The sequence below is a fragment of the Mucilaginibacter sp. P5_A6 genome (genome assembly GCF_056400585.1).
The window spans coordinates 1-57,671 of sequence record NZ_JBFUKZ010000005.1 but is presented as its reverse complement, the minus strand read 5'-3'; the positions used below and the strand labels follow the sequence as shown (position 1 = coordinate 57,671).

Annotated in this window: 47 protein-coding genes and 1 tRNA gene (1 of these 48 running past the window's edge); 26 read left to right on the top strand and 22 right to left on the bottom strand. The window is 40.9% G+C overall.

Annotated elements, in window-relative coordinates:
* The 4 genes from AC1DO4_RS07040 to AC1DO4_RS07025 all read left to right on the top strand — a co-directional run.
* A protein-coding gene (locus tag AC1DO4_RS07040) for a SusC/RagA family TonB-linked outer membrane protein (protein WP_477414230.1) crosses the window boundary here: on the top strand, positions 1-842 show its 3' portion. Its footprint begins 2,323 nt before the window's first position; only the last 842 of its 3,165 coding nucleotides appear in the window; its start codon lies beyond the left edge, outside the window; the stop codon is at positions 840-842.
* 11 nt (positions 843-853) lie between these two features.
* Complete coding sequence (locus tag AC1DO4_RS07035; RefSeq protein WP_477414228.1) at positions 854-2,374, top strand: RagB/SusD family nutrient uptake outer membrane protein; 1,521 nt, start codon at positions 854-856, stop codon at positions 2,372-2,374.
* Positions 2,375-2,405: 31 nt separating this feature from the next.
* Positions 2,406-3,119, top strand: coding sequence for a hypothetical protein (locus tag AC1DO4_RS07030; RefSeq protein ID WP_477414226.1), 714 nt, complete (start codon positions 2,406-2,408; stop codon positions 3,117-3,119).
* A 68-nt stretch (positions 3,120-3,187) separates the two neighbouring features.
* A complete protein-coding gene (locus AC1DO4_RS07025; RefSeq protein WP_477414224.1) occupies positions 3,188-4,174 on the top strand; it encodes a hypothetical protein in 987 nt (328 codons plus the stop codon).
* Positions 4,175-4,479: 305 nt separating this feature from the next.
* Here AC1DO4_RS07025 and AC1DO4_RS07020 read toward each other — a convergent pair whose 3' ends face one another.
* On the bottom strand, positions 4,480-4,707 hold the full coding sequence (locus AC1DO4_RS07020; protein WP_477414222.1) for a hypothetical protein: 228 nt from the start codon (positions 4,705-4,707) through the stop codon (positions 4,480-4,482).
* Positions 4,708-5,505: 798 nt separating this feature from the next.
* On the opposite strand from AC1DO4_RS07020, the gene AC1DO4_RS07015 reads away from it, so the two are divergent.
* The 6 genes from AC1DO4_RS07015 (at position 5,506) to AC1DO4_RS06990 (ending at position 11,452) form a co-directional block, all read left to right on the top strand.
* Complete coding sequence (locus tag AC1DO4_RS07015) at positions 5,506-6,117, top strand: RNA polymerase sigma factor (protein ID WP_477414220.1); 612 nt, start codon at positions 5,506-5,508, stop codon at positions 6,115-6,117.
* Positions 6,114-6,557: a hypothetical protein gene (locus AC1DO4_RS07010; RefSeq protein WP_477414218.1), complete on the top strand. Its 444-nt coding sequence runs from the start codon at positions 6,114-6,116 to the stop codon at positions 6,555-6,557. The genes AC1DO4_RS07015 and AC1DO4_RS07010 overlap by 4 nt, the downstream gene beginning before the upstream one ends.
* A 49-nt stretch (positions 6,558-6,606) precedes the next feature.
* Complete coding sequence (locus AC1DO4_RS07005; protein WP_477414216.1) at positions 6,607-7,044, top strand: hypothetical protein; 438 nt, start codon at positions 6,607-6,609, stop codon at positions 7,042-7,044.
* A 93-nt stretch (positions 7,045-7,137) separates the two neighbouring features.
* Positions 7,138-9,633, top strand: coding sequence for a M1 family aminopeptidase (locus AC1DO4_RS07000; protein ID WP_477414214.1), 2,496 nt, complete (start codon positions 7,138-7,140; stop codon positions 9,631-9,633).
* 120 nt (positions 9,634-9,753) lie between these two features.
* Positions 9,754-10,443, top strand: coding sequence for an ATP-binding protein (locus AC1DO4_RS06995; protein WP_477414535.1), 690 nt, complete (start codon positions 9,754-9,756; stop codon positions 10,441-10,443).
* Positions 10,421-11,452: a hypothetical protein gene (locus AC1DO4_RS06990; protein ID WP_477414212.1), complete on the top strand. Its 1,032-nt coding sequence runs from the start codon at positions 10,421-10,423 to the stop codon at positions 11,450-11,452. The genes AC1DO4_RS06995 and AC1DO4_RS06990 overlap by 23 nt, the downstream gene beginning before the upstream one ends.
* Positions 11,453-11,517: 65 nt before the next feature.
* On the opposite strand, the gene AC1DO4_RS06985 is transcribed toward AC1DO4_RS06990, so the two are convergent.
* Both AC1DO4_RS06985 and AC1DO4_RS06980 read right to left on the bottom strand, forming a co-directional pair.
* Positions 11,518-11,823, bottom strand: coding sequence for a hypothetical protein (locus AC1DO4_RS06985; RefSeq protein WP_477414210.1), 306 nt, complete (start codon positions 11,821-11,823; stop codon positions 11,518-11,520).
* A gap of 139 nt (positions 11,824-11,962) precedes the next feature.
* Positions 11,963-12,036: transfer RNA gene (locus AC1DO4_RS06980), tRNA-Ile, on the bottom strand.
* Positions 12,037-12,100: 64 nt separating this feature from the next.
* On the opposite strand from AC1DO4_RS06980, the gene AC1DO4_RS06975 reads away from it, so the two are divergent.
* A complete protein-coding gene (locus AC1DO4_RS06975; protein ID WP_477414208.1) occupies positions 12,101-12,730 on the top strand; it encodes an HAD family hydrolase in 630 nt (209 codons plus the stop codon).
* Between the two features lie 104 nt (positions 12,731-12,834).
* Here the strand turns inward: AC1DO4_RS06975 and AC1DO4_RS06970 are convergent, their stop codons facing one another.
* The 7 genes from AC1DO4_RS06970 to AC1DO4_RS06940 form a co-directional block, all read right to left on the bottom strand.
* Entirely contained in the window at positions 12,835-13,812 is a 978-nt protein-coding gene (locus AC1DO4_RS06970) for a GlxA family transcriptional regulator (RefSeq protein WP_477414206.1), read from the bottom strand.
* Positions 13,813-14,596: 784 nt separating this feature from the next.
* Positions 14,597-14,884 (bottom strand): hypothetical protein, encoded by a 288-nt coding sequence (locus tag AC1DO4_RS06965; protein ID WP_477414204.1) that lies wholly within the window; start codon positions 14,882-14,884, stop codon positions 14,597-14,599.
* Positions 14,885-15,005: 121 nt separating this feature from the next.
* Positions 15,006-15,770, bottom strand: coding sequence for a GIN domain-containing protein (locus tag AC1DO4_RS06960; protein ID WP_477414202.1), 765 nt, complete (start codon positions 15,768-15,770; stop codon positions 15,006-15,008).
* A gap of 16 nt (positions 15,771-15,786) precedes the next feature.
* Entirely contained in the window at positions 15,787-16,158 is a 372-nt protein-coding gene (locus AC1DO4_RS06955; RefSeq protein WP_477414200.1) for a GntR family transcriptional regulator, read from the bottom strand.
* 19 nt (positions 16,159-16,177) lie between these two features.
* Positions 16,178-17,074 carry a hypothetical protein gene (locus tag AC1DO4_RS06950; protein WP_477414198.1) on the bottom strand — a complete coding sequence of 299 codons (897 nt, stop codon included), beginning with the start codon at positions 17,072-17,074 and terminating at the stop codon, positions 16,178-16,180.
* Positions 17,075-17,083: 9 nt separating this feature from the next.
* The gene (locus tag AC1DO4_RS06945) at positions 17,084-17,917 is read right to left on the bottom strand and encodes an ABC transporter ATP-binding protein (RefSeq protein WP_477414196.1); all 834 of its coding nucleotides are present in this window, start codon (positions 17,915-17,917) and stop codon (positions 17,084-17,086) included.
* Between the two features lie 387 nt (positions 17,918-18,304).
* The gene (locus AC1DO4_RS06940; RefSeq protein WP_477414194.1) at positions 18,305-18,787 is read right to left on the bottom strand and encodes a VOC family protein; all 483 of its coding nucleotides are present in this window, start codon (positions 18,785-18,787) and stop codon (positions 18,305-18,307) included.
* A 311-nt stretch (positions 18,788-19,098) separates the two neighbouring features.
* Here AC1DO4_RS06940 and AC1DO4_RS06935 point away from each other — a divergent pair, with 311 nt between their 5' ends.
* The 5 genes from AC1DO4_RS06935 to AC1DO4_RS06915 all read left to right on the top strand — a co-directional run bounded on the left by AC1DO4_RS06935 (position 19,099) and on the right by AC1DO4_RS06915 (position 28,714).
* Positions 19,099-22,419 carry a SusC/RagA family TonB-linked outer membrane protein gene (locus AC1DO4_RS06935; protein WP_477414192.1) on the top strand — a complete coding sequence of 1,107 codons (3,321 nt, stop codon included), beginning with the start codon at positions 19,099-19,101 and terminating at the stop codon, positions 22,417-22,419.
* A 32-nt stretch (positions 22,420-22,451) separates the two neighbouring features.
* Positions 22,452-24,104, top strand: coding sequence for a SusD/RagB family nutrient-binding outer membrane lipoprotein (locus AC1DO4_RS06930; RefSeq protein WP_477414190.1), 1,653 nt, complete (start codon positions 22,452-22,454; stop codon positions 24,102-24,104).
* Between the two features lie 71 nt (positions 24,105-24,175).
* Positions 24,176-24,997, top strand: a complete 822-nt coding sequence (locus AC1DO4_RS06925; RefSeq protein ID WP_477414187.1) for a tyrosine-protein phosphatase — start codon at positions 24,176-24,178, stop codon at positions 24,995-24,997.
* A 170-nt stretch (positions 24,998-25,167) separates the two neighbouring features.
* The gene (locus AC1DO4_RS06920; protein WP_477414185.1) at positions 25,168-26,226 is read left to right on the top strand and encodes a proline iminopeptidase-family hydrolase; all 1,059 of its coding nucleotides are present in this window, start codon (positions 25,168-25,170) and stop codon (positions 26,224-26,226) included.
* Between the two features lie 193 nt (positions 26,227-26,419).
* Complete coding sequence (locus tag AC1DO4_RS06915) at positions 26,420-28,714, top strand: GH92 family glycosyl hydrolase (RefSeq protein ID WP_477414183.1); 2,295 nt, start codon at positions 26,420-26,422, stop codon at positions 28,712-28,714.
* A 24-nt stretch (positions 28,715-28,738) separates the two neighbouring features.
* Here the strand turns inward: AC1DO4_RS06915 and AC1DO4_RS06910 are convergent, their stop codons facing one another.
* Entirely contained in the window at positions 28,739-29,767 is a 1,029-nt protein-coding gene (locus tag AC1DO4_RS06910) for a LacI family DNA-binding transcriptional regulator (RefSeq protein ID WP_477414181.1), read from the bottom strand.
* A gap of 169 nt (positions 29,768-29,936) precedes the next feature.
* On the opposite strand from AC1DO4_RS06910, the gene AC1DO4_RS06905 reads away from it, so the two are divergent.
* Positions 29,937-30,818, top strand: a complete 882-nt coding sequence (locus tag AC1DO4_RS06905) for an inositol oxygenase family protein (RefSeq protein ID WP_477414179.1) — start codon at positions 29,937-29,939, stop codon at positions 30,816-30,818.
* A 297-nt stretch (positions 30,819-31,115) separates the two neighbouring features.
* Positions 31,116-32,807 carry a sodium:solute symporter family transporter gene (locus AC1DO4_RS06900; protein ID WP_477414177.1) on the top strand — a complete coding sequence of 564 codons (1,692 nt, stop codon included), beginning with the start codon at positions 31,116-31,118 and terminating at the stop codon, positions 32,805-32,807.
* A gap of 242 nt (positions 32,808-33,049) precedes the next feature.
* Here AC1DO4_RS06900 and AC1DO4_RS06895 read toward each other — a convergent pair whose 3' ends face one another.
* The 4 genes from AC1DO4_RS06895 to AC1DO4_RS06880 all read right to left on the bottom strand — a co-directional run bounded on the left by AC1DO4_RS06895 (position 33,050) and on the right by AC1DO4_RS06880 (position 37,865).
* Positions 33,050-33,958: an RpnC/YadD family protein gene (locus tag AC1DO4_RS06895; protein WP_477414175.1), complete on the bottom strand. Its 909-nt coding sequence runs from the start codon at positions 33,956-33,958 to the stop codon at positions 33,050-33,052.
* Between the two features lie 144 nt (positions 33,959-34,102).
* Complete coding sequence (locus AC1DO4_RS06890; RefSeq protein ID WP_477414173.1) at positions 34,103-35,440, bottom strand: TldD/PmbA family protein; 1,338 nt, start codon at positions 35,438-35,440, stop codon at positions 34,103-34,105.
* Between the two features lie 6 nt (positions 35,441-35,446).
* Positions 35,447-37,081 carry a TldD/PmbA family protein gene (locus AC1DO4_RS06885; RefSeq protein ID WP_477414171.1) on the bottom strand — a complete coding sequence of 545 codons (1,635 nt, stop codon included), beginning with the start codon at positions 37,079-37,081 and terminating at the stop codon, positions 35,447-35,449.
* A gap of 157 nt (positions 37,082-37,238) precedes the next feature.
* Entirely contained in the window at positions 37,239-37,865 is a 627-nt protein-coding gene (locus AC1DO4_RS06880) for a DUF4159 domain-containing protein (protein ID WP_477414169.1), read from the bottom strand.
* 164 nt (positions 37,866-38,029) lie between these two features.
* Here AC1DO4_RS06880 and AC1DO4_RS06875 point away from each other — a divergent pair, with 164 nt between their 5' ends.
* The 7 genes from AC1DO4_RS06875 to AC1DO4_RS06845 all read left to right on the top strand — a co-directional run bounded on the left by AC1DO4_RS06875 (position 38,030) and on the right by AC1DO4_RS06845 (position 48,542).
* Complete coding sequence (locus AC1DO4_RS06875; protein ID WP_477414167.1) at positions 38,030-39,025, top strand: AAA family ATPase; 996 nt, start codon at positions 38,030-38,032, stop codon at positions 39,023-39,025.
* 114 nt (positions 39,026-39,139) lie between these two features.
* Positions 39,140-40,018: a DUF58 domain-containing protein gene (locus tag AC1DO4_RS06870; protein WP_477414165.1), complete on the top strand. Its 879-nt coding sequence runs from the start codon at positions 39,140-39,142 to the stop codon at positions 40,016-40,018.
* Positions 40,019-40,095: 77 nt separating this feature from the next.
* Positions 40,096-41,616 carry a BatA domain-containing protein gene (locus AC1DO4_RS06865; protein ID WP_477414163.1) on the top strand — a complete coding sequence of 507 codons (1,521 nt, stop codon included), beginning with the start codon at positions 40,096-40,098 and terminating at the stop codon, positions 41,614-41,616.
* Positions 41,609-43,735, top strand: a complete 2,127-nt coding sequence (locus tag AC1DO4_RS06860) for a hypothetical protein (RefSeq protein ID WP_477414161.1) — start codon at positions 41,609-41,611, stop codon at positions 43,733-43,735. The genes AC1DO4_RS06865 and AC1DO4_RS06860 overlap by 8 nt, the downstream gene beginning before the upstream one ends.
* A 6-nt stretch (positions 43,736-43,741) precedes the next feature.
* A complete protein-coding gene (locus AC1DO4_RS06855; RefSeq protein ID WP_477414159.1) occupies positions 43,742-45,529 on the top strand; it encodes a hypothetical protein in 1,788 nt (595 codons plus the stop codon).
* A gap of 36 nt (positions 45,530-45,565) precedes the next feature.
* Positions 45,566-47,203 carry a TldD/PmbA family protein gene (locus AC1DO4_RS06850; RefSeq protein WP_477414157.1) on the top strand — a complete coding sequence of 546 codons (1,638 nt, stop codon included), beginning with the start codon at positions 45,566-45,568 and terminating at the stop codon, positions 47,201-47,203.
* Between the two features lie 7 nt (positions 47,204-47,210).
* Positions 47,211-48,542: a TldD/PmbA family protein gene (locus AC1DO4_RS06845; protein WP_477414155.1), complete on the top strand. Its 1,332-nt coding sequence runs from the start codon at positions 47,211-47,213 to the stop codon at positions 48,540-48,542.
* Positions 48,543-48,617: 75 nt separating this feature from the next.
* Here the strand turns inward: AC1DO4_RS06845 and AC1DO4_RS06840 are convergent, their stop codons facing one another.
* The 4 genes from AC1DO4_RS06840 to AC1DO4_RS06825 all read right to left on the bottom strand — a co-directional run bounded on the left by AC1DO4_RS06840 (position 48,618) and on the right by AC1DO4_RS06825 (position 52,678).
* On the bottom strand, positions 48,618-49,136 hold the full coding sequence (locus AC1DO4_RS06840; RefSeq protein ID WP_477414153.1) for a DinB family protein: 519 nt from the start codon (positions 49,134-49,136) through the stop codon (positions 48,618-48,620).
* A gap of 147 nt (positions 49,137-49,283) precedes the next feature.
* Complete coding sequence (locus tag AC1DO4_RS06835; protein ID WP_477414151.1) at positions 49,284-51,182, bottom strand: AAA domain-containing protein; 1,899 nt, start codon at positions 51,180-51,182, stop codon at positions 49,284-49,286.
* A gap of 72 nt (positions 51,183-51,254) precedes the next feature.
* Positions 51,255-51,836: a TetR/AcrR family transcriptional regulator gene (locus AC1DO4_RS06830; RefSeq protein ID WP_477414149.1), complete on the bottom strand. Its 582-nt coding sequence runs from the start codon at positions 51,834-51,836 to the stop codon at positions 51,255-51,257.
* Between the two features lie 86 nt (positions 51,837-51,922).
* Positions 51,923-52,678 (bottom strand): glucose 1-dehydrogenase, encoded by a 756-nt coding sequence (locus tag AC1DO4_RS06825; RefSeq protein ID WP_477414147.1) that lies wholly within the window; start codon positions 52,676-52,678, stop codon positions 51,923-51,925.
* Between the two features lie 314 nt (positions 52,679-52,992).
* On the opposite strand from AC1DO4_RS06825, the gene AC1DO4_RS06820 reads away from it, so the two are divergent.
* Positions 52,993-54,729, top strand: a complete 1,737-nt coding sequence (locus AC1DO4_RS06820; RefSeq protein ID WP_477414145.1) for a phospho-sugar mutase — start codon at positions 52,993-52,995, stop codon at positions 54,727-54,729.
* A 70-nt stretch (positions 54,730-54,799) separates the two neighbouring features.
* Here the strand turns inward: AC1DO4_RS06820 and AC1DO4_RS06815 are convergent, their stop codons facing one another.
* The 3 genes from AC1DO4_RS06815 to AC1DO4_RS06805 form a co-directional block, all read right to left on the bottom strand.
* Positions 54,800-55,855, bottom strand: coding sequence for an AI-2E family transporter (locus AC1DO4_RS06815; protein ID WP_477414143.1), 1,056 nt, complete (start codon positions 55,853-55,855; stop codon positions 54,800-54,802).
* 102 nt (positions 55,856-55,957) lie between these two features.
* Positions 55,958-56,488 (bottom strand): hypothetical protein, encoded by a 531-nt coding sequence (locus tag AC1DO4_RS06810; RefSeq protein WP_477414141.1) that lies wholly within the window; start codon positions 56,486-56,488, stop codon positions 55,958-55,960.
* A 510-nt stretch (positions 56,489-56,998) separates the two neighbouring features.
* Positions 56,999-57,349: an RNA recognition motif domain-containing protein gene (locus AC1DO4_RS06805; RefSeq protein WP_477414139.1), complete on the bottom strand. Its 351-nt coding sequence runs from the start codon at positions 57,347-57,349 to the stop codon at positions 56,999-57,001.
* Positions 57,350-57,671 lie beyond the last annotated feature (322 nt).

Below are 57,671 nucleotides of genomic sequence, written 5' to 3'. Positions count from 1 at the left end.
ACATCTCTTACAATAAAAATATTATTACCAGCTTGCCAAATGGCGGCAGGGATTTGGTTTTGAGCGGCGACAGGTTTGATAAATCGCACGTTTTATCAGTGGGTAGTCCTATCAACGCGTTTTACCTGTACCAAACTAAAGGTGTTTTCCCAACTAATGCAAGCGTGCCTCAAAACCCGTTAACGGGCGAAAAATACCGTAATGGTAACGGCACATACCAGGCGGGTGATTTTTACGTGGCCGATTTGGATGGAGATTACTTTATAGATACTTTTAACAGTGGTATAAACCCCGATAAAAAAGTATCGGGCGATCCTAACCCTAAATACACCGGTGGCTGGACAAACAACTTCAATTACAAAAATTTTAGCCTCGGCATTTTCTGTACATTCACTTTTGACAGAGATGTACTGAACTTGTTTGATTCTGACAGGTTTACAAATTCAACGGATGGCAATGCTGTAAACAATTTTGCAGCCTATTCGACACCAGATTTAAGCAAGGTTAATATCTGGACACCTACCAACACAAACGCAACGTATGCTAAATATGATATAGGAACCTACAGATATTACTATACCAGTGCCCAAACATTTTTTCTTACAAAAGGAGGATATTTTAGGATTAAGAGTATAAACGCCGGGTATGATTTTCCAAAAAATGCATTAAAAAAACTTGGCTTAAGCAAATTTAGAATATACGTTGTTGCCGATAACGTGAAAATGTTCCAGCAATCTAAAAACCTGCCGGATGCCGAAGCTGTAAACCCTTACGGCGAATATAATGGCGGGGGCTATCCTATTCCAAGTAAATATACATTAGGTTTTGAAATTAATCTATAACAGAAATAACGATGAGAAATACATATAAAAAATTAAGCATATTTTGTGGTATACTGGTTTTTATAAGCCTAAGTTCATGCAAGAAATTGCTGGAACAAGTACCTAAAAACTCAACATACCAGCAGGTATTCTGGAAAAATGCGAACGATGCCCGCTATGCTATATCCGGTAATTATGCACTGGTGCGCGCTGCGATAACTAACTATAACGATAGGTATTATATGTACGGCGAAGCCGTTGCTAAAAATTATTTTACTATTCAATATAATGGCGATGGGCTTGAAGGTATACAAAATGGCGATTACACATTTCAATATAACCTGCAGAATTTGGGTAACTATACCAATTACTATAAAGCTATTGCGATGTCTAACATTGTGATTAAAAATGTGTCGAAAATGACTGATGATCAGTTGAAAGCTGTAGATAATCCTACTGCGTTCAGAAACGACATACTTGGACAGGCTTTATTTTTAAGAGCACTAAGTTATTTTATGATGGTTAGGGTATGGGGCGATGTTCCGATAGTTACCGAAGCTTATGACGATCCGCTTACTGCTCCTCAATTAGCAAGAAGTCCAAAAGCTGATGTAATGAAACTGATAGAGGATGATTGCCATAAAGCGGCACGTTTGTTAACCTGGTCATACGCCAGTGCGGGTGATGCCAAAGTTACTGCCAACGCAGGTGCGGTATATGCGCTGCTTGCTCATTTGTACCTTTGGAGAGCAACAATGCTTGATGTAACATCAGATGTGCCAAACCCTACCGACGTAAATAGCGCCGATACAACAATTAATGCTTTAATAAACCGCGGAGGTTATTCACTTCCCGATACCAGCAAATATAAAAGCGTTTTTGTTGGCAGGTCATCAGAAGGCATATTTGAAATTAATATGAGCGAAAATACGCTCGAAGGCTCAAACGCAGGTATCGGGATTAATTTTTTAAACCAAAGCTACATAAACCAGGGCACTACCAATCCGCGCGATTTTGTAGTGCCGAGGTACCTGAGTGATCATTACGGTGACGGATCGACCGATATACGTTATAAAGAAAACTTTGAACTGGTTTCCTCTACCCAGCCCATGTGTACCAAGTATAGTAATGTTATATACAGAAACCTGGCCCAAAAGCTTGACCCGTACCTGAGCAACAACATGATCATCTTTAGGTTAAGTGATTTTCTGTTGTTAAAGGCCGAAATAGCTTTATACAAAGGAAATAAAGCCGCCGCAATTACAATCATAAATAACTGGCGCACAAGGTTTGATAAGAACCCGTATTTGATAGACGACAGTTGGTCGTTAAGCGATGTGATGTATGAATATGGTATTGAGCGTGGTAAAGAGTTTTACCTGGAAGGCGAGATATTTTATGACCTGCTACGAACCAGGGAATACCAAAATCATGTGGACTGGTTAACATTGCCCCGATTTAAAGCCGAGGGTTATTACTGGCCGGTTGATCCTGCTTTATTCAGGCAAAACCCGTTATTAAAACAAACTAAATACTGGCTTGGTAAAGTGTAATAAAATGTATAGTACTAAACAAGAGAATATCATGAAAAAATATATAAGTATATTATGTTTATGCTTTGCAGTCTTTTTAATTGCTTCGTGCAAAAAAGATGGCTATAAAAACGATGGCGGCGTAAGCGACCCCCATGTTAATATGACAACGTACGATTACCTGAAATCAAAACCCCAGTTTGATTCTTTGGTCAGGATCATTGACAAGGCCGGCTTAAAGGACGTAGTTAACAGCAACATTACCTTTTTTGTTACCACCAACTATGGTATTGTACCCTATGTAGCAGCCAAAAAGTTTCAAAAGTCGCTTGAAACGGGGAACGAAAACTTTGATTTTGGTATTAAGGACATTCCATCAAAAGAATTAAGCGATTCTTTAAAAACCTACATGTTTGCAGGTAAAATAAACAGGGACCAAATCACTGTATCGGGTAAGCTTTATAATAGTTTACTTGGCCCTATCCCGGCAAAGCCAGGAAAGCCTAATTCTGCCATACAGTACCTGATCAAGTTTCGTCGGTCATTTGACTATGGCAGCTATGTAGATCATGTTGATTATGTTAATTACATAAAGGTAATCGGATCAAGGGACGATTTGCAGCTTGACCCAAGCACTATTCCCGATGACGAAAAAGACCAGGCTGTTGATGTTCAAACTTCCGGCATTATTACCACTACCGGGATAGTTCACGTTTTAAATGGCTACCATCGTTTGTTTTTCAATGCACAATCAACCGGTAATTAATTAACAACAATCTAATACAGTGTGTATTAGGTAGATTTTATACACACCGTATCTAAAAAATAAATTATATGCAAGTAAAAAAATATATTCTTGGCATAATGCTTTTAGGAAGTGTTGTTGCCTGTAAAAAAATCCCGACCGGTTTTCAAAGCGACGCTATCCGTTATAAGGATAACGAGCTTTTGGCCAAACGCGGGCTGATCCTTTACCAGTCTGACAGGATAAATGCCGATGGTTCAACACCGCCATACAGCTTTAAAATGCTTAATTTAAGAGGTGTTGATGGCAGCCCTGCCCCAAAGGAATTTACCACGCCATACCAGATATTGACATTTAAAGAAGGTTTATCCTTTGATGCCGCAACAGATACCACGGTGGCACAGTTAAACGCGAAAAGGGAAACCAAAACAGTGCCCCCTATGTCATTTAACGAGGTTAGCGGCCAATTAACATTTAATAAGGCATCGATAAATTTACCGCTTGGCAGGTACACATTTGATATACAGTTTACAAACCCTACCGGTACTAAAGTATTCCCGTCGTTGGCTAACATTAACGTTGTTGACCCTACCACCGATGACCTTTTTGCAATTACTGATGATGTTGCGAATGCCTTTAATGATGCCACCGGGGCCGTTACACCGCTTAAAAATCCTGTGGTAACCTGCACCAGGATATCTGCCGACGGCGCAAGGGTAATTTTAAAAATGGTTGATAAAAATAATAAACCATTTAACCCCAGGACAGGCGAGATCATACAGCGGGGCGACAGGCCGGTATTTGAAAACTATGCCAAGTTTAACCCGGTTACAAAGAACGATACTTCCATGATCTGCGACTTTGAAGTGGCTCCTTTCCCATTGGCAAAGTATGTAACACCAACAACCGACTGGGGATTTTTGATGTATTACAGGATACCAAGCAAGTTTGTTAAACCAATTGCCGGCCTCCCCACCACAGCAACTTTCTCTGTAAATCCAAGATGGTCGTGGCAAGTAAAATTGGAAGGAACGTATGTAGTGCTGGTTAAATTTACTGACGTAGAGCATATATAATAGTTGGTATTATCTAGCATTCAGGCTATATTTTACAGAAACCCCAATTTATATTACAAGTTTATAACTACTACCGGCGGCTAATGTTTCTCAGTTAGTTGCCGGTTGTTTTGTTATCAGGTAATTTTTGTCCTTTAGATAAAGTGCAGAGAATATTATTATGAACTAAATTATTGCTCATTTTATTTTCGAACTAACAGCAAGCCTAGCTTGCAGCACCACATGCGTAAATACCTTTGTTCATAGAACTCATGACGGCGTTGCTTATTATGTCACTCTCCCTTTAAAGTCCCCAGACGAACAAGTTATGGACAGTCAACCCGTACATTTTTTTCAAACGAAACAAATCCAATTCTCCTAGTCGATTTTTCAGGTGAGAAGATTTTTGAATCAGCAACTGTAAACACCATGGTAATGAGATAAATAACCAGGCATCCACAAATACCCAGAGCAAGGCCCATAATATTAATGGCGGTATATACTTTATGGCGCATGATATGTCGCCAGGCAGTTTTTAAATAATTACTGATCACGATACAATATTTTAATAATTGTTTACAGCAAATAACCATGAATGGCAAAACAGATACTAGTTTATTTACTATTTGACTATCAGCGCTTTGTTATTCACTAAAGCAGTATTCAGATGTACGGTTTTGATACAAACAGTGTGCGGTTTTGGTGTGAGTTTCAGTGGTGATGAAAGGAAAACACATAAACAAAAGGATGGCAGGCAAGGCAATTGTTTTCATTGGGCAGATTTAATAATTATATACCGTCACAAATCTTATCGATTGCAGATCGCTGGGTGAGCAACAAAGCTCCTTTTAATGTTAATGAACTTTAACGTAATGATTGTTTCAGAGGAATATTGGGGGATTATGAAATCCAATTTTTAAGTCTCAAAATAAGACTTTGGAAGGTTTTTAGTATACAAAGCATTGCCGATGAAGATAACTGGTATCGCTGTAGTTCAATACAAACAAGAGCTTCCGGATCAGTTCGGCCTTATCTTAGTCCTATTAAATCAGCCTATTTATATATTAGAGTTAGTACTGATGAACAAAAGAAAAAGGTTATTCTCTTGTTGAGTAAAAGGAGCGTCTTCTGAATTACTGTGAAATAAACAATATAAATGTTAGGAGTATCTTCCGGCGACTTTATTAGATAGCTAATTTACACTTAAGTAAAGGTGTAATTCAGCAAAGCCCTATGCATATTCTTATGATTTAAATTTATAGCACATCATTATTCAAACTGAGCTACTATTTAAAAGAAGTCAGTAACTTTAATTGCAACTTTCCCCCAGGTTACCGGTCTAACTACCCAAAGTGGAACATCATTTGGAACATCAAGCGGCAGATAAAGAACTGGTTGAGCAGGTATTGACCGGCGACCGCAATGCCTTTGCCAAGGTCATCAAAAATACCGAGGCGCTGGTGGCCATGATTGTCTTTAAAATGATCGCTAACAGGGGGGACCGCAAGGACCTAGTACAAGATATTTATCTGAAAGCTTTTCATGGGCTGTCCGGGTTCCGGTTTAAGTCTAAACTATCCACCTGGATTGGGCAGATCGCTTACCATACCTGTTTACATTACCTGGAGAAAAAGAAGCTGCTGTTGCTGGATCAAATGGATAATGGGGAAGAAACCTCCATACAAACACTGGAACAACTCAGCAACCGCAACTTAAGCTCGTCAGGGAATGAAATCGAAACCCTGCTGAGCAGAAAAGAACTAATAGACATCCTGGAAAAGGAAATTGACCGGCTTCCACCTGTTTACCGGACCTTACTGGTCTTATACCGGGAAGAACTGAACAACGAGGAAATGATGCAGATCACAGGCTTGCCGGAAGGCACTATAAAAAGTTACCTGTTCCGTGCGCGAAAAACATTAAAAGAAAATATACTGACCAACTATAAAAAGGAGGACTTATGAACAAGGATCATTTGAGCGAAGAGGAAATCCAGCAATATGCGCTGGGGAAGGCGGGTTCAAATACGATAAAACATATCGGCTCCTGCACATTTTGTGGAGCTAAAGCCGCCAATTACCAGCTGATCTTTACTGAAATGGACGAATTGCCCCAGAAAACTTTTGACTTTGATGCGGCTAGCCTTGTACTGGCGCAGCTGCCCCAGCCTGAACCAGCCCCATCCAGGGATGAAGGGTGGCTTTATCTGCTCATTTTCGCGGCACTGGCTTCCATCAGCATCCCGGTTTATGTATACCGGCTGTACTTTTTTAAAGTGTTCACGGATATTTTGCCGGTGGCGATGTACCTGATCGTCCTGGTCACCCTGTTTATACTCGTATTCCAGGGCATCGAAATGTTCCGTAAGTACCAGAAACAGATGAATAAGTTAAATTACAAATAACTGCAACTTTAGAAGGAGCTGCCGTTCTAATACCTTATAAAAAAACAACATGAAAAAAATCATCATCACTATAGCAGCTACAGTAGGCACATGGACCACTGCAGTAGCGCAACATGCAGATCCATCGGGAGACTTTAACTTCAAATTTGAAGCACTCCACGTCTCCAGCGCTCTGCTAACCACCGCGGTAATTGGCCTGGCGATACTCACCTTTATCAAATGGCTGTTGGACTACCGGCTTAAAAACAAGCTGATCGAAAAGGGCGCGCCGGATCATGTGGTGTCCCAATTTTTACAACCCATTATCAGCGACAATAAAAATGCAACCATTAAATGGTTTGCCTTGTTAATGGGCCTGGGTACCGGTTTATCTTTTGTGGATTATTTCGAGCCGCTCGGCATCCATTCCCTGGCGATCATGTCTTTTAGCCTTGCGGCGAGTTTCGTGGGCTATTATTTTTATATCAGCCGCCGGAAACAACCATAACCAGTTCAGTAAAATATTGAAACAATCTTTTTGAAAAATACTGCCCAGAAAACGGGCCTGGAAAAATACTGCCTTAATTTAACCTTAAAGTATATGAAACCTATCAAACACTATACAATTTGCCTTACGCTTTTTATTTGCTGCCTTATCATCTTGGACTGGCTGTTTACTCCGCTTTCGGCCCAGGACCTCAAATCCGCCTTCCCGGTAAAAGGTTACCGCGAAACCGCCGCCAGGATCAATGACCTGGTCCATACCAAACTCAACGTGCGTTTTGATTATAAAAAACGTTATTTATACGGCAGGGAATGGCTGACCCTGCATCCACATTTTTACCCAACGGACACCCTCCGGCTCGATGCTAAAGGGATGGATATTTACAATGTAGCTATCGTCAAAAACGGAGCGCTAAAGCCACTACATTTTGCTTATGACAGCCTGACGCTAGACATCAAGTTGGACAAGGTTTACCAGCCTGCTGAAAACTATACCCTCTATATCACCTATACAGCAAAGCCTGAAAAATTGAAGGGAAGACGTAACAATGAACATGGCTTGTATTTTATCAACTCTGACGGTACCGAAAAGGATAAGCCAACACAAATCTGGACGTTGGGTGAACCGGAAAATAATTCTTGCTGGTTCCCTACGATTGACAAGCCGGATCAGAAAACCACCCAGGAGATCAGTATGACTGTCCCCGGCAAATACGTGAGCTTATCCAACGGCCGCCTGGCATCGCAGAAAAACAATGCGGACGGCACCCGTACCGATACCTGGAAAATGGAATTGCCGCATTCGCCCTACCTGTTTATGATGGCGGTGGGCAATTTTAAGATCATTAAGGATAGCTGGCACGGAAAGGAAGTTAGTTATTACCTGGAGCCGAAATACGCCCCCTACGCGAAAGATAATTTCGGCGTTGTACCTGAAGCCATTGATTTCTTTTCCAAAACTTTAGGGGTTGACTTCCCCTGGAACAAATATGCGGAGGTGTCCGTCCGTGATTATGTCGGCGGGGCGATGGAAAATACGACTGCAGCTATATTCGGTCCCGTTTCCACGAGAAGGGAGCTCGCAGACAGCTATTATAACCCGGGTATGGAGCATGAGCTGTTTCACCAATGGTTTGGCGACTATGTGACCTGTGAGAGCTGGAGCAACATCACCCTCAATGAATCCTTTGCAGATTTTGGAGAACTCATCTGGCTGGAGCACAAATATGGAAAGGATGCGGCGGACGCCCATCTCCAGTACGGCTTACAGAATTACCTGGACAGCCGGGATGCCCACAGTAAAAATCTGGTCACTTTTTATTATAACAATCCCAAAGACCCATTTGGCATCACTTATTCCAAAGGTGGGCGCATTTTAAATATGCTGCGCAACTACCTGGGCGATGCGGCATTTTATAAGGGTTTGCATCTTTACCTCACCACCCATGCCTTTAAAAACGCCGAAGTGCCACAATTGAGAATGGCGCTGGAAGAAGCCAGCGGCCTCGACCTGAACTGGTTCTTTAACCAATGGTATTATGGCGCAGGTCATCCGGTATTGGACATCCGCTATCAATGGGACGAAGTAACGAAAGCACAAATGGTTTTTATACAGCAAACACAGGATGGGGGCGCTTTTACCTTACCGGTCGCGGTGGATGTATACGTTAATGGTGTAAAAGAACGCCATAAGGCCTGGCTCCGCAGTCATTCAGATACCTTAACTTTCAAAACCTCCTCAAAACCCGAGTTGGTGAACGTTGACGCGGATAAAATATTAGTTGCAGAGAAGACCGATCACAAGGCCCCGGCAATGTTAATATTCCAATATTTCCACGCGCCGCTTTACCTCGACCGTTATGAAGCCATCGACTTTGCGGAAAAGAACTCGGATGATCCAGGGGCGCAGCAAGTACTGATCGCTGCTTTAAAAGACCCATTCTCCGGCCTGCGCCGGAAGGCGATCTGGGCACTTAACCAGAACAAGGAAGATATCCGTAATATCAACGCTACTTTGCGAAATGCATCGCTCCCTTTGCTGGCGAATCTTGCCCGTACAGACCTGAATACTTTGGTGCAGGCAGATGCAATCAATTCCCTTTCCGTATTGAAAGACCCGGCTTACCTTGACTTGTTCAAACACGTACTCAACAGTCAATCGTATTCTGTAGCCGGTGCGGCATTGAACGGTATCATCCGTATAGACCCGGCATTAGGCTTGAGCTTGGCCAAACGCTTTGAAAATGATAATGAGGGGCAATTGACCCAAGCCATTATCAGCGTCTATGCCGATCAGGGTGGTGAGGCCCAGTGGCCTTTCGTTTATCAACGTTACAAGGTAGCCGGGTTCCAGGACCAAATACATCTGACCAAAGCGTTTGCGGGTATGATTGGACGCCTAACCAATCCGGAGGCCGTCTTACAAGGTATTGATGAATTAAAGCAATTGGGCATCCGACACAAAGGCGACGGCGCGGCTTCATACATGATCAAATTCCTGAACGACATCAAGGAGCAGCGTACGAAGGCAAGTGACCCTGCAACTGCAAAAGCAGCCGGGGATGCTATTCAGCAGGTTAATGATTCCAAATAATGCTTATCTCAAAAAACGAATACAATGAAACTACTATATAAACAATTAACATTAGCACTTTTCGCTACATCATTTAGTCGCGATGGGTGAAAATACAGAGCGTTCCATTTGTAATGATAACTGGAGATTCGAACCATTAAAGATTTCGGTATAGGTATCTCCCCCAAGAAGCTTATGGACATTTTTTCAAGATATTACCGTGTTGATGACGGCAATTCCAAAGTATCCGGATTAGGTATCGGTCTCTACATATGTAAGGAAATTGTAAGCAGGCATAACGGGAGAATTTGGGCAGACAAACTTCATATGAGCAAACTCTCCATAGTTGGTTTGCACAACCCGATCTGCTATCTTCGTAATATGAACAGACTAATCCTTATCGGAAATGGTTTCGACTTAGCTCACGGTCTTAAAACTTCTTATAAAGACTTTATTCATGCGTATATGCATCGGTGCTTCCAGAATGCTTTTGATCACATGGAATACGAAGACCCCTTAATTAAAATAAAGCGTACCAATTACTTTTTAAGGGATGCAGAGCAGCGGCATAATTGGGTAGAAAACTATTTGGCTAAGTACGTTGATTCTGAAAATCAAATTAGTATTGGCTGGGGGGACCGAAGTAATGAAAACCAATACTATGTGATCGACTGTAAATCGGCTTTACTGGATCGATTATTAAAAAGTGCCAGTATTACGAATTGGGTAGATACGGAGGGAATATTTTATATACAAAATCACTCGATTGGCAACGCTTTTATGCAAAGACAAATTGAAAGAGTCAAATATGATTGGAATACTCCCTATTAAAAGGCTTACCTATTTATTGATAGGCTTTTTAGTATTAGCAAGTTCTTGCACACAAAAAGCTGCCAACGAAAGCAAGAATATTGTATCATCGTCAGTAACTATAAAGGGTAATATTTTGATTTATTCAACCTGGGACAAAAAAATTGTGGTTGAAGATATAGCACAAAGTAAAATCTTATACAATAAAGCCCTCGTTGATATTTGTTACCCAAAGCCTATTTTAAAAAAAGAATATTTATATTTTCCACTATCGAATGAAAAGTTTGTTTGTGTTAACATTAAAACAAATAAGTTGACATGGGAGCTTAGTTTGCCAGGAAGGTGTAACGGAATTTATATGATAAACAATATCATTTTAATGGATATTAAACATCATGGGATTGTTGGTTGTAATTTGAATAATGGAAAACTACTTTACGAGATTTTATATCACTACAACAAGGAATGTGCTATCCCCGATTTGTCACTATACAGGATTTCGTTTGATTCCAATAACTTTTATTTAAATAATTGGCAATGTAATACTCTTTCATCTTTCAACAGTTCAACAGGAAAGCAAAATTGGACAAAAAACTTTGGTGATGGTCAAAGTAATACTGCGTTTTCAACGAATGGGTTATTCCTTGGTATAAATAGGGTTTATCAAGGGGGGGAGATATATTTGATAGACAGTGTTAGCGGCAATGTACTATTTAAACGCGAAAGCTTATTTGAACAAAACTTCAATCCAATTTTTAGAAAAAACAAGGTATATTATTATACTTACGATGCAAAAATGCATGCTTTCGACGTTTTAGCAAAAAGGGATTCAATAATATTTCATTTTGAAGAATCGCAGGATGTTAGCGGAAACCAAATGTTCTTAGTTAATGATAATTTATATTACAACAGAGAAAAAGAAATCTATGCATTGAATCTAAATAGTTATGTTTTGAAGATAGTTGGACATACTGAAAAGGATATTTGTGGGGTTGCTCTAAACCATGGAAGTATAAAATTTATTTATTAGAGTCTACAGTTTCAGCCCCTGTTGTCCGTAGAGTCCCGCTGTTCGAATTTCTCTGACTCGAGCGGCTATGCCTGTTCACAGGTAAAAAATTCAAGCTTCATATCCAGGGTGCTGATCGCTTCCCGATATTCATCCAGGGTTTTATAAAGGATTTTAAGCATAAATTTATCCTTAATATTATACTTAGCATCTAAATGTTGTTTAGATACATAATGTGTGGTATCTATATACTTCTTTTCAAATTTGTGATAGATACGTATCTTAACATTGAACGTTCCATCATTTTTTTCATGGTGTTTAAAAACTACTGCTGCTACCGTTGCCACAACTAATTTTTTAGCACGCAAAACACTGTGCCATTTTTGTGGCAATTTTGCGTGAAATTCAACAAAAAAAAATGTAAATCCTGACAGTGGATGACTGCCAAGTCAGTGGCGCAGATAACGAAAAAATCTGCTTTTAGAAAGCAAAAAGCCGTTTTTCTTGCGAAGAAACGGCTTTTTTTTGAAGTGCGCCCACCTGGGCTCGAACCAGGGACCAAAAGATTATGAGTCTTCTACTCTAACCGACTGAGCTATAGGCGCGGTTATTTGTGTTTATTTAACGGGTGCAATTTTACATATTTGCAGGCAAATAACAAAACCCTTTATGCAAAATATCAAAAATATCATCTTCGACTACGGTAACGTTATCTTCAGTATCGATTTTCTGAAGGCTCAGCAGGCATGGAACAAGTTGGGTATCAATAACGCAACAGAATTTTTTGGTCATAAACAGCAGGACGAAATTTTTGATAAATTTGACAGGGGAGAGGTCTCTGCCGGGGAGTTCAGAGACTATATCAGGCTAAAATCCGGTAATCCGGAACTTGTAGATGAGCAAATAAATGCTGCCTGGAACAGTATGCTGCTCGGAATTGAACCAGGCAATCACGAATTATTATTGAATTTAAAAGGCAGGTATCGCACTTTCCTGCTCAGTAATATTAATGCCATCCATTATGATCATATCATGAACTACCTGAAAAATGATTTTGGTTTTGATGGTAACGATCATTTGTTCGAGAAAACTTATTACTCGCACCTCACAGGGCAGCGCAAACCCGAATCAAGGATATTTGAATTGGTATTAAACGAAAATAGCCTTGATCCTGCCGAAACTTTGTTTATTGATGATAGTCCGCAGCATTTGGCAGGCGCAGAGAAACTGGGCATAAATACTTTTTTGATGACAAAGCCCGATACTATCCAGCAATTTTTTAAAAGAAACGGGTCATGAATGGACGTTAAGCCCGTATATTAAGCCTTATCGGCCCTTTTTATCGGGTCGGAATGATATACTATACTCCTGCCAGGTTCATGTTGTTATCTGCGGGCTTGTTATCAGTTCAGATACTCGCGCTGGTATTTATTCCTGTAATCAATGGGCGATAGGCCTGTTATACGTTTAAATGTAGTGCGGAAGGCTTTATTATCGGTATAACCTACATTATACATCACCTCGTTCACATTATCGCGCGACCTTTCCAGGCTTACTTTGGCAGCTTCGATCTTTACCCGCTGAATATATTCGGCTACGGTATTGGCGGTGGCTTTTTTAAAGCGGCGTTCCAGGTTTCTCCTGCCTAAAGCAAACATAGATGCCAGTTGCTCTACGCTGATCTTTTCCTGGTAATTGTTTTCAATAAATTCCTGTGCTTTTTTTATCGGGTCATCGGCATGGTCTTTTTGTCCCTGGAAAATAATGAACGACGACTGGCTGGTACGTTCCATTTCAATAGCGAACACCTTAGAACTTAAAATAGCCATATCACGACCGGCAAATTTTTCTATCAGGTATAAAATAAGGTTAAGATAGGAGAATGCTCCACCGCTGGAATAAATGCCCTGTTCATCGGTGATTATTTTTTCGGTAACCAGGTTAACATCCGGAAACATTGTTCTGAATTGGTTAGCGGCCATCCAATGGGTAGCACATTTTTTACCTTTTAACAAACCAGTTGAGGCCAGCAGGAATGCCCCCATGCATAAACTGGCCACCTCGGCGCCACTATTATATTGCTCAATTATCCAGGGTATAAAAGCTTTATTATTTTCGATAGCTGCGTTAATTTCTCCATCAACGGCAGGGATAATAATCAGGTCGGTCTTCTTTACATCTTTAAATAAAACATTGGCATTTGCTGTAAAGCAGCCACCGCTAACAGGGGTTTCCATTTCAAGGCCAACCAGTTCAACCTTAAAAACTGGGTCTTTGCCCATTGCTAAAAAAAACTGGTTCACTTGTGTTAGTAGCTGCCGCGAACCTTCAAGGCTACCTAAAATTGCACCCCTGGGTACTAAGATGGATATATGCTTCATATCTCAAAAATATGATAAAGCGTCATTGCAAACAAGATTTATTATTAACCCGGGCTTACTTGTGCCCGAGACACTTGTAGTTTTTTAATTTAATTTTGAGCCCTTTCCGTTGCCCGTTGGATGACGGCATACCCCATCTTATGCGATAATCGTGCAAGGTATACAGCTACCTGTTTTGGCACGCTGCAAACCAGGCTGTTTAAGGCTGTTTTTTTGATCTGAATTAAGGATCGGCAGTGTTTTGTCATGATTTTTCAAGTTTTTTTGTCAGTGTAATCTGCCTGTGTCATGCCTGGTGACAAATTGTCAAAAAAAAATCATGAAATACTAAGGGCGTCAAATATGTGGGACTGAAGTATTATTTTTTCATAAAAAATGATAAATCAGCTGTAATTTAAATCCGAAATGGCTTTTGGAAGGCTAATTCTAAATTTTCCGGGGTTAAACTTCCTGATTTTTCATAATGTCAGATTTTTGTATCAAGAATTTGTAACTTTTCTACGATCTTAAATTTTACTTCTTTAAAACTGGTGATATTTTTTTCATTGATCGAAAAGCATCTTTAAATTTTAAAAAACCTCAAATCAGTTTTTGTGAATTTCTTAAATCCTCAAATTTAATTTCCGGCCATTTTTCAGGTACAGCCGCCATAATTTTTATGGCATGTTTTTAGCCGAAACATGTTCAGGAAACCGGAATTGTTTATCACTTAATCCTGTAAAAATTAAGGAATTACGTGTTAAATAAAAGTGGTTCCACAAGCTATTAATAATATAAAAATCACTTAAAAAATTAAAACTATGTTAATCGTATTAGAAGTTGCCGCGTTTTTAGCAGTTATCGTTTTACCTTTAATTCCAGCTAAAAGAGTTGCGAAATAATTGGGTATTACCTCCACTGTCAATAATTCAATAATCATTTTAAAAATTAAAACTATGTTAATCGTATTAGAAGTTGCCGCATTTTTAGCAATTATCATTTTGCCTTTAATTCCGGCTAAAAAGGTTGCAAAATAATCAGGGGTATTACATTTATTTGTAAACAAAAGATGGATAGCATTTGGGCTACCCATCTTTTTTTGTTTTATAAGGAGGCGATATCTGTTAAAAACAAAGGTACGCAAGCCAGTAAAATAACCCCAATCCAAAAAAATATTGATCTGGTCATGACTTATGCGTTTATAAAGCTTAAATTCAATGCAGCTGGTTTTGCATATAAGTTGCTTTGCCGGTAACTTGAATGTTAGCGGTACTATCAACCTGGCCGGCATGGAACTGCCTTACCGGATTTTCATCAAGCTTCAGACTGCTTTTACCCTTTAACGAATAGTTGAGCATATTAATGCGGTTACTTTTTGTAACATTCACATAGGAGCTGTCTGCCGCGGCCACATCCAGGTTTTTAACCGATAGGTTGTTGACATCGTAATGACTGCCATCGGCTACGCTCAGTTTCAAAGAATTGGCATTACTGATGTTGTCTGCTATATTAACAAAGGCAAATTTGATGTCGACAGATTGGACATCGCTTGCAAAGATTTTTACAATATCGCCCTCATCATTCCAGCTCCTGGCGTTATTATCAAATTTGCCTCTAAACCGGAAGGCAATAAACAGCGTGTCGTTTTTTACCAATGTTTCCAGGTTTTCCTTTAGCTCATTGTTCACCGTTACTGTATTGCCGCCGGGATATGTTGATTTGATGTTTTTGCCTATCCAGATATGGGCCATCCACTGCTCAACGTAACCCGTTTCTTTCATTTTTAGTGATCCATCTATCACGATATGTTTAAACCCCGGCGAAACGGGTTGGGTAACAAATACGCTGTTATCCTGCGGATACAAATCGCGGTTAAAATTGCCTTTATTGTATTGGCTTTTCAGGAGCAGGTTATAGGCCAGTAATGATACCGGGATACAGGTAAAAAGTATGATGATTAATTTTGTGCTGGTTTTCATATGCTGATATTAAGTTTTAGCTGTTAGGTTGATTTGTAAATTCCTGGTATCTGCTTTGCAGTTCGTTTCCGGGGATGCCAAGCAGCTGCATTTTTTTAAACAGGAGTGGTAATTCTTCGTCCATAAATTGGTCACGCCGTGTTTTCAGGATATTTTTGGCTGCGTTTGCCTGTACAAAATACCCCATGCCGCGTTYGGTATAAATTATTTCCTGGTTTTGCAGGTGCTCGTATGATCGCATTACGGTATTGGGGTTTACCTCCAGCATAACGGCGAGCTCACGTACCGAGGGGATCTTTTCGTCCTCATGCCATACCTTTAGCTGTATTTTGTCGCACACATAATCTGCTATCTGCAGGTATATGGCTTGTGTGTTGTTAAAATCCATGGTTTTTACCTTTTCGGGGTTACAATTCTTTTTCTTTAAGCCTAAACCAGGTAATTAACCATAAAAGGGGTATGCTTATCACCAACAGGGCATAAAATACCGCGTTGTATTTATTACGTACCTCTATGCCATATGACATATAATTAACACCGTTGTATTTTTGCTTTACAAACCAGTTGTTAATTTCCATTCCGGAATACGGTATTGCAGAGCGAATTCGCGTCCAGGTGGGTTCTTTTACTACCTTATGGCTTACAATATTGTGGTTTACATCGTAAAAGGTTTCGGTGATGTTGGCAATAACCGGTTTGCCCATATCTATGGTTACTATATTCCTGGCAATAAAAGGGTTTGAAATTATCACCCCAAAAAATACGACGATTACAAGTATCGCCGATTTTATAAACACGTAGCGCTTAAACAACACCGAACAAAACAGCGCGACACTCTGCAGCATCAGGAATACGAAGATCAATCTGGATTCTTCGAGGTCCCAATTCACAGTATACAATATATTGTTACTGCCAACCAGCTGACGATCTATATAATGACCAATGGTTATTAAAGGGTAAACTATAACAATAAAACAAACCGGGAAAACAATGATGCTATATATCGCGGCTACTACAAACTTTTCAAACGTTGATGCAGGCAGCATTAACGCCTGGATGCCGGCGTGTTTGGTGTTAAACTGGCTTAAAATGGTAGTTGCAAATATGCTGCCGGCAACTATCATACTTAAAAAGAACAGACTTTCCTGCGAACGCTTACTAAAGCCTTCTAACGTTGATATATTGTATATGATTAAAGCGGCAATGATCCCTGCCAGGGCCAGCATGCCTAATATGTAAAGCTGCTGGTTTTCGGCCCATTGCTTGCGTACCAGCAGCCAAATTCTATGTATTGAAAATTCCATATCTTTTTCTTAATTAAATTGTGAAAGCACCTGTTGTTTTTCTGTAAGTACGGCGTTAAAAAACATCTCCATATCCAGCCTTGAGTTTTCTTTTTTATGGTTAATGGCTACTACTGCATATCCTTTAAGTGCACCTTCACTGTAAATTGGGGTGGCAACTTCGTCAAGGTTCATAACCTGTTTAAATGCCAGCTTTTCGGTGATGTTTTCAACAGGCTGGTTAAGGATAATTTGCTGGTCTTCCAGTATCATAACATAATCAATCAGGCTATCCAGATCTTTTACCTGGTGGGTGCTGATGATAATGAGCTGATCATCCTTTATAACGCCTGCAATGATCTTTCTAAATTGCTTTTTGGAGGGGATATCCAGGCCGTTGGTGGGCTCATCCATCAACAACACTTTAGCTTGTGTAGCTAAGGCGAAACTGATCATTACTTTCTTTTTTTGCCCGTAACTCATGCTTTGAAGCTTGTTTTCTGTTGGGATGTCAAACTCGGTTAAAAAGCGCTGAAACATTTCGTGGTCAAATGCAGGGTAAAAGGGCGCGTAAATATCCAGGTAGCGTTTGATGGATACGTTTGGCAGGTAAATTTCTTCGGGCAGTAAATAAACCTGCTGTAAAAACTCCGGCGACCGCTGTGCCGGGTTTTGGCCGGCTACATCGCATGAGCCGCTTAGTGGAAATACCAGGCCGCAAATGTTATGCAACAAGCTTGATTTACCCGCGCCGTTGCGCCCAAGCAGGCCGTAAATATGCCCTGGCTTAATGCGCAGGTTAAGGTTGTTAAGTACCATTTGATTTTTTTGGTACCCAAAGTTTAGGTGGTTAATATTAATCATGAGGTTTGTGTTTTAGTGTACTACTATAATAGTACACTACAATTATAGGGTGTATTTTTTTCATTTCCAAATTTTACAGAAGAAATATTTTAGAGTATCAAGTAGTTAAATTTTTAAAGTGGGGTAGATAGAATAAAGAACAAAGATCTTTTTTTGGAGGAACAAAAGGAGTGGGAACAGTTGATAATGACGAGTAGGGAGGACGGCTAACGCAAAGCAAGTCCTATAGGAGCAGTTTTTTTTATAGGTCTATCCGTTAAATTATCGCAATTTAATCAATCGCCCTGATTTTGGCTAAGTGCCGCCTTTTTGTTGCAACAAACAGTTTAAAAAAGTCACCCGATACTGTTCAGGCGACTTAAATTAAAATATGTGGTTGCTGTAAAGTTATTTGTCCTCAGCAGCATCTTTTAAATCCTGGATAATGATCTTATCCATTTTCATCATGGCCTGCATTACCCTGCCCGATGTTTGCGGATCGGTGCTGTATAGTAATTCGCCCAAAGTTTCGGGAACCACCTGCCATGATAAACCAAATTTGTCTTTCAACCAGCCGCATCTTGATTTTTCTCCTCCTTCTGATAGTTTTTCCCAAAAATAATCTACTTCATCCTGGTCTTTACAGTCAACAAACATAGATATGGCCTCGGTGAATTTAAACATGGGGCCACCGTTAAGTGCCATAAACTGCTGGCCGGCCAGTGTGAATGTGCCGGTCATTACTTTTCCCTTTTCTCCAGGGCCGGCATCACCATAACGGGCAATATTGCCAACTTCCGAATCTTTAAATACAGCAGTATAAAAACTTATAGCTTCTTCTGCCTGGTCATCGAACCATAAAAACGGGGTGATCTTTTGCTTGATTTTCATAATGGTTTTAGTTTATTAATTTGTTAAACAAATATACCTGCATTAACCTTTGATATAAACGGTGTGATCATGACATTTTAAGGGGTTAATTACGAAATGAGTATGATTTATAAAATTCAGCAAACCGCTAATATTCAATTAACCAATAAGATACATTTTTCCTAAGGATTACAAATTTAAATACGGTTAACATGCAGTACACATAAGCGCTGTTTAAGCTGTTTATTCATCATTAGTTAATTTTTTGGTATCACTGTAAAAATCATGGCTTAATAAAGCCGGGGTAATTTTGCAGGAAAATTAACTTAGCAATGGAAAAAAAATTACTCAAAATTTCCCGATGGTTACTTATTGTACTTATTTCGGTATTTACTTATAGTAGCTCATACGCCCAAAATTTAACTATCAGGGGTATAGTTTTAGATGATACCAACCAACCTCTGCCCGGGGTAAGCGTAATGCTGAAAGGTTCGGGCCAGGGAACAGCAACCGGCGCCGGTGGCCGGTTTACTATCTCTGCGGCGAAAGGGCAAACCTTAACTTTCAGGACTATTGGTTTTGCAACCCAGGAAGTAGTTATAGGCGATGACGTTAACATATCCGTTTCATTAAAATCTGATACCCGAGCATTATCTGAGGTTGTTGTAACCGCTCTTGGTGTTAAAAAAGAAACACAACGATTAGGGTATTCTACCACCCAGATTAAAGGTAGCGAAATGACAACTGCACGTGATGCAAATCCGCTTAACTCATTAGCAGGTAAGGTTGCAGGTTTAAGCATTGGCGCCAGTGCCGAGTTTTTTGGCGCGCCAACAGTTGTATTACGTGGAAGCAAAGACATATTATATGTAGTTGACGGGGTGCCGGTAAACTCAGATACCTATAACTTTAGTGCAGATGATATTGATAGCTATAACGTATTAAAAGGCCCTAATGCGGCAGCATTATATGGTTTCAGGGGTATTAATGGCGCCATCATTATCACCACTAAAAAAGGTACCAAAGATAAAAAAGGCTGGTCAATAGATTTTAACAGCACTAATGAGATTGAAAAAGGATTTATTGTTCTTCCGCAAGCGCAGGTTGAATATGGCCGTGGCACAAACTATGTATATAATTATGGTAATCAATTATTTGATTACAATCAGCGTTTACCCGAGTGGGGGCCTCGTTTTGAAGGACAACCTATTCAACAATATGATAGCCCATATGATCCTGTAACCAGCGTTCGTACACCAACTCCATGGTTGGCACGTGGTGCAAAAAACTTCGAAAACTTTGTTCAGGCCGGTGTTACAAGCACCAATAACCTGTCATTAGCGGCAAGCGGATCTAATTACGATGTAAGGATGTCATATACACATACTTATGCCGGTGGTTTGTTTCCTAATACCAAATTAAACCTTGACAACTTTAACCTTAGTGCAGCTTATGATGTAACCCCAAAATTAAGGGTTGAAGGCAACGTAAATACAAACATACAGTACTCGCCAAATATACCAGATGTTAGCTATGGCCCCAATAGCTACTCATATATGTTTAAGGTTTATGGCTCTGCAGATTATGACGTTAATGATCTGAAAGATATTTACAAAGGCCCGCAAGGAGTTCAGGATCTGGTTCAATACGCGCAGGAGTACGGGCGTTTAAACAGTCCCTGGTTTATTGCAAAAAAATGGTTGCGCAGTCGTGATAAAACGGATGTATATGGTTCATTAAAAGTAACTTATAAGTTTACTAATGATTTGAACCTGAGCCTGCGAACGCAATTGGATACCTATGATGAGTTAAATACAGAACAGGTTCCCGCTTCAGCCAACCTAAATCAATATACAACATGGTGGTACGCCGGCTGGTATGGTGATTACAGACGGGATCAAAGAAGATCATTAGAAAACAATACCGACCTTAATTTAACCTATAACAAAAACTTTAAAGGCTGGAATATAGGCGGACTATTAGGGGCAAGCGAACGCTCGTTTACTTATCGTTCATTCTGGGGAAGTACAAAAGACTTGTCTATTCCTAATGTGTATAATTTAAACAACTCTATAAATCAAGGATTAAACTATAATTTCGATTCGAAAATGCAGGTTTATAGCGGTTATTATTCGTTTGATGTAGGTTATAAAAATTACATCAACTTAAATACAACCGGCCGCGTTGATAAATTATCTACCTTATCAAAAGGCAATGATACTTATTTCTATCCTTCAGTATCATTAAGCACGGTTGTTTCTGATTATGTTACCTTACCGGAAGCAGTATCATTCTTTAAGCTTCGCGCATCATTTGCCGATGTTAAGGGTGGTTTAACTGCTACAAGCATAGGCTCTGCCTACCAGGCGGTAACGGGCATATCAACAGGAACTTTGCTTGGATACGGAACGGAACTAACCACTCCTTATAACGGGCCAACTTATCAAAACTCAAGCCCGGTTTCACCGTCAACAATTTACAACAGTACACCATCTGTAACACTTTCCAATACCATTGCAAATTCAAGCCTTAAACCATACGATGTAAAATCATATGAAGGCGGTATCGACCTGAAGTTTTTACAGAACAGGTTAGGATTGGATGCAACGGCATTCTACACAACAAATGGTCCTAACATTTTTCAATTACCTGTAGCACCATCAACAACATTTACATCTCAAATCGTAAATGGTGTTACCACAGTTAAAAAAGGTTTTGAAATTCAATTGAATGGCTCGCCTTTAAGAAGCGCCAATGGGCTTAACTGGGATGTTAACGTAAACTACTCAACTTATAAAGAAACGTTGAAGTCAATTTACGGTGATGAACAATTATTACAAAACGGCCATGTTTACAAGGTTGGTGACAGATTAGATGCCATATACGGGACTAAATTTGTTAGAGATGGCCAGGGAAATATAGTAAACAGTGGTGGCTTGCCTTTAGGCGCCGGCGGTGGTGTAAAGCAAAATGGTTTACTTGGCTATGCTAACCCCGATTTTTCATTGGGTATAACCAACCGTTTCAGCTATAAAAATGTTACGTTTAGTTTCCAGTTTGACGGCAGGATAGGCGGCAAAATTTACGATAGAACCTACTATCAGGCAAATAACGGCGGCACATCCCTTGAAACCGCGAGCGGTGCTTTTGGAGTTGCCCGTTTAGCAGATTGGAATTCGGTTAAAGCAACCGGTAAAACAGGGAATGATGGTAAAGGATCATATATTGGTGAAGGCGTAAAGCTTGTTAGCGGAACTCCCAAATTTGCAAATGGACAGATCACCAATATGAGTGAATTAACCTTTGCACCAAATGATGTACCTACAACGGTTCAAAGTTACGTTTCAAGCGGGATAGCCGGTAGTTTCGACGAGTATTACATGATCAACCGTTCATTTGCGAAGTTACGTGAAGTAACATTAGGTTATAATTTCCCCGCAAAATGGCTTAGAGGCTCGTTTATTAAAAAAGCTTCATTCTCATTGGTAGGCCGTAACTTATTATACTTTGCAGCCCGTAAGGATATCGACCTTGACCAATATGCAGCCGGTTACAACGCTTCAGACAGATCATTAATAGGTGGTGCAGGCAGCGTTGATCTTCAAAGCCAGACCGCCCGCCGTTACGGATTCAACATTAATGCAAGTTTCTAATCAATTCACCCGATAAAGAAAAAGATATTTTTATGAAAATAAAATCAATAATTACCACGGCCTTCGTTGTTATCACAGGCCTGGTATCTATCACCGGTTGCCAGAAAGGCGACCTGGTTGATAACCCTAACGTAGCGAATTCAGGATCATTGGTTCCGCTTCCTTTATTATTGAATCACCTTACTGCCACGCTTATTAAACCTACAGAATTGCCTTTTGGTGAAGCCAATAAGTATGATCAGTATGATATTGCCAACTATGCTTACTACCGTGGTACCAATAACTACAGCACAGGTTTTACCAATACTATTGATAGCTACGACATTTTTAAATATGCCCTTGCATTGCAAAAACAATCAGTAGCTCAGCTAAATAGTAAAACAAATGTTTACTATGCTATAGGCCAGTTTTTTAAAGCTTATGCAGGTGTGTGGTTAACGCAAAGGGTAGGTGATATTCCGTTTTCAAGTGTAAACGGCAGTACTACCAATTTAACACCTAAATATGATACACAGCACGATGTTTACAAGCAATGTTTATTGCTGCTTGATAGTGCCAATAATACTATCAATAGTTTATATACATCTCCTAACCCTACCTATAAAATATCTCCAACAGCTTTGTTGAGCACAACCGGTGATATTTTTGGTTTAACAAATCAGCAATGGCAAAAAGTGATCAACTCATACAGGTTAAGGGTTTTAATCAGTTTAAGTAAACGTGCTGCTGATAACCCTGATTTAAGTATTGCAACACAATTTGCAAGTATTATCAATAATCCAGCTCAGTATCCTGTCATGACCGGAAATACCGATAACCTGGTTTATAAATTCAATACGGCAACAAACCCTTACTCATTGTTTTCATTGGGCTTTAACCCATATAATAACTTTGCCAATGTTGGTATAACTTATCTTAATATTACCACGGCAACAAAGGATCCAAGAACATTTGTTGTTGCCAGTCCGGCTCCTCAGCAAATTACTTTGGGCAAATCTCTTGGCGATTTTTCTGCCTATGTAGGTTCTGATCCGAATATAACACAATCCGATCTTTTATCTAAAGCTTCAGCCGGGCCGGATAATACAAACAATGCTTATTCCTTTTCAAATTACAGTCGTTATTATACTGACAAAACAGGTTTAACACAGGAGCCGTTTGTATTTATCGGTTATCCCGAAATGTGCTTTAACATAGCCGAAGCTATAAACAGGGGATGGGTAAGCGGTACAGCTGCAACATGGTATGCCAACGGCATTAATGCTTCGCTTGGTTTATATGGCATTACTAACGGCAAGGTATTAACTATCAATTATCCTGTAAAAGTTGGTTCTAATGCACAGGGAGCTGTTTGGGGCACAGTGGCTGCCGATGTTACTACCTTTTTAGCAAATGTTGCTTACAAAGGTGATAATGTCGACGGTCTTGCACAAATCCTGTCGCAAAAATACGTTGCATTAAATAACAACTCAGGATGGGAAGCTTACTATAATTACCGCAGAACCGGCATCCCGGCTTTTGCGCAAGGTGGCCCAGGTATTGGAACTACAGGTAATTTAATACCACGTAGATTTTTATACCCGCAAAATGAAATCACTTATAATGCATCAAACAACCAGGCTGCAGTTGCATCTCAGTTTGGTGGTACTGATGATGTAACCAAGGATACATGGTTAACCAAATAAATTAACCTAACTAACATATACATAAACAGGGGCTTAGCAATAAGTGCCCTGTTTTTTACATTAAAACGGATATGAAAAAACTACAATTATTGCTGATAGCTGCATGTATTGCTACGGGCGTTAACGCGCAGATTGCCGATAGTGCAAAGCGTAAAGTTGAACTGCAGGGAGCCGTAAATTTCCGAGATCTGGGTGGTTACACAACAACCGATGGACATCATGTAAAGTGGGGCGAAATATATCGCAGCGCAGATATCAGCAAATTAACCGATGCCGACCTGGCTGTGTTAAAGGCCAAAAAAATAACCTATGATGTCGACCTGCGTGGTCATAAAGAATCGGCTCAGGCGCCAGACCGTATCAGCCCGGGGACTAATTATATTTTGGCCCCCGCCGGCAGCAACAATTTAACGGAGTGGATGAAAGGTATCGTCTATCTTAAAGGCAACGGAGGCGATTCATTGATGGTTGATTTTTATAGCAAAACCGATTCTTTAGCTGCCCGCTACAAACCTTTTTTTGCTAAGCTGATGGATTTACCAGCCGGCGAAGGCTTGGTTTTCCATTGTACCGCAGGTAAAGATCGTACCGGGATAGGCGCGGCATTGCTGCTTTACAGCCTGGGCGTACCTTATGATACTATCCTTAAAGATTATGAAGCCACAAACTACTATCGCGCAACCGAAAATAAAAAGACGACCACAGGTATGGTAATGGCTATGCATGTTGATAAAAATGTAGCCAACGATATGATGCTGGCTAAACCCAAATACCTGGATGCAACATTTACGGCAATAAAAAAACAATACGGTTCTGTGGATAACTACCTTAAAACGCAGATAGGCTTAAGTGATACGGATATTAAAAAGCTTAAAAAGAAGTTTTTGGAATAACCTTATGAAGCTAAAAGCAGAAAGCAAAAAGCTTAAAACGTTTCAATAGTTAAATTGAAACCATAATTTAAAACAACAAAAAAGCTGCCTTTTTAATGGCGGCTTTTTCTTTTTTATTGGCCTTTTAAAATTTATCTTTAGTTTTAGATTATAACATAATCGAAACTTTTATGATAAAAAATTATCTTAAAGCCATTACGCTCATAGCTTTTACCTGGCTATGTGCCTGCAAACAACCCGATGCCCCACAGCAAGGTGGCATTAGCTTAAGCAGCTATTTCCATGATACCACAGCCGATGTAAAAAACGGCGGCGTACAGGTGGTTACAATCAATACACCCAAAGGTAAATTTCACATATGGACAAAAAAGATAGGCAATAATCCTAAAATTAAACTGCTGTTGTTAAACGGCGGTCCGGGTGCTACGCACGAGTATTTTGAATGTATGGAAAGCTTTTTACCCGCCGAAGGTATTGAGCTGATTTATTATGACCAACTGGGTTGCGGTAACTCCGATAACCCTAAAGATACAGCTATGTGGAGCCTGCCCCGCTATGTAGAAGAGGTAGAGCAGGTGCGCCAGGCTTTAAAGCTGGATAGCAGCAATTTTTACCTGCTGGGCCATTCATGGGGCGGCATTCTGGCTATGGAGTATGCCCAAAAGTATCAGCAGCATTTAAAAGGGCTCATAATATCAAATATGATGATGAGCATTCCCGATTATGGCAAATATGCCAATGATGTACTGGCCAAACAATTTGATCCTAAAGTTTTAGCACGCATCCGGGCTATTGAAGCTAAGGGCGATTTTAAAAATCCTGAATATATGCAATTGCTGATGCCAAACTTTTATGCCAAACATATCTGCCGCATCCCGCTTGATCAATGGCCCGAGCCCTTGAACCGCTCCTTAGGTAAATTGAACGAATCGCTATATGTAACCATGCAGGGGCCAAGTGAATTTGGCGTAGCCGGTAAATTGTTAAACTGGGATCGTGTGGCCGATTTGCCCAAAATCGCCGTTCCGATGCTGAGTATTGGTGGTCAATACGATACCATGGATCCTAAACATATGGAAATGATAGCCGGCAAAGTTCAAAATGGCAGTTACCTGTACTGTGTAAATGGCAGCCACATGAGTTTATATGATGATCAGCAAACTTATATGAACGGACTGATTAAGTTTATAAAAGGAGTAGATGCAGGGGAAAAGAAAGTTAAGATTTGAGGTTGAGTCATAACCTCCTAAAAATCAAGACAGTGTGGTATGTAATTATGTACCAGGCCGGTTTTTGTGTTTATGTGCAGTTCATGATATAAGTCAATCTCTTTAAAACTTTATTTTAAAATCGGGGTTTATGGAATTAAAAATTAGAGATTTGTTCCTGAAACCTAAATAGGTGTAACCACATTCTATTGATATGATATCTACGTTCTACATGAAATTCCCCCAAAGCATTTATCTGTTAATGTTATTTATGCTGTTTTGTATAACAGTTAACGCGCAAAAAACTACATCAAAAACTCAAAAAGATGAGGTGGATTTTGTAAATCCGTTAATAGGTACCGCTATTACCGGCTTTGCCAAAGGTTTGGATGGCGGCGGCACAATGCCCTGTGTAAACGTACCTTTTGCCATGACTAATTTTGTTGCCCAAACGGGCGAAAGTAAAATGGGCCGCATGTGCTATCAATATGAAGACAAATCGGTAATTGGTTTGCTGGCCACACATCAACCCACCGTTTGGATGGGCGATTATGGCTATGTATCCATTATGCCGCAAACAGGTAGCCTGCGTGTTTTACCCAAAGAACGTAAATTATCATATGATCATAAAGACGAAATTACCAAACCATACTACTATTCGGTAAAGTTAAAGGCCGATGGTAACAAAAAGATCAAAGCCGAAATTGCAGGCGCCAATACCTGTGGAATGTTCCGTTTTACCTTTCCTGCTGCCGAAAAGGCTCACTTAATAATCCAGGGTATTAACCTTAATCCCGAACTTGCCGATTGGGCTAATGATTATAAACCCAGGTTGAAAAAATTAAAGGGCTACGTGTATGTGGATACCATCAATAACGAAATAACCGGCTATAATCCCGACAGGCAATCATCCCAAATCGGGCCCGAGCTTAAAAACTTTAAAGGGTACTTTATTATCAAATTTGATAAACAGATTCGTAAATATGGTACGTGGGATAAAAGTATCATAAAGAAAGGCAGTAAAGAGCAGTATGGAACCCGCATGGGTGCTTTTATTTCTTTTAAAACCATTACCAATACGGTGATAAAAGTTGCCATAGCTACTTCTTTTATCAGTATTGACCAGGCGCGTAATAACCTTAAGAAAGAAATTCCGGATTGGGATTTTGATAAGGTAGTTAAGGATACCCGCGATAACTGGCAGCAGCAACTAAAAGTGGTACAGGTAAATGGTATAACCAACGAACAAAAAACTATTTTTTATACTGCCCTTTACCATACGCTTTTATTCCCAAGGCAGTTTTCTGAATATGGCAGGTATTACAGCGCCTTTGACGATAAAGTTCACCATGGCGTTTCATATAACGATTATTCCCTTTGGGATACCTTTCGTGCTTTGCATCCATTGCTGATATTAACTCAGCCCGAGCGTGTAAACGGGATGGTGAAATCATTATTGCAGATGTACCAGGAAGGCGGCTGGATGCCCATGTGGCCCAACCCAACCTATACTAATATTATGATAGGCACCCATGCCGATGCTGTGGTGGCTGATGCCTATGTAAAAGGTTTCCGTGGCTATAGCACCAAATTAGCTTATGAAGCTTTGCATAAAGATGCTTTTGAAACCCCCGATGGCGATACCCAAAAGAAATGGGGCGATCGCGACCTGTGGACAAGCTTTGAAGCAAGGGGAGGACTTACTTACTACCATAAATTGGGTTTTATCCCGGTTGATAAGGTGAAAGAATCTGTTTCGCGCACTATTGAATATGGCATTGATGATTATTGTGTAGCCCAGCTGGCTAAAGCTTTAGGAAAAACAGATGATTATAAACAATTAATAACCTGGAGCGAAAATTATAAGAATGTGTATAACGCTTCCACCGGTTTTATGGCGCCCCGTAATTCAAACGGACAATGGTCGGCAAAGCCGGACAGCGGCTTTACCGAAGGTACAAAATGGACCTACACCTTTGGCGCCATGCATGATATACCGGGCATGATAACCCTTATGGGCGGCGAAAAACCTTTTGCCGATAAACTTATCCATAACTTTAATGATGGCCATTACAGGGCCGATAATGAGCCGGGGCATCACTATATTTATCTGTTTAATTACTGCGGTATGCCCTGGAAGGCCCAGGAACTGGTAAGGCAGCATACCGGTTGGCAAAATTTCAGGAATGCACCGGCGGGCATTAATGGAAATGACGACTGCGGACAAACATCAGCCTGGTATATTTTTAGTGTGATGGGTTTTTACCCGGTTACTCCGGCATCAGGTATGTATAGCATCGGCGCACCGCAGTTCCCTTATATAGCGTTAAACCTGCAAAACGGCAATAAGCTTGTTATTAAAGCCACAGATCTATCGGCACAAAACAAATACGTAAAAGAAGTTACGTTTGATGGTCAGCCTATCAAAAATCATATGATATCCCATGAGCAGATTAGCCATGGAGGTACGCTGGCGTTTAAAATGACGAATATACCACAGAAAGATTGATTAAGAAACTCTTAAGGATTGGTATTAAAGCGAAGTTGATGCCCTCACTACCAACTGCGATGGCAAAACTATTTCCTTACCCGTTTCAACGTACTTGCCCGATAAATGATCAAACAACAGTTGAGCCGCTTGCTTACCCATATCATAGGCCGGTTGCAGAATAGTGGTAAGCGGCGGGTTCAAAATAGGGGCGGTGATCTGGTTGGTAAAGCAAGCCACTTTAACGTCCCGCGGGATGTTAAGCTTCATTTCATCACAGGCCAGGTATATCGAGGTGGCTAAATGCTCCACTGTTGCAATAACACCATCGGGTTTTACGCGGGTTATGTGATCTTTGATGACTTCAATGTTTTCGTTGTTGTATTTATTGGAGCAGGTAACCACACTTGATTTTTCCGGGTCGATACCACGTTCTGATAATGCTTTTCGATATCCCTCTTCCCGGGCTGATAGGATAGAGGGATATCCTTTTATAGTAACCAGCGAAATATTTTTACACCCGGCATCCAATAAATGGTTTGTGGCTGTGTACGCGCTGTTTAAATCGTCGGTAGTGATTTTTACAGATTTAATATCGTCAAAAACCCTGTCGAAAAACACAATTGGGATGCCGGCTTCCTGTAGGGTTTTAATATGCGCAGTATCCTCTGTGTTGCTGGCAACAGACATTATCACGCCATCAACCCGCCCGCTGGCCAGTTCGCCAAACATATAGGCCTCACGTTCATAACTATCATGGGTAAGGTAAATTAATGTATGGTATTTTTTTACAGCTACAACGCTTTCTATGCCGTTAATAGCCTGGCTAAAAAAGCTATCGGCAATTTCGGGGATAATGATGGCAATGGTGTTGCTGGCTTTTTTACGGAGGCTGCTGGCATACGGATTTGGTACGTAGTGTAGTTTACGGGCTGCCTCAATTACCTTCAATTTGGTTTCGGGGCCAATATCATGGCTATCTCTCAGGGCTTTGGATACCGTAGCGATAGATACGTTTAACACTTTGGCAAGTGCCTTCATATTTACTTTATCACTTTTAAAATCATCGGCCATGGGTGCTAATTTAGATTATTTGAGATGGAAAACAGTGCTAATTTAGTTAAACGTTTAAGCAAATAAATTAACCGTTTTTAATAAATGTGATGTTTTAAATAAAGAAATTTGGATAACACAGTCGCAAGGGATTGTTTACCAATTGCATTTCCTTTTAAATTACAACATTATGAGCAAGCTAAGCGAAACACCAAACCAGGGCCCTTTAAGTTCAATTGATGAATGGGAAGATGATATTTTAGATCGTTATCCCGATGCTGATTCTATTGCCGCCGGGCGCGATACAGAAGCTTATCGCAATTACGAAGCCAATTTAAAAGATACCGTAAGGGAGTTTTACCGCTTACAGCATATCAATCAAACCTATGATTTTGTGCTACAAAAAAAGGAGCAGTACCTAAAGTTTGACAAAAAAGAAATGTCGGTTTGGGATGCCTTTGATTTTCTGAATCAACTGGTTGATGACTCCGATCCCGATACCGATCTTGACCAGTTACAGCACCTGCTGCAAACATCAGAAGCCATCCGTGCCGATGGACGGCCAGACTGGATGGTACTAACCGGTTTATTCCATGATCTTGGAAAAGTATTGTGCCTGTTTGGGGAACCACAATGGGCTGTAGTGGGCGATAGTTATCCCGTAGGCTGCGCTTTTTCTGATAAGATCATATTCTCAGAATATTTTAAGGATAACAAGGATCACCATGATCCGCGATATAATACTAAATACGGTATTTATGAGCCCAATTGTGGTTTAGATAATGTGCACATGACCTGGGGCCACGATGAATATATTTACCACATGATGAAGCCTTATCTGCCCGAGCAAGCTTTGTATATGCTGCGTTATCATTCCTTTTACCCGCAACACCGGGAGAACGCGTATAGTCACCTGATGACCGCGCATGACCACCAGTTGTTTAAGGCAGTGAACCAGTTTAATCCATATGATCTGTACAGTAAAAGCCCAGTACCTCCAAACTGGACCGAACTGCGCCCTTACTACGAAGACCTGGTGGCCAAATACCTGCCATCAACGTTAAAGTTTTAAGTAGCTGAAGCAAATAGCCCCTCTAAATCTCCCCCCGCCGGTTGGCGGGGAGACTTTTTGACCTTCGTTTTTTTTTAATCTCTCCCTTCCGGGGAGAGTTGGATGGGACTCTCTGCTTCGTGCTTTGCAACGACGGTCTGTTTATTTTTACATATGGATGTTTCAGGTGTTTCGTTGAAACATATAGAGCTGTATTGCTGACATTTAATGCGATGCAAAACATTGCCAATCCGTTTTATTTTATAGATTTGAAAAATCAACCAGGCCTAACCTAAATCCCGGTTGCAAACAACAAACATGCTGAATCACATTTCCATAGGCGATCTTATCGTATTCTTTGTATATTTTATATTGGTATCGGTTTACGGGTACCTGGTTTACCGCAGCAAAAAAAACGAAACCAATTCCAGTTCGCACAGCTTTTTCCTGGCCGAGGGTACCCTTACCTGGTGGGCCATTGGTGCATCTATCATCGCATCCAACATCTCTGCCGAGCAATTTATAGGGATGAGCGGCGACGGTTTTTTTGCCGGGATAGCTGTAGCTGTTTACGAATGGGTAGGGGCCGCCGCGCTTATTATTGTAGCGGTGTTTTTTATGCCGGTGTATCTCAAAAATAAAATATACACTATGCCGCAATTTCTTAAAGACAGGTATAACAGCGGTGTGGCTTTGGTAATGTCGATATTCTGGTTATTCTTATACGTTTTTGTTAACCTTACGGCCATTTTGTACTTAGGTGCCCTGGCTATTAATAGCTTGCTGGGCGGGCAGTACCTGCACGAGATTATGATCGGCTTAGCCATATTTGGTGTCGTTATTGCCCTGGGAGGGATGCAGGTGGTAGGTTATACCGATGTTGTACAGGTTGCTGTGCTCATCATCGGCGGGCTTGCCATTACTTACCTTTCGCTTACTATTGTGAGCGATAAATTTGGTTTCGGGCAAAACGCGCTTACCGGCTTAAAACTAATCCTGAAAGATTCTCCCGATCATTTTCACCTCATCTTTAAAAAACCTGCACATGGTTCATCAATAGAAACTGTAAGTAAATATTTGATCCTGCCAGGCTTTGCTATGTATGCCGGCGGGCAATGGATCAGCAACCTTAATTACTGGGGATGTAACCAATATATCACGCAGCGTGCGCTGGGTGCAAATCTGCATACTGCACGTACAGGTATCCTGTTTGCCAGTTTGCTAAAGATACTGATGCCGGTTATTGTGATGCTGCCGGGTATAGTTGCCTTTGTTTTATACAAGCACGGCCATCTACCAATGCTGATCAATGGTAGCAAGGATGGCGCTTATTCGGCTATACTATCCTTTTTACCTTCGGGACTGAAGGGTTTGTCGTTGGCGGTATTAACGGCGGCCATAGTAGCATCTATAGCCGGTAAGGTAAATAGTATTGCCACCATTTTTACGCTCGATGTTTACAAAAACTACATGAGCACCAAAGCCACCGAGCGTAATATGGTTTGGGTAGGCCGGCTTGCCATAGTTGTGAGTTTGGTTGTAGCCGTAGCCTTTACCTGGAATGATATGCTGGGTATCAGCGGTGAAGGGGGCTATACTTTTGTTCAAAAATATTCCAGCTTTGTAAGTCCCGGGGTTTTAGCTACATTCCTGTTAGGCATGTTCTGGAAACGTACAACAGGGGAGGCCGCCATCGTCGGCATATTAACGGGCTTTGCAGCATCGATATTTTTTAACCAGTTTGCCGTTAAAATTTTCGGGCCCGAGACCTGGCTTTACACGGCATTTCAAAATGCATCCGGGCAATTCGAAATACCTTTTTTCATATCACTTAGCTGGTCGTTCCTTACCACATTCATCGTGATGGTTGCAACAAGCTTAGCCGGGCCAATAGTGAGTGCAAAAGCTATCCAGGTTGATAAAAGTATGTTTAAACTGAAGGCATCATCGGTAGTACTTATCGCAGTGATCCTGTTATTCTTATCAGCAATTTACGTAAGGTTTTGGTAGGATAAATTTACTGGGTTGTGAATTGGTGCGAAAGTTTATGGTAAAGGTGTTACGGCGCCAAATTACGACTGGAATTAACACCCTTCGGCTTATAATAAAAGTACTGCAGGTTTAAGCCGTGTTCTAATATTTTGGCTTCGGGAACTTCGGGTATTTAGAAGTTAAATGAAATATGTACATGCATTATTACGACTAATAAATTCTCATTGGGGAAGATAGTAGTAGTTTAATGTTTAAGCTGCTTAAAGTTTTTCTATTTCCTCAGCCGAAAGCCGGGTGAATTTTTCGATCTGAGCAACAGGCAAACCATTTTTTTTCATTTCGCGGGCAATATCTTTTTTGACTTTTTTCTCACCTTTTTTCTCGCCTTTCTTCTCACCTTTTTTTTCAGCTCTGTCTAATAAAAGTTCTTCGATACCCATGGTGGTGCTCCTTTCTGTTAAAATTTCTACCTGTTGTTCAAATTTAGTGTTTATCTCCTGATTTTCAAAGCGTATATAATACCTTAAAAAATTCATCAGCACCCTTATTTTTTCCTTCGCTATCTTCTTGGCCAACAATAACCTGGTGAGGTTAAGTTTTAAGTTCAATAGCAACACATCACGTTCCATACTGCTTTTTACCTCTTTACCGGTAAGCGCGGCCTTTGCTGTAAGCACAACCAACGCAAACGGGTTGTCGCTTGCTTGAAGCGCTTCATCGCTTTGGCTGGTTATTTTGTAGGTATTAAACGTATAACGCAAACTGGTACCCATAAAGTCTATCGCAAAATGGTCCGGCCGTTCTTTTGCACTGGCTTCGGTAAATATGGCGTAAGCTACTATGGGTTTTTGATATTTATCCAGTATCCTGTAAAAATAGGTGTACATGCGACTGGCAAAATCTTTTTGATATTGGGCCTGCACTTCCACATGTACCAAAATCCATTCCTCTTTGCCTGTTTTGGTAAATACTTTAACCAGCTTATCGATAACTCTTGGCGAATATTCATCATTTTCGGGCGGGAAGACCTGCTCTAATTCTTTATCCAGGAATTCAAAACCCCGGTCAAGGTCAAATACGGTATCGGCTTCGGGATTTACAAACCGCAAAAAATCGTCAAAAACATCTTCAAGTATCCCTTTCCAAAGAATGTCGTCTTTTCTTCTCATTAAACGTTAATAGAAAATTATGTTTGATTAAAAAGCTCAAATTGATTAAAGCTATTGTGCTTTATATAAAAGATGGCAAAGTAAATTAAACAACAAAAGCCCGAACTTTAAAATCCGGGCTTTTGTTGTTTATTAAGAAATTATTTAAACCGCATCGGATAGCGAAGTAAAAGTAAAATCACGGATCCGCATTGGTGGTATCATTGCGTTTTGGGTGGATTCCCCGCTTACTGTACGCTCCGGTTTTCCCAATGCATCCAGGTTATTCAGCATAATAACCGGGCTTTCGTTAAACCTCAGGTTTTTTATCGCGAATTTGATCTGGCCGTTTTCAATATAAAAAGTACCATCACGGGTAAGGCCGGTATACAGCAACGTTTGCGGGTCAACCGGGCGGATATACCATAACCGGGTTACCAATATTCCTTTTTCGGTCCCTTTAATTAATTCTTCCAGCGTAGCGCTACCGCCATCCATAATGATGCTATCAGGCGACGGGGTTGCTTTTACGCCCTGTTTTTGAGCCCAGTAACGAGAGTAATTCAGATTTTTAACAACACCTTTCTCTATCCAGGTGATCTTCTCCTGCGGCCTCCCATCGCCGGTCCAGCTGCTGGTAGGTAGATCGGGGTGAGATGGATCTGAATAGATATTCACTCTTTCATCAACCATTTTTTCGCCAAGCTTTGTTTTGCCACCAGGTTTGCTTAAAAAGCTTCGGCCTTCATCGGCACTGCGGGCGTCCAGGCCACCATATAATTGCTCAAGCAACACTATGCCTGCAGCCGGCTCCAGTATAACGGTATATTTACCCGGTTCAATAGCCTTGGCACCTTTTGAACCTGCAGCTTTTTGAGCTGCTATTTTGGTGGATGCCAGCGTATCAAGTTTACTTACATCATTATACCCTTTGGTTGAATAGCCAGATCCGGTACCGTCCTCAGAACGCAGTGTTACCGAGAAATTGATATCAGTTGATGTATTGTAAGCAAAAAGCCCGTGCGAATTCATCATAGAATTAAAGCCTGCACTGTTCTGTAAAAAACCGGCAGCTATCAATTTATTGTCTTTGGCTATTTTTAGGCTCGCATCAACCATATCGGTACGCTGAGCCGGGGTAACGGCAGCTGTTTCGGGCACAAAGGTTTTTGAACGTGGCGCATAAGTTTGCGGCCCTAAAAAGGATACAAACTCGGGGTTTTCAGGTGCCAGCTGTGCCAGTTCTTCTGACAGGCGTACAGCTTTTTCAACCGAGGCATCATCATATTCATTAGTGGTAACCACCCCCAGTTTTTTACCAAATGCCGATGAGATAACCATACTGGTTTGACTAAGGGCACCGCTGGTAGAAACGGTATTGCGGGCATATCTGATATTGCCGGAGTCTGATCCGCCAAAATTAATTTCACATTCATTGGCTTTAGAGTAGCTGAGCGCTTTTTTTAATATTGCGCGGCATTCATCTTCACTTAATATGGCCATAGTATTTTAAATTTTTCTTGCTGTGTTAATAACGTTAACCCCTTTGAACAGGGCAGTTGATGAACCATGAGATACGGCGCTGGCCTGCATAGGCTGACCCTTACCATCAAAGAAAGATCCGCCTAAACGGTAATCCTTCTGATCGCAAACCGCCGCGCATGAATTCCAGAACTCCTGCGTGTTTGATTGATAGGCTACATCATTCAACATCCCTGCTATTTTACCGTTCTTAATCTCGAAATAAAGCTGGCCGCTAAACTGGAAGTTGTAGCGCTGTTGATCGATGGAGAAAGAGCTGTCGCCAATAATGTAAATACCTTTTTCTACATTTTTGATCATATCATTTAAACCCATTGGGGTTTTACCCGGCTGCAAAGAGATATTGGGCATACGCTGAAACTGTACATCCTGCCAGCTTTGGGAGTAGCAGCATCCCTGCGATTCTTTTAAACCGATAATATGCGCCTGGTCGCGAATGGCCTGGTAGTTTACAAGGGTGCCATCTTTGATCACATCCCATTTTTTGGCCTCAACACCTTCATCATCATAACCAACAGCTCCCAGTGAGCCGGGTTGTGTTTTATCGGCAACAATATTTACATTTTTACTGCCGAAATTGAACTTGCCCGATTGCCATTTATCTAAAGTAAGAAAACTTGTACCTGCAAAGTTGGCCTCGTAACCTAAAACGCGGTCGAGCTCGGTAGGGTGACCAACAGATTCGTGGATAGTTAACCATAAGTGGCTTGGGTCAAGCACCAAATCATACTTCCCGGCCTCAACCGATTTTGCTTTCAATTTCTGCTCTGCCTGGGTAGCAGCCGCCCGTGCATCCTCAATCATATCATAGCGATCACGGTATAAGGTGGTTACACCTTTTATCTTATCGCTCTCGCGTGGGATCAAATACTCATACCCCATACCGCGCGGTGCGCTTAACGCCTGGCGGGTTTCAAACTTGCCGGTTTTTGAATCTATTTTGGTAACCGCGAAAGTTGGCCAGATCCTGTGGATGTCCTGATCGATGTAGGAACCATCTGTAGAGGCAAAGTATTTTTGCTCATTAACCAAAAATAGGATGGAGTTTACGTAATTGGCGCCGCCTTTCATGGCTGCGTCATTTACAGAAAGCAGCAGGTCGGTTTTCTCCTTCATGGGCACCTCAAAAGCATTGCGTTCTATTGGCGTTTTCCAACTTACTTCTCCCTGGCCTTTTTGGGCTATCAATTGCACCGGGTCCGTTTGGATGCGGGCATTCTCCTTAGCTATAGCTACAGCAAGCTCGGTAGCTTTGGCTATGCTGTCATTATCCAGCTTGTCTGTAGCGGCAAAGCCCCAGCAACCGTTGGCAATAACGCGAATCCCCATTCCGTATGATTGGGTATCAACTATATTTTCTACTTTGTTTTCGCGGGTAACTACAAACTGGTTAAGGTACCGGCCTATGCGTACATCGGTATAAGTTGCACCCTTAGATCGGGCCGCATTTAATGCCACATCAGCCATTCGTTTTTTCAATGCCACGTCTACCGGGCTCAGATCCTGTCCGGGTAAAACGGGCGAACCGAAAACGGGGATCCTGCTAAGCATGGATGCACTAATGCCCATTCCGGTGAGGTATAGGAAATCTTTTCTTTTCAAGGTCAGTCAGTATTAAGTCCTAAATATAATGAGTCAAGTTTGAATTTTATGCAGGATAAAAAATATAATTTATTTATTACATCTGCGGCTCAAAATAATAAGTGGGTAATTATCGGCCAATTTTCCTTACAACATTAGTTTTAGCAGGTTATAAGTATCAATAATTCAGCGCATACATAATAATATTCACCCCGAATTTGGTATTATCTTCTGCCAGGAAGCGTTTGTTCCTGAAATCATAATCCCATTCGCAGCCATAATCTTTACTGCTGTATAAAACGGCTATACGACTATTAATTTCAATAGCTTTAAGATAATCGTGCACAAGGTCATCGCCCCAGCCGTTAAGCTCAAAGCTTGTTGTAGGCGGACCTTTGTCAAAAGAGAAGAAGGAGTGATATATTTTATGGTTATTGGGGATCTTTTTCAACGCTGCGGGGCCGAAGAGGGCGGCCATTTGCGCCTCGAATGATTTGGCAAACAGCCCGTCAATATCATGGTTGCAATCATCAACAAATATGAAACCGCCGTTCTCTGCATATTTTTTAAAGTTGGCCCTTTCCTTTGTATCAAACTGCACCAGTTTATGGCCGCTTAAATAGCAAAACGGGTATTGAAATATATCATCGCTGCTTAGTGGGATTACTTTTTCCTGCTGTTCGATGGGGACGGTAGTATACTCCAGCAAAGAGTTAAGCAGGTTTGATGGCATGCGCTGATCGGTATCCCAATCGCCGGAATGGTAACTTAACCTGGTAAACGTAAATTTTCCGCTGAATGCCATTTTGTTTAAAAAGCTTAAAAGTAGTACAATATTTTATGCTGAAATCACTTTTGTTTGCTTAGCTTGTAAAGTTTTAGATACTTTATTTAATTTTTAATAAAAAATAATGGTAATTACTCAAAAGGGTAATATATTGTGACAGTACTTTAAATACGTATTAAAAGTTGGAACTGACCGAAAATAATATAAAAGCTCTGCTTGCCAGGTTACCGCAGTTAAAAAGCGAGATACAAAAGGTAATTGTAGGGCAGGATGCCATATTGGATGAGCTGCTGGTTGCTTTTTTAGCCGGGGGGCATTGTTTATTGGAGGGTGTACCTGGCCTGGCCAAAACGCTCATTGTAAAAACCATGTCGCAGGCGCTGCACCTGGCGTTCAGGCGGATCCAGTTTACCCCCGATCTGATGCCAACGGACATCATAGGTACCGAAATATTGGAAGAAGACCATGCTACCGGCAAACGCTTCTTTAAATTTAATAAAGGACCGCTGTTTGCCAATATTATACTGGCCGATGAAATTAACCGTACCCCACCCAAAACGCAGGCTGCTTTGTTAGAAGCCATGCAGGAGTTTGAAGTAACCTATGGCGGGCAAACTTACCCCTTAGATAAACCATTTTTTATTCTTGCAACTCAAAATCCTATTGAGCAGGCGGGCACTTACCCCTTGCCGGAAGCCCAGTTAGACCGTTTTTTATTGCTGATAAAAATTGGCTACCCAACCGAGCAGGAAGAATTTGAAGTGTTGAATAGAACAACGGGTATAAAAAAGGCTGATGTTAAAGCTGTAATTACTGCCGAAGAAATTATACAGGCCCAGGCTTTGGTAAGGCAGGTAACCATAAGCGAAGACCTGGTAAAATATGTAAGCCAGCTGATCCGCGCTACGCGCCCCGATACTACAACGGTAAACTATATAAAAGAATGGGTGCGCTGGGGCGCAGGCCCAAGGGCAGGGCAGGCACTGATATTAACGGCAAAGGCACGGGCATTGTTAAAAGGCAGGTATTCGGTTTTGATGGAAGATATTCACGCCATGGCCCCGGCGGTTTTAAGGCACCGTATCCTGATGAATTTTAAAGCCGAAGCCGAGAATATAACATCAGATAAAGTTACGGCGGAGCTGATAAGGGTGGTGGAAAGAACGAACCCCCTCTAAATCTCCCCCTGAAGGGGGAGACTTCAAAAGAAATTTTTAAAGCCCTCTCCTTTGGAGAGGGTTGGGTGAGGCTAATAAATCCGAAATCGAACATCCGATATCCGAAATCAAAAAATGCAGCTTGATCCTAAAGTATTAATGACCATTAAGGATTTGCCATTACTGGCGAAAACGGTTATTGATGGCTTTATGAATGGTTTTAATAAAAGCAAAGTGAAAGGGCCCGGACTGGAATTTAGCCAGTACCGCAGTTATCAGCCCGGAGATGATCTGCGTTGGCTGGACTGGCGTATGTTTGCCCGGAGCGACAGGTATTATATCCGCGAATCAGAAATTGAAACCAGTATTTCGGTAAGGTTCCTGGTAGATGCCAGTGCATCCATGAATCATGATGACAATGGCATCAAAAAAATAGACTATGCACGTTTCCTGGCTGCGTCATTGGCCTGGTTGTCGAATTTACAGGGTGATTCAGTTGGTTTATATGTCTTCCAGGATGGTGGATTGTTTTCATTAGCTTCCAAACCAGATCCGCAGCATTTGCAGCGCCTGTTTTATCATTTACAACAGGTGAAGCCAGCCGGTACTTYTACACAAGCTATTCACTATAAGCAACTATTCGCCGGAGATGGTCGTAAGGAATTGCTGGTGTTTATTACTGATATGTATCAGCGGGATGGCGAGATCAGTAAATTGTTAGATTCATTATCAGCCCTTAAACATGAGGTAGTAGTTTTTCACCTGATGGGCCAAAACGAACTTGATTTTAATTTTGGAGGATTTGCTACACTGGAAGATTTGGAAACCGGGGAAACTATCGAAATAAATGCACAGCAGGAAGTTGAGTATAAAGAAAAGCTAAAGGCACATTTAGAGGGTATCAGGATGCAATTATTAGGTAAGCATGTTTATTACCGGATGCTCAGTACCGCGCAGCCATTGGACGAAGCCCTGCGCGATTTTTTAACACAACGAAATAAAAGCAAATTTTAAATTATGACCTTATAGCGATGGGTTTTAAACCCATCGCTATAAGGTCATAAAGCTATAAAGTATTACTCATTTTATAAATGCAGTTTTTAAATCCCATATGGTTGTTTGCTATTGCCGCGATAAGTATCCCGGTAGTGATACACCTGTGGAATATAAGGCCGGGAAAAACTTTAAAGGTTGGGAGTATCGCCCTGGTAACCGCGGCAGCGCAAAAGAGCAGCCGGAGTTTTAAGCTGAATGATGTGTTGCTATTTATTTTGCGATGCCTGTTTTTGGTGGTCCTGGCGTTTTTGTTAGCGGCTCCTTTTTGGCAACGCTACCAGGCCTTAACCAAAGCCAAAGGGTGGGTACTCATTCCCAGGGAAAATATGAAAGAAACCTATACAAAGTTCAATATTTCTTTAGATTCTTTATATAAAATTGGTTTTGAATTCCATTTTTTTAATACAAACTTCGATAAATTTGAACTAAATAATGCGCTGAACCATAGTTTGTTAGATAGTAAACCCGGTGGGGAAAGTTACTGGAATCTGGTGGCGAAATTAGACAAAAAGCTGCCTGCAACTATTCCGGTTTATTTGTTCACCCCAAACCAGGCAAAACACTTTACCGGCAGCAGACCGTCTGTATCACTCAACCTCCATTGGCAAATTTATATACCTGCCGATTCGTTGGATACCTGGATTCAAAGTGCCTGGTTCACCAATAATAATTCCGTCAAAGTTGTTGAGGGAAACACCAGGCCATCAGGTACTTATTTTACAAGCTATATTATCCAATCAGAAGGTGATCCAAAATCTCCGTTTACTTTGGATGTTAATCATGGCAATCCGGTTATCAGCCTGAAAAGCGCACCGAAAAAATTTACGCCAATTGATACAACTACCTTACGGATAGCTATTTATAATGACAAATACAGTAAAGATGCATCATATTTAAATGCTGCCTTACAGGCGGTTGCCAATTTTACCCAACGTAAAATTGTTATTAAGCAATATAGTGCCCCTGGGCAGATACCTGCAAAACAGGCTTGGATTTTTTGGTTGTCCGGTAAACCTATCGATGCAAATACCCTGAAGAAATCGGCGTATGTATTAAATTATCAACAAGGTAAAATAAGTACCGAATCCTCGTCTATTAAAACCATGAGCAGTTTTGCTTTAGCAGAGCATGATGAGGCCCCGGCAATTTATAAGCTGGTTAAAAATGAAACGCTAAGCGGTCAATCAATTTGGGTTGATGGTTATGGCAACCCAATTTTAACACTGGAACAAAGTCAAAAAACAATCCAATACCACCTTTATTCCCGCTTCAATCCCGCCTGGAATGACTTAGTTTGGAGTGATAGTTTTCCGAAGCTATTATTAAATTTAATTTTATATAATGCTGATAATGAATTGGTAAATGAGCATAATCTGGCAAAAATAGATCATCGGCAAATTATGCCGGATATAATTTCGTCGGCAAAAAGCGTAGATAATAACAAGGTAACTGTGCACACAGACTTGTCACACTATTTCTGGCTGGTACTGGTTGCCGTATTCTTTGTTGAAAGGTGGTTGGTCCATAAAAATAAGCTGGTATTAAAGAATGATTAACCAAACAGGCATAAATAAAATAAACACGATGCGCAGGTGGTATATTGGTTATCAGCTACTTGCCGATGTGCTTTTTGCTGCCGCAATATCGCTAATCGTATTTGTTTTACTAAGTTATACTTTGCGGGTACAAATTCTTTGGATAATGCCTATATTTGTAGTAAGCCTGTTGGTTTTACTATTTATCCATAAATCATGGACAACCAAAACCACTTCCATAGCCAACTTTCTTGATCAACAATATCCCGAACTTGAAGAAAGCTGCGGACTGGTTTTGAAATCGCCTGGCGAATTGAACATGCTGGAAACCTTACAGTTACAAAAGGTTGAAATTCGATTAAAAGATATTCCCCAATGGCACAATTCGTTTTTTAAACGGATCAAACTTGCTTCATTGTTAATGATTTTCGCTTTGGGGATAGCTTGGTTAATAAACAAATCAGCCAAATCAAACAGCATCATAACCGAAAAAGGTTCTTCATCAGAAATAGCTGCTACGCCCGAAAATGTATTACCGCAAATATCTGCAGTTGAAGTGGTGATTAAACCGCCGGAATATACTGGTAAACCCAACCGAAGCCAGGATAAATTCACTTTAAATGTGGAAGACGGTGCGGCCGTAAACTGGAGAATAGCAACTAATATCGCTGTAAAGCAGGTAGCGCTTTTGTTTAATAATAAAGAGGCTATCGCATTAAAAAGTTTAAACGCCGATAAAACCCGGTGGCAAACCCAAAGGCAAATTAATAAACCCGGTTTTTACCAGGTTAATGTGGATGGGAAGCTTTCCGATCTGTACCAGGTGCAGGTAATAGCAGATCAGCCGCCGGTCATCCGGATAAAGTCACCTAAGCAATATACCTACATAGATGCAGGTGAGGCGCAAAAAGTAAACATAGATGCGTCGATAAATGACGATTATGGTGTGAGCAATGCCCTTATTTTCGCTACCGTAGCCAAGGGCAGCGGAGAGGCCGTTAAGTTTAAAGAGTATAAGCTTGATTTTTCAACTTCTTTCAGTGCGCATCAACCCCAATACAACCTCCAAAAACTGGTTAGTCTGCCGGCTTTAAATATGGAACCGGGCGATGAGCTTTACTTTTACATACAGGCAACAGATACACGCAGGCAGCAAAGCGGAACCGATGTGTACACTGTATCTATACAGGATACTGCTCAATTGTTAAGTATGGATGGTATGCTTAGCGGTGTAAATCAAAAGCCCGAATTTTTCAGGAGTGAGCGGCAGATCATTCTCGACACAGAAAAACTATTGAAAGACAAGGATAGTATTACTACCGAAAAGTTTAACAATAGAAGTAATGATCTTGGGGTAGATCAAAAGCTATTACGCCTGCGTTATGGAAAGTTCCTGGGTGAAGAATCTGAATCAGATATCAATCCTGCTGATGAGAAGAACGATCCTGTTGGCGATATTAACAACTACGGGAATGCAGCTGTTATATTAGATAAGTATACCGATAAGCACGATAATGCCGAGGATGCCCAGTTTTTTGATCCCGAATTAAAAAAACAACTAAAAGCAACCTTAACCGAAATGTGGAAAGCCGAACTGCAACTACGGCTGTATAAACCACAGGATGCGCTACCATTTGAGTACAAGGCTTTACGCTTACTAAAGGATTTACAGCAAAAATCAAGAATGTATGTAGCCAAAACTTCCTACAATCCCCCGCCACTAAAATTAGAGAAGCGGCTAAGTGGCGATCTGTCGAAAATTGACCAACCGCTATATAAGCAGAATGTTAAACCGGGAACAGATCAGTTTGGAAACCTGAAACAAGCTGTGGCAATATTGGAGCAGCTAAAAGTTAAACAGCAAATTAGCAGCATCGATGAGCATATATTGGCCATGGCTAACCAGCAACTGAGCTTAAGAGCATCGGCACAGCCCGGCATTTATTTATCAGCCTTAAATGCTATGCGCCGGATTTTATCCAAACAGGCAAATGTTAAATTGTTTGATATAGCTTTGGTTGAAAGAGCGATTCAAAAAACCTTGTTACCGGTTCAGAAAACGCCGGTTTCAACACAAGGCACTGTAGATATGGGTTTATCGCAGCAGTATTATAAAAACCTTAACCGCTTAAACCGCTAATTGCAAATGAACTGGAGCACCATTGTTATCGTCATTTGCATTTTACTGGCAGTTTTTGCAGTATGGAAGGAGTATACCCGTTTTAATAAAGCACGTTTATTTCTACGTATTACAGCGGTTATTGTAGTAATAGTTGCGCTGGCTTGCATTGCGTTACCGTTAACTTACCAGGCTGATATAAACAGACGGGATAGGGTTGAAGCTATTTTACTAACGGATGGCTTCAAAACGGATAGTTTAAGCAGGTATAATAAAGGAGGGCTCTTTACTTTGGATAAAGGCATAGGTAAGGAGATTCGCAGGGCTGTTTTGCTAAATAGCGCTGATGACTTAGCCAATGATTCTAATATAACTCAATTACGTATTTTAGGCAATGGCTTAAATAAAGAAGATCTGCAGCAATTAGGTCATTTGCCGGTTATATTTAATCCGGAGCCAATTAATGAGGGGATTACCGCCATCAGTTGGGATGAGAAATTAAGGGTTGGTGACGAGTTAACTATCCGGGGAAGTTTTAAAAATGCATCAGCAAAAAAGATAAAACTTATATTGAAAGGTTTAAGTACCGGGTTAGATTCGGTGATTATAGGGGCGGAAGCTACCGCGGGGTTTAATCTAAGTACTATTCCTAAAAATGTAGGCAGGAATATCTATAATTTACTGGCAATTGCAGGAGCGGATGATACTATTGCAAAGGAAATTATCCCTGTGCAAATTGAACCGGCAAAACCTTTAAAAGTGCTGATGCTAACCGCATCGCCCGATTTTGAAACCAGGTTTTTAAAAAACTGGTTAGCCGGGCAAGGGCATGCTATTGCGGTTCGTTCTGCTATCAGCAAAAATAAATTCAACAAAGAGTTTATCAACCTGGAGCAGTTTCCGCTCGATCATCTTTCTGCTTCGGTGCTTGATAAGTTTGATGTAATGATAGGCGATCTATCGGTATTAAAGACGTTAAGTGGTGCAGAGACCGTTGCGTTGCAGCACGAAGTAACCCAAAATGGTTTGGGCGTAATTGTTAGGGCCGATAGTACTTTACGTTCAAATTCGTGGCTACAGCGTGATTTTCCTTCAGATAGGTTAGCTGTAAAAGATCCTATGCCGGTATCCATTATGTTGCAAGGTAACCCCAAAAAATCTGCCAAATTAAGTGCTGGTTTAATTTACCTTGATAATCAAAACAATACGCAGCCCTTAGTAAGCGATGAACATGGTCATATTTTAGCGGGAAGTACATTAGCCGGTGCCGGGAAACTTGTATTTACACCTTTAAATAACACATTTAGCTGGATGCTGAATGGCAATAAAACTGATTATTCAAACTTATGGTCGTTATTGATTATTAAAGCTGCGCGAAAAACTCCTGTAACCGAAAACTGGAATGTACTATCGGCAATACCTTCGCTATCAAACCCTGTTCAGTTGCAAGTGGAAAGCGCGGTAAATCCGTCGGCAATTAAAATAGGTGAGGCCGTAGTAGCTCCGCAACAAAATGATCTGATACCCTTTCAATGGAAAACTACTTATTGGCCTAAAAGTCCAGGCTGGCAGTCGGCAAAGCAGGTTAACGGGCTTTTAAATTGGTTTTATGTATTTAAAAGTGGCGAATGGAAGAGCATCCGGGCGATGAAAAAGCAAGCTGATACAAAGGCATACACTGTTCAAAACGGGATTAATACTAATGTAACGAAACAGATACATGAAAAAGCCACTATTGCTGTAAGTAAAATATATTTTTATGTTTTGCTAATAATAGCCTGTGTGTTTTTGTGGGTAGAGGCTAAGTTTCTGTAGCTATAGAATACAACTACTAAAAAGGAGGAATATACTTTGAGAAGACGTGACTTTATTTATTTAACGGGCATGGGTGCAAGTGCGTTAGTACTGCCCGGTATAAATGCACTTGGTAAAACGATTGATCCTTCGCAGGCGCTGGAAGGCGTTGATGTAAAGATCAAAAAAGAACTTGCAGATGTAGCTTTAAACGCTGCCAAATCAAACGGGGCAACGTATGCCGATGTGCGTATTGGCCGTTACCTTAACCAGTTTGTGGTTACCCGCGAAAACAAGGTTATCAACGTGGCCAATACCGAATCGTATGGCATAGGCATCCGGGTTATTGCAAACGGATGCTGGGGCTTTGCCGCTACTAACGATGTAACCAAAGAAGGCATGGCTAAAACCGCTTTAAAAGCAGTGGCGGTAGCAAAGGCAAATGCTAAGATTGGCGGCGCGCCGGTACAGCTTGCTCCACAAAAAGGCTATGGAGAAGTAAGCTGGAAAACTCCGTTAACAAAGAATGCTTTTGAAGTACCTATTAAAGAAAAGGTTGATCTGTTATTAAACGCCAACGGTGTGGCTATGGCTGGTGGGGCCAATTTTGTAAACTCCATCATGTTTGCGGTTAATGAGCAAAAGTATTTTGCATCAACGGATGGTTCTTATATCGACCAGGATGTGCACAGGCTTTATCCAAGTTTTAATGTTACCAAAATAGATCCAACAGCCGGATCATTTGAAACCCGCAGATCCCTAAGCTCACCGGTTGGTATGGGTTACGAGTACCTTGATCCGTTGGATAGCGAAAAAGTTTTGGGCATTACCACCCGATACAAAAAGCGCTATGATATGATTGAGGATATGAAATTTGCAACCAAACAGGCTGGCGATAAGCTGAAGGCAAAATCGGTAGAGCCGGGCAAATACGATCTGGTACTTGACCCATCGCACTTGTGGTTAACTATTCACGAATCTGTTGGCCACCCAACCGAACTTGACCGTGTTTTAGGTTACGAGGCTAATTTTGCCGGCACCAGCTTCCTTACATTGGATAAATGGAAATCGGGCAAGTTTAACTTCGGAAGCAAGGCCGTAAATATTGTCGGTGATAAAACACAGGTAGGCTCCTTAGGTGCGGTAGGTTATGATGATGAAGGCGTTAAATGTAAAAAATGGGATATCATTAAAGATGGTGTGCTGGTAAATTACCAGGCCATCCGCGACCAGGCGCATATTATAGGTTTAAATGAATCCCAGGGATGTTGTTACTCCCAAAGCTGGCAGGATGTGCAATTTCAACGCATGCCAAATGTTTCCCTGCARCCAGGGAAAACTCCGCTAAGTGTCGACGAAATGATCAAAAACGTGGAAAAAGGCGTTTACATCATAGGCGATGGTTCTTTCTCTATCGATCAGCAGCGTTATAACTTCCAGTTTGGAGGTCAACTATTTTACGAGATAAAAGATGGTAAAATAGCGGGGATGCTTAATGATGTGGCTTACCAGGCCAATACACAGGAATTCTGGAACTCTTGTGCTCAAGTTTGCGACGAGCGGGATTATCGTTTAGGGGGTGCTTTTAATGATGGTAAAGGTCAGCCGGCGCAATCAAGCGCGGTATCGCATGGCGCTTCAACCGCGCTGTTTAAGGGAGTTAATGTAATCAACACTAAAAGAAAGATCGGATAACTGAATTATGCCAATATTAAATAAAGAAGAAGCACAGGCTTTATTAAAGAAAGTGCTTGCCTATTCAAAAGCCGAAGAGTGCGAGGTGAGTGTAAATGGAAGCGAAGGTGGTAATATTCGTTATGCGTTAAACGCTGTATCTACTGCAGGCGATATCAGTACTATCGGGCTATCTGTAACGTCTGTTTTTGGGAAAAAAGCAGGTACTACTACCATTGATGAGTTTGATGATGCCGCGCTGGAAAGAGTAGTGCGCCGGTCGGAAGAACTTGCACAGTTAGCACCTGCTAACCCGGAATACATGCCGATGTTGGGTCCGCATGATTTTCCGGATTCTGTTACTTACAATGCAAATACAGCCGGGATGACACCCGATAGCCGTGCCGGACTGGTAGCTAAAAGCCTATCGGTTACCAAAGAAGCTAAACTTACCGCGGCTGGTTTCCTTGAAAATTCAACCAGCTTTAATGCGATGATGAATTCAAAGGGTTTATTTGCCTATAATAAGGGCAATGATGTTACTTTTTCGGTAACAACACGCAACGAGGCAGGTACTGCTTCGGGTTATGCCGCAAAAGGGTTTACAGATGTAAATAAGCTGGATACATTTACCGCTACCAAAGTTGCGGCCGGCAAATGTTTAAGTTCATCCGGAGCCAAAGCCATTGAGCCCGGAAAATATACTGTGATACTGGAACCGGTTGCGGCTACTTATATGCTGGAGAACATGTTTCGCTTTGATGCCCGAAGCGCCGAGGAAGGGCGCAGCTTTTTAAGTAAGAAGGGTGGAGGTACCAGGTTGGGTGAGCAACTGGTTGACCCAAAAGTAAATATTTACTCCGATCCGTTTAATCCTGATCTGCCTTCATCAACCTGGAGCGGGGAAGGTTTGCCACGTGAAAAAACGATGTGGATAGATAAGGGCGTAGTTAAAAACCTGAGCTATTCGCGTTATTGGGCCGATAAAAAGGGCGTAAAACCAATGCCTGGTCCTGGTAATATCATTATGGATGGCGGCGAGGCCAGTATTGAGGACCTGATCAAAAGCACCGAAAGAGGAATATTGGTTTCGCGCCTGTGGTATATCCGTATGGTTGATCCACAGTCGTTACTGTTAACAGGGCTTACCCGCGATGGTACGTTTTATATCGAGAATGGTAAGATCAAGTTCCCGGTTAAAAACTTCCGCTTTAACGAAAGCCCGGTAATCATGCTGAACAACCTGGAAGCCCTTGGTAAACAGGAACGCAGCATCAGTGTGGAAAGTTACCGCAGCTACCTGATACCACCACTAAAGATCAGGGATTTTACATTTAGCTCATTATCAGACGCGGTTTAAATAAAACATTATAAGATAAATGGGATAGCCGGTGGCTATCCCATTTAAAACCTTTCATATTTGATATTGCTGATCTTATCCGAGATACTTTTCCCTTAAAAGATTGCAATGGTGGATATTATGCCCAACCGCCATCCAACCTAAACTTCTTGCTGTATAAACCGGCGCTCCGCTGAATTTGAAATCCAGCATCGCATCGGTCATGTGCTTAAAAAGGCTGATAGTAGCTTCCCTAACCGTTATTAATTCTTCGGCTATATCATTTAATGTTCGGTTGGCTGCATTAAAGTCTCTGTTGTAATCTTTGCCCTGCGGAACTTCCAGGTATACATCTACCTGCCTTGAACAACAAAAAGCCTTGTAGGCAAAATATCGCTCATCATCGGCAAGGTGAATGAAAACCTGTTTCACTGTCCATTTATCTTCGGCGTATCTATGGTTTTCTGCCAATGGCGGGATCGAGTTGATCAGGTCGAGCATTTGCTGCTTATTGCTTTGCAAAGCCCCGATCAGGTCATCGCCTTTAACTAAATTAAAAAAATATGGATACCATGAAGGTGCATCCTCAATATTAGGGCGGCCAATTTTGATCATATTTCTTGGTTAATTTTACTTACAACACTATTGCCACCAGGCTATTTGAAATAACGGCAGTTTGTATTGTTTTTTGTAAAAATACTGATCGTAATTAATATTGAAGATGTGTTTAAGCGACTACCTGAGGGCGATATGCGACATTTTTTAATCCTCCGCATATTCCCAGACGCTTTGATACCCACCCAGTTTTTCGGCATGATCAATAAAATCGGCGTAAAATTTCAACCTGGTAAGAGTCGCGCTATCGCCAATAACAACCAGCTTTTTGCGGGCCCTGGTCATAGCCACATTCATCCTGCGGATATCCGATAAGAAACCGATCTCGCCCCCGGCATTGCTGCGCGTAAGACTGATGTAAACCACGTCCCGTTCCTGTCCTTGGAAACTATCGATGGTGTTTACCGAGATGTTTTCTATGTAAGGTAATAAATCCGGGTTATTCAGCAATTGATCGTTCAACACCCTGATCTGTTCTTTATAAGGAGATATGATGGCTATAGACGGGAACTTTTCTGTCGGATCGATTGCTGTTACCAGCCTGTTTAAATGTTTTAACAGCAATGCAGCTTCATCGGGATTAAAAGTGCTGGTACCTGCCTGCTGTTCTTCAAAACCGGCGCCGGCCGTATCAATAAACGTAACCGGCAAATCGCCATTAAAAAGTAAACGGTTAGCTACCGAAGCATGCGCTTTTAACTTATCCTCATAAAACTCTCTTGATGAAAAGCCCATAATAGCCTCGTTCATGCGGTATTGCTCATCTAATAAAACCACAGCTTCGGGATGATGGACCACACATTTTTCGAGCAAGGTAGTACTTAAGCCTGCCCTCGCAGCCTCGGGTGATTTAATAGTAGGGGGAAGCTGTAAATGGTCGCCTGCTAATATTACCTTTTGAGCTTTCAGGATCGGGATCCAACAGGCTGGCTCAAGGGCCTGGCCGGCCTCATCTATCACAACGGTATCAAATTTCACATCGCGAATGGTATAATGATTGGAGCCAACCAGCGTAGCGGTGATCACCTGCGCTTTGCTCACCAGGTCATCAATAATATGCTGCTCGGTAAGGGCTACGTCCTTCATGATCTTATGGGCCTCGTTAAACAACGCCTTGCGCTGATCGCGCTCCGCTTTGCCAAAACTGCGCTTGTATTTATGCGCCATATCCTTGTATGCACCGGCCTGCTTTTTCAGGGTGCGGATCAATTTATTGTCCGCGTGCCCGGTCATTTTGCTATCGAGGGTTAAGGCTACCAGTTTTTCTGAAACACGGTTTGGGTTGCCTATTCTTAAAACGTTCAGGCCTTCATCTGCAAGTTTTTCGCTCAACAGGTCAACGGCGGTATTGCTTGCTGCAACTACCAGTATTTGTTTTTGGGTTTGTTTTACCAATACGTTGATAGCCTGAACCAATGTTGTTGTTTTACCCGTGCCCGGGGGACCGTGAACAATAGCCAGATCCTGCGCCGCAACAATTTTATTTACGGCAGCTAACTGTGAAACGTTTAAACGGGATATAGGAACAGGTATATTAACCGGGGCAAAAGCAGCAGGAACTTTGCCGGTAAGTATATTCACCAACCTGCCTTCTTTCGGTTTTTCGTTTAATGCTGATGCCTGTTTAATGGCTTTCAGCATTTCATCATAACTGTTGTTATCAAATAACAGGTCGATACCGAGTTTGCCATCACGACTCCAGTCGGGCAGCTCATCAACATATAAAGTGATCTTGAGCCTGTTACCTGCCTGGTAAGTTATGATGCCTTCTACGCGGTCTTTTTTAGGATCGTGGTTAGAAAATAAAGCAGCCGGCACACCAAACCTAAGCTGATGCGATAGATCCTGGTGTGTGGTACGTTCTGCTTCTACACTAATATAATCGCCCCGGCCAGGCTCAGTATTTCTGATAGCAATAGGGTACCAGCTAAGGCCCTGCGCACGGCGATCGGCTGCCGAGGTATTTTCTGTTAGTTTGAGGTAAGCACTGCGATCTTCTTCTTTTTCTTTGTTCAGCAGATCGAGCAGCTTTTTAAAATAGTCCATCGGCTGCAAAGGTAATATAAAAGCTAAAGGCTTAATGCGGAAGGCTAAAAGCTAATCGCCAATTCATCAAACTTAATGTAAGGCAGACAAAGCCACCGTCACAATATCTTCCAATACCTCCCTGCCGGCTCCCGCCCGTGCCGACACTCGTAGACCGCCGATGGTGCTAAAAATAAACCTTGCCAGGGCCCTTGAATTAGTTGTTGTTTTAAATTGTCCGTCGTGCTGGCCTTTTTCTATTATTTGGGTTAGGGCATCTTCCACGCTCAGGTTATTCTTATTCACCAAATCACCAATCTCTTTATCGTGGCTGGATAGCTCAACAGCAGTATTCACCATAAAGCAGCCCTTTGCAAGTGTGTCTTCTTCGCTTTCCTTAATAACAGCATGCAGGAGCTGTGTTATTGCTTCTTCGGCATTACCGGCATTTTTCAGCATTGAAAGTACTGCATTTGTATTTTTTGACTGGTATTGCCTTAATGATTTTGTAAAAAGCGTTTTTTTATCGGTATAAGTATTGTAAAGGCTTGAACGGTTTATGCCCAACCCGTCTACCAGATCCTGCGCGGATGTGGCATGATAGCCTTTATCCCAAAATAAATTAACCGCTTTATCGAGCAACTTATCTTCATCAAATTCTTTTTTCCTGGGCATAATAAATTCCTCCTATGCAAAATTACCTATTTGAAACAATCGTTCCAAATAGGTGTAAAAAACTAAAGCTTTATTAAGCTGCCTGATTAATATATAATAGCGTTTACGGTTAAACCGCCATCAACTGTAAGTTCGGTACCGGTAATAAATGATGCATCGTCTGAGGCTAAGAATCTTACTGCGTTGGCTATTTCTTCTGATTTACCAAAACGGTTTAATAGTACCCTTTGGCTCAATACTGTACCAAATCCGTTAACTTCTTCTTCAGTTAAACCAAGTTTACCATATAGCGGGGTTTCAACCGGACCCGGAGATACAGAATTAACACGTATTTTGCGGGAAGCAAGCTCACGGGCAAATACTTTGGTGAACGACAGGAGGGCTGCTTTACTTGCTGCATATACACTACTATCCGGTGCGCCTAAAACTGCATTTACCGATGCGTTAAATATAATTGAGCCGCCATCATTAATAATGGGCAGGAATTTTTGAACAGTAAAGTAAACACCTTTAACATTTAAATTCATCATGGTATCATAATGCTCTTCGGTTGCTGATGCAAGCGGGCTAAAAAGGGCTACACCGGCATTCAGGAAAAGAATATCCACTTTACCAAACTGATCTTTAACTTCGGCTACAAGATTATCAATCTGATCTAATTTTGCCTGATCAGATACGATGCCGGTTACACCAAGTTCTGCCGCTGCTTTGCCTACTGTTGCGGCGTTCCTGCCGGTAATAACCACGCGGGCACCTTTTGATGCTAATTCTTTGGCAGTTGCATATCCAATGCCGCTATTACCACCTGTAACTACGGCAACTTTGTTTGTTAAATTACTCATTGTTTTATTTTTTATTGTTGTTGTTTTTGTTTGACAGACCAAATATAACAATACTGAAACGATCATTCCAAAATAAATATTTTGTTTTTTCTGATGATGACATTTGACTTACAAACAGCAGGAATGAAATTTATTAAAAAAATAACAAGAAGGTGATTTTTTATAATGACAGATAATTGAAGAAAATCTTACATTTAGCCAGGTTAAATAATGCCGGTGCTTTAAATGCAATAGATTTTTTGATCTCACTTTTAAACACACATTTTATTATCATATTTGTTACACTACATGTTTACCCATAATCTATTTAAAAAATGCAGGACTTAGACCCATCTATTCTTCAAAAAGTGAATACCTGGCTTCAGGGAAATTATGACGCTGATGTTAAACAGGAAATCCAGGCGTTACTTGATCAAAAGGCGTATACCGAGTTAACAGATTCGTTTTACCGCGACCTGGAGTTTGGAACCGGCGGTTTGCGCGGAACAATGGGACCGGGCTCAAACCGTATCAATAAATACACCATTGGCGCTGCTACGCAGGGCTTAGCCAATTACCTTAAAAAAACATATCCGGGCGAAAAAGTTAAAGTAGCCATTGCCCACGATAGCCGCAACAATGCCGATCTGTTCTCGAATATAACTGCCGAAGTTTTTTCGGCAAATGATATTCATGTTTATTTCTTTAAGGCGCTGCGCCCAACACCTGAACTTTCTTTTGCTGTACGCCATTTTGGTTGTAAAAGCGGGGTAATGTTAACTGCCTCTCATAACCCTAAAGAGTATAACGGGTACAAAGCTTATGGTGCTGATGGCGGCCAGTTTGTATCGCCGCATGATAAGGCTGTAATGGACGAGGTTGCTAAAATTGCCAGCATTGATGAAATCAAATTTAATCGTGTTGATGCCAATATTGAAGAAATAGGCGAGGAGATAGATAAACTTTATTTAGACGAGATCACGAAGCTTTCTGTGTCACCAGAAGCTATACAGCGCCAAAAGGATCTTAAAATTGTTTATTCGCCCATCCACGGTACCGGTATTACTTTGGTGCCACAGGCGTTGGAGCGTTTTGGGTTTGAAAATGTAATATTGGTTAATGAGCAAATCACACCCGATGGAAACTTTCCTACAGTAATTTATCCAAATCCCGAAGAAAAGGAAGCTTTAACACTTGCGCTTAAAAAGGCGCAGGAAGTTGATGCCGACCTGGTACTGGCAACTGATCCTGATGCCGACCGTGTGGGTATCGCCGTAAAAAATACCGATAATGAATTCATCCTGCTAAACGGTAACCAAACCGGCAGTATGCTTATTAATTACCTGCTAAGCGCCTGGGAAGAAAAAGGTAAGCTTACAGGTAAAGAATACATTGTTAAAACCATTGTAACTTCAAACCTGATTGAAGAAATAGCCAAAGCCAAAAACGTAACCTATTATAATACCTTAACCGGTTTTAAATACATAGGTGAGTTAATGACTAAGTTTGAAGGTAAACAAACCTTTATTGGTGGTGGTGAAGAAAGCTACGGTTATTTAATTGGCGAACTGGTAAGGGATAAAGACGCGATAATATCATGCGCTTTTATTGCCGAAATGACCGCTTATTATAAAGATAAAGGCAGCAGCCTGTTTGAAGCATTGTTAGATACATATGTTCAATATGGTTTTTACAAGGAAAAACTGATCTCGATCACCAAAAAGGGTAAAACCGGCGCCGAAGAGATTAAGGCTATGATGGAAAAGTTCAGGAATAATCCGCCAGCTACGTTGGGCGGTTCAAAGGTTATTACTTTGAAAGACTACGAAAACAGGATTGAAACCGACCTCAACACCAATACCACATCGGCTATTGAATTGCCAACATCGGATGTTCTGCAGTTTATTACCGCGGATGGAAGTATCATTTCTGCCCGTCCATCTGGTACAGAACCTAAGATTAAGTTCTATTGCAGTGTTAACGGTAAGCTGGCTAATAAAGTCGCTTATGCCGAAACCGATAAGCAACTGGAAGCTAAAATTGATTCTATTATGAAGGATCTGGGCGTATAATTTAAATTTACGGTTGGATAATATAGGAGATCCCGGACAATGGTCCGGGATCTTTTTGTTGGGTAATGTTTTATACAATGCCGGTGTCGTTCATCTTCTTCACATATAACTCATCAACTAAAATCATAACAATAGCCAGTAATGGCACTGCCAGGATAATGCCTAAAACCCCCGATAAAGTACCCATAAGTACCTGTGCAAGTATGGTTAAAGCAGGCGGAAGATTAATCATTTTATTCTGAATTATTGGGGTTACAATATTACTTACAACGGTTTGCGTTACAATGTAAATTAAGGCCACAATAATTGCTGTATTTGTACTTATGGTTAAAGCAAGTAACACTCCGGGGATCATGGCCGCCAGTGAACCAAAGTTTGGAATGAGCTTGAGTAACGCAGTAAGCAGGGCAAGAACAAGAGCTACCGGGATGCTCATGATGCCTAAACCTATGGAAAGCAAAATAAAAACCAGTATCATGGCTAACATCATCCCTTTTAACCAGCCTTTAAGGGCGTAGCTGATGCGGTCAATTACCTGGTGAGCAAGGGGTTTCCTACTATCTGGTACCAGCTTTATTAAACCATCTTTATATAAATTAGGATTGGAGGTGAAAAATATAGCGAGGAACAAAATGATGTAAAGATTGCCCAAAACACCAAAACTTGTATTGAAGAACGATTTTGCTGTAGTCATTAATGCATCTGAATTATCATCTGAAAGGTATTCCAGGATCTTTTTGCCTATTGATGTTTCTGCCATTTTTATTTTAGCGTTGCTGATAGTATGGGGGAGTGTATCGCTTAAAATAGCCACCTGGTTTGAGATCTTAGTGCCCATGATCCAAAAAAGCACTGCTAATATTGCAAAGGTGCCACCTATGGAAATTGCCATGCAAATGCGGCGTTCCCAATTTGTTTTCCGTTGAATCAGGTCACCAAACCCGTGAAAATAAACAGAGATCAGGATTCCGGCAAGCACCATCAATAATACATTAAAGGCAACACGTGCAATCAGGATCACAACAACCAAAAGTGCAACAATAGCTACGGTATGCCATACTTTTTGAATATAGGAAAGTTCTTCTTTGGCGGTTTTATTTTCAGGCTGATTGTTTTTGATTGTCATAGTATCCGAAATGAAAAAACGGTTCAGATAGKGGACAATAAATACAGTTAAAAGTTTTAGGGAATGTTAAATTGCTATTAATAGGATGTGAAAGCTTAATTGTTAAAACAGAAAACCAGATAAAGATAGCGTCTGGTAGCCTTCCCTTACTAAAGAATTTTGCTTTTCTATTTCTATTTTATTCTTTAACTCGTTGCAGGTAAAAACGGCTATACCCAGTTCAACCTTACATTCAAATTGTAAGGACAAACTGACCCGGCTTGAATCCCAATTATAAATATCGCTGTAATTATCGGGCCTGCCAGTAAACTGACCATAGGATTTAATAAAATTATCTAATATTTTATAAGCAACATTTCTTTTGAAAAACAAGTAGATATTAAGGATCTTACCTTTGTAAGTACGGATACCAATGAGGTCGAGTTTTATACCATCACCAAGAGCTAACAGGTTGTCATCATCATACACATATTTTAAACAGCTATCAGCATCGAGGCTGTTGTCTCCATCAAGATATGATAACTTGTAAGCCGGAATATTAAATATATCAGTTCCTAAAGTAATCTTTTTAAGCCCATTACAAAATTTTAAATATTCAATTGAACCTGGCTTGGAAGATTGAGAACATGCCACGAAGGGTTTGCAACAAATTATTGCAAAGAAGGCTAACTTAATAAAAAAGTATGTTGTGACAACAGTATACCTTCGCATATTCCCTAATGACTAAAAAGGGAATTGTCACAATCAAAATGCCGTTTTGCCGGCCAGAGCTTGTAATCGGTTGTTTAGGAGAGTAATTGGTTAAATTCAACAAAAAATGTAAACTGATTATACATTTTTTTTTGTTTTAATTCACACTGACAATCAGTGTGTTATTGACAATGTGGCGGATTAATTGTTGAAATTAATACACAATGTTACCTACAGAACCGTTAGCACAATAAGAACCAGAATTAAGGGTCGTAGCCCTGCTTCATTTACATCGCAAAATGAGGCAGGGGCATTGCATTTATGGAGATTGGGAGTTGCTAAATAATTTGCACGTATACATTAGTAACACCCTTATTCATCATGCTATATATTTCTGATTCAGATGTTGAGGGTAATTAAAATGCCGCAATAGCTTACAATCTAATTTAATTATTAAGTTGTTCTCCTTGGCCTTTTGTTTCTTACGGTTTCGGCAGGCTTTTTAAAGTTGTTATTATTACTATTACCAAAAAACCTTTTAGGCGCTACCGGCTTTACGGGTGTTTCTTCATTAATTTTAACATTTAAAATCCTGTCTGCAATTGGAGTGCCGTCCAATGCATTAACAGCGTTTTCCGCCCCTTCACGGTCTTTCATTTCCAGGAAGGCGTAGCCCTTGCAGATCCTTGTTTTTTTATCTCGCACAATTTTAATGGTAACTACCTCACCATGTAAATTGATCATCTTAACAAGATCGAGCTCGGTCATATCTAAAGGGAACCCCCCAACAAATAGTTTTATCATTATAAGCTTTTATTCAGTTTTAAACTGAATTGTAAACCAACGAATGTGTATTTCGTTTTATTTTAATTCAGCAGAATTAACATTATTTTTTCAAAGGTAGTGAGATAAAAACTACATATCCTTAAATTTTTAAAACATAAGCAATTCAAGCGGCAAAATTACTCCCCGGAGTTTAATTTAAAGGTATTTTTTATTTTAACCGGGCATGCCGCAAAGTGAACTAAAAATTGACTTCGCTTTATTTTTAATTGCTTATCCCATAACCTTTTTACAAATTAATTAAACATAATCGGCCGGGTGTTAAATAACATTTGCACTATTG

Bases quoted from the DNA above. Each gene is read 5' to 3' on its own strand.
- AC1DO4_RS06920 (WP_477414185.1), top strand. From the start codon at position 25,168: ATGATAAAAAATTATCTTAAAGCCATTACGCTCATAGCTTTTACCTGG.
- AC1DO4_RS06960 (WP_477414202.1), bottom strand. From the start codon at position 15,770: ATGAAAACCAGCACAAAATTAATCATCATACTTTTTACCTGTATCCCG.
- AC1DO4_RS07025 (WP_477414224.1), top strand. From the start codon at position 3,188: ATGCAAGTAAAAAAATATATTCTTGGCATAATGCTTTTAGGAAGTGTT.
- AC1DO4_RS06905 (WP_477414179.1), top strand. From the start codon at position 29,937: ATGAGCAAGCTAAGCGAAACACCAAACCAGGGCCCTTTAAGTTCAATT.
- AC1DO4_RS06910 (WP_477414181.1), bottom strand. From the start codon at position 29,767: ATGGCCGATGATTTTAAAAGTGATAAAGTAAATATGAAGGCACTTGCC.
- AC1DO4_RS06990 (WP_477414212.1), top strand. From the start codon at position 10,421: ATGATTGGAATACTCCCTATTAAAAGGCTTACCTATTTATTGATAGGC.
- AC1DO4_RS06935 (WP_477414192.1), top strand. From the start codon at position 19,099: ATGGAAAAAAAATTACTCAAAATTTCCCGATGGTTACTTATTGTACTT.
- AC1DO4_RS06895 (WP_477414175.1), bottom strand. From the start codon at position 33,958: ATGAGAAGAAAAGACGACATTCTTTGGAAAGGGATACTTGAAGATGTT.
- AC1DO4_RS06825 (WP_477414147.1), bottom strand. From the start codon at position 52,678: ATGAGTAATTTAACAAACAAAGTTGCCGTAGTTACAGGTGGTAATAGC.
- AC1DO4_RS06845 (WP_477414155.1), top strand. From the start codon at position 47,211: ATGCCAATATTAAATAAAGAAGAAGCACAGGCTTTATTAAAGAAAGTG.
- AC1DO4_RS06900 (WP_477414177.1), top strand. From the start codon at position 31,116: ATGCTGAATCACATTTCCATAGGCGATCTTATCGTATTCTTTGTATAT.
- AC1DO4_RS06840 (WP_477414153.1), bottom strand. From the start codon at position 49,136: ATGATCAAAATTGGCCGCCCTAATATTGAGGATGCACCTTCATGGTAT.
- AC1DO4_RS06945 (WP_477414196.1), bottom strand. From the start codon at position 17,917: ATGATTAATATTAACCACCTAAACTTTGGGTACCAAAAAAATCAAATG.
- AC1DO4_RS06950 (WP_477414198.1), bottom strand. From the start codon at position 17,074: ATGGAATTTTCAATACATAGAATTTGGCTGCTGGTACGCAAGCAATGG.
- AC1DO4_RS06830 (WP_477414149.1), bottom strand. From the start codon at position 51,836: ATGCCCAGGAAAAAAGAATTTGATGAAGATAAGTTGCTCGATAAAGCG.
- AC1DO4_RS06820 (WP_477414145.1), top strand. From the start codon at position 52,993: ATGCAGGACTTAGACCCATCTATTCTTCAAAAAGTGAATACCTGGCTT.
- AC1DO4_RS06965 (WP_477414204.1), bottom strand. From the start codon at position 14,884: ATGGGTAGCCCAAATGCTATCCATCTTTTGTTTACAAATAAATGTAAT.
- AC1DO4_RS06855 (WP_477414159.1), top strand. From the start codon at position 43,742: ATGAACTGGAGCACCATTGTTATCGTCATTTGCATTTTACTGGCAGTT.
- AC1DO4_RS06925 (WP_477414187.1), top strand. From the start codon at position 24,176: ATGAAAAAACTACAATTATTGCTGATAGCTGCATGTATTGCTACGGGC.
- AC1DO4_RS06930 (WP_477414190.1), top strand. From the start codon at position 22,452: ATGAAAATAAAATCAATAATTACCACGGCCTTCGTTGTTATCACAGGC.
- AC1DO4_RS07035 (WP_477414228.1), top strand. From the start codon at position 854: ATGAGAAATACATATAAAAAATTAAGCATATTTTGTGGTATACTGGTT.
- AC1DO4_RS06805 (WP_477414139.1), bottom strand. From the start codon at position 57,349: ATGATAAAACTATTTGTTGGGGGGTTCCCTTTAGATATGACCGAGCTC.
- AC1DO4_RS07000 (WP_477414214.1), top strand. From the start codon at position 7,138: ATGAAACCTATCAAACACTATACAATTTGCCTTACGCTTTTTATTTGC.
- AC1DO4_RS06940 (WP_477414194.1), bottom strand. From the start codon at position 18,787: ATGAAAATCAAGCAAAAGATCACCCCGTTTTTATGGTTCGATGACCAG.
- AC1DO4_RS06915 (WP_477414183.1), top strand. From the start codon at position 26,420: ATGATATCTACGTTCTACATGAAATTCCCCCAAAGCATTTATCTGTTA.
- AC1DO4_RS07005 (WP_477414216.1), top strand. From the start codon at position 6,607: ATGAAAAAAATCATCATCACTATAGCAGCTACAGTAGGCACATGGACC.
- AC1DO4_RS07030 (WP_477414226.1), top strand. From the start codon at position 2,406: ATGAAAAAATATATAAGTATATTATGTTTATGCTTTGCAGTCTTTTTA.
- AC1DO4_RS07010 (WP_477414218.1), top strand. From the start codon at position 6,114: ATGAACAAGGATCATTTGAGCGAAGAGGAAATCCAGCAATATGCGCTG.
- AC1DO4_RS06880 (WP_477414169.1), bottom strand. From the start codon at position 37,865: ATGGCATTCAGCGGAAAATTTACGTTTACCAGGTTAAGTTACCATTCC.
- AC1DO4_RS06865 (WP_477414163.1), top strand. From the start codon at position 40,096: ATGCAGTTTTTAAATCCCATATGGTTGTTTGCTATTGCCGCGATAAGT.
- AC1DO4_RS06860 (WP_477414161.1), top strand. From the start codon at position 41,609: ATGATTAACCAAACAGGCATAAATAAAATAAACACGATGCGCAGGTGG.
- AC1DO4_RS06975 (WP_477414208.1), top strand. From the start codon at position 12,101: ATGCAAAATATCAAAAATATCATCTTCGACTACGGTAACGTTATCTTC.
- AC1DO4_RS06835 (WP_477414151.1), bottom strand. From the start codon at position 51,182: ATGGACTATTTTAAAAAGCTGCTCGATCTGCTGAACAAAGAAAAAGAA.
- AC1DO4_RS06970 (WP_477414206.1), bottom strand. From the start codon at position 13,812: ATGAAGCATATATCCATCTTAGTACCCAGGGGTGCAATTTTAGGTAGC.
- AC1DO4_RS06815 (WP_477414143.1), bottom strand. From the start codon at position 55,855: ATGACAATCAAAAACAATCAGCCTGAAAATAAAACCGCCAAAGAAGAA.
- AC1DO4_RS06890 (WP_477414173.1), bottom strand. From the start codon at position 35,440: ATGGCCATATTAAGTGAAGATGAATGCCGCGCAATATTAAAAAAAGCG.